Annotated in this window: 46 protein-coding genes (2 of these 46 only partly in view); 25 read left to right on the top strand and 21 right to left on the bottom strand. The window is 69.4% G+C overall.

What is annotated here, in order from left to right; genetic code table 11:
* The 12 genes from DXT68_RS15695 to DXT68_RS17025 all read left to right on the top strand — a co-directional run.
* Positions 1-316, top strand: the final stretch of a protein-coding gene (locus DXT68_RS15695) for a tripartite tricarboxylate transporter substrate binding protein (RefSeq protein WP_244268105.1). It extends 644 nt beyond the left edge of the window; only the last 316 of its 960 coding nucleotides appear in the window; its start codon lies off the left edge, out of view; it ends in the stop codon at positions 314-316.
* A gap of 79 nt (positions 317-395) precedes the next feature.
* On the top strand, positions 396-932 hold the full coding sequence (locus DXT68_RS15690) for a tripartite tricarboxylate transporter TctB family protein (RefSeq protein ID WP_045252894.1): 537 nt from the start codon (positions 396-398) through the stop codon (positions 930-932).
* Positions 929-2,584, top strand: a complete 1,656-nt coding sequence (locus DXT68_RS15685) for a tripartite tricarboxylate transporter permease (protein WP_045252895.1) — start codon at positions 929-931, stop codon at positions 2,582-2,584. The genes DXT68_RS15690 and DXT68_RS15685 overlap by 4 nt, the downstream gene beginning before the upstream one ends.
* Entirely contained in the window at positions 2,581-3,450 is an 870-nt protein-coding gene (locus tag DXT68_RS15680) for a dihydrodipicolinate synthase family protein (protein WP_045252896.1), read from the top strand. Before DXT68_RS15685 ends, DXT68_RS15680 begins: the two co-directional genes overlap by 4 nt.
* 34 nt (positions 3,451-3,484) lie before the next feature.
* Entirely contained in the window at positions 3,485-5,182 is a 1,698-nt protein-coding gene (locus tag DXT68_RS15675) for a long-chain-fatty-acid--CoA ligase (protein WP_045252897.1), read from the top strand.
* Between the two features lie 112 nt (positions 5,183-5,294).
* Entirely contained in the window at positions 5,295-6,485 is a 1,191-nt protein-coding gene (locus tag DXT68_RS15670; protein WP_045252898.1) for a glycoside hydrolase family 183 protein, read from the top strand.
* A 166-nt stretch (positions 6,486-6,651) separates the two neighbouring features.
* Positions 6,652-8,019 (top strand): ABC transporter substrate-binding protein, encoded by a 1,368-nt coding sequence (locus DXT68_RS15665; protein ID WP_045252899.1) that lies wholly within the window; start codon positions 6,652-6,654, stop codon positions 8,017-8,019.
* A gap of 87 nt (positions 8,020-8,106) precedes the next feature.
* Positions 8,107-9,033, top strand: a complete 927-nt coding sequence (locus tag DXT68_RS15660) for a carbohydrate ABC transporter permease (RefSeq protein ID WP_045252900.1) — start codon at positions 8,107-8,109, stop codon at positions 9,031-9,033.
* Positions 9,033-9,938 (top strand): carbohydrate ABC transporter permease, encoded by a 906-nt coding sequence (locus tag DXT68_RS15655; RefSeq protein ID WP_045252901.1) that lies wholly within the window; start codon positions 9,033-9,035, stop codon positions 9,936-9,938. Before DXT68_RS15660 ends, DXT68_RS15655 begins: the two co-directional genes overlap by 1 nt.
* Before the next feature lie 44 nt (positions 9,939-9,982).
* Positions 9,983-10,171 (top strand): hypothetical protein, encoded by a 189-nt coding sequence (locus DXT68_RS17160; RefSeq protein WP_208856507.1) that lies wholly within the window; start codon positions 9,983-9,985, stop codon positions 10,169-10,171.
* Positions 10,172-10,174: 3 nt separating this feature from the next.
* Complete coding sequence (locus DXT68_RS15650; RefSeq protein ID WP_208856508.1) at positions 10,175-11,095, top strand: glycoside hydrolase family 183 protein; 921 nt, start codon at positions 10,175-10,177, stop codon at positions 11,093-11,095.
* Between the two features lie 110 nt (positions 11,096-11,205).
* Positions 11,206-11,391, top strand: a complete 186-nt coding sequence (locus DXT68_RS17025; protein WP_045252902.1) for a hypothetical protein — start codon at positions 11,206-11,208, stop codon at positions 11,389-11,391.
* A gap of 203 nt (positions 11,392-11,594) precedes the next feature.
* Here DXT68_RS17025 and DXT68_RS15645 read toward each other — a convergent pair whose 3' ends face one another.
* A complete protein-coding gene (locus tag DXT68_RS15645) occupies positions 11,595-12,182 on the bottom strand; it encodes a DEAD/DEAH box helicase family protein (protein ID WP_052677599.1) in 588 nt (195 codons plus the stop codon).
* A 9-nt stretch (positions 12,183-12,191) separates the two neighbouring features.
* Complete coding sequence (locus DXT68_RS15640; protein ID WP_045252903.1) at positions 12,192-13,325, bottom strand: glycoside hydrolase family 172 protein; 1,134 nt, start codon at positions 13,323-13,325, stop codon at positions 12,192-12,194.
* 104 nt (positions 13,326-13,429) lie between these two features.
* Between DXT68_RS15640 and DXT68_RS15635 the strand changes: the two genes are divergently transcribed.
* From DXT68_RS15635 to DXT68_RS15625, 3 genes are all read left to right on the top strand, one after another.
* The gene (locus DXT68_RS15635; RefSeq protein ID WP_045252904.1) at positions 13,430-14,416 is read left to right on the top strand and encodes a LacI family DNA-binding transcriptional regulator; all 987 of its coding nucleotides are present in this window, start codon (positions 13,430-13,432) and stop codon (positions 14,414-14,416) included.
* Between the two features lie 163 nt (positions 14,417-14,579).
* Positions 14,580-17,252, top strand: coding sequence for a GH116 family glycosyl hydrolase (locus DXT68_RS15630; protein WP_082068798.1), 2,673 nt, complete (start codon positions 14,580-14,582; stop codon positions 17,250-17,252).
* On the top strand, positions 17,249-18,883 hold the full coding sequence (locus DXT68_RS15625) for a fucose isomerase (protein ID WP_045252905.1): 1,635 nt from the start codon (positions 17,249-17,251) through the stop codon (positions 18,881-18,883). Before DXT68_RS15630 ends, DXT68_RS15625 begins: the two co-directional genes overlap by 4 nt.
* A gap of 87 nt (positions 18,884-18,970) precedes the next feature.
* On the opposite strand, the gene DXT68_RS15620 is transcribed toward DXT68_RS15625, so the two are convergent.
* From DXT68_RS15620 to DXT68_RS15605, 4 genes are read right to left on the bottom strand one after another with little or no spacing between them, the layout of a single operon-like run.
* Positions 18,971-22,237 (bottom strand): glycoside hydrolase domain-containing protein, encoded by a 3,267-nt coding sequence (locus DXT68_RS15620; protein ID WP_045252906.1) that lies wholly within the window; start codon positions 22,235-22,237, stop codon positions 18,971-18,973.
* Complete coding sequence (locus DXT68_RS15615; protein ID WP_082068799.1) at positions 22,234-23,169, bottom strand: carbohydrate ABC transporter permease; 936 nt, start codon at positions 23,167-23,169, stop codon at positions 22,234-22,236. Before DXT68_RS15615 ends, DXT68_RS15620 begins: the two co-directional genes overlap by 4 nt.
* Positions 23,166-24,053 (bottom strand): carbohydrate ABC transporter permease, encoded by an 888-nt coding sequence (locus DXT68_RS15610; RefSeq protein ID WP_045252916.1) that lies wholly within the window; start codon positions 24,051-24,053, stop codon positions 23,166-23,168. Before DXT68_RS15610 ends, DXT68_RS15615 begins: the two co-directional genes overlap by 4 nt.
* Before the next feature lie 42 nt (positions 24,054-24,095).
* Positions 24,096-25,397: an ABC transporter substrate-binding protein gene (locus DXT68_RS15605; protein ID WP_045252907.1), complete on the bottom strand. Its 1,302-nt coding sequence runs from the start codon at positions 25,395-25,397 to the stop codon at positions 24,096-24,098.
* A gap of 212 nt (positions 25,398-25,609) precedes the next feature.
* Here DXT68_RS15605 and DXT68_RS15600 point away from each other — a divergent pair, with 212 nt between their 5' ends.
* Entirely contained in the window at positions 25,610-26,917 is a 1,308-nt protein-coding gene (locus tag DXT68_RS15600) for a glycoside hydrolase 5 family protein (RefSeq protein ID WP_045252908.1), read from the top strand.
* 47 nt (positions 26,918-26,964) lie between these two features.
* Here the strand turns inward: DXT68_RS15600 and DXT68_RS15595 are convergent, their stop codons facing one another.
* Positions 26,965-27,990, bottom strand: coding sequence for a LacI family DNA-binding transcriptional regulator (locus tag DXT68_RS15595; protein WP_045252909.1), 1,026 nt, complete (start codon positions 27,988-27,990; stop codon positions 26,965-26,967).
* Between the two features lie 166 nt (positions 27,991-28,156).
* Here DXT68_RS15595 and DXT68_RS15590 point away from each other — a divergent pair, with 166 nt between their 5' ends.
* The 3 genes from DXT68_RS15590 to DXT68_RS15580 all read left to right on the top strand — a co-directional run bounded on the left by DXT68_RS15590 (position 28,157) and on the right by DXT68_RS15580 (position 33,604).
* Positions 28,157-31,150: an alpha-mannosidase gene (locus DXT68_RS15590; RefSeq protein WP_045252910.1), complete on the top strand. Its 2,994-nt coding sequence runs from the start codon at positions 28,157-28,159 to the stop codon at positions 31,148-31,150.
* Positions 31,151-31,225: 75 nt separating this feature from the next.
* Positions 31,226-31,636 carry an MmcQ/YjbR family DNA-binding protein gene (locus DXT68_RS15585; protein WP_045252911.1) on the top strand — a complete coding sequence of 137 codons (411 nt, stop codon included), beginning with the start codon at positions 31,226-31,228 and terminating at the stop codon, positions 31,634-31,636.
* A 327-nt stretch (positions 31,637-31,963) separates the two neighbouring features.
* The gene (locus DXT68_RS15580; protein ID WP_162829131.1) at positions 31,964-33,604 is read left to right on the top strand and encodes an HNH endonuclease signature motif containing protein; all 1,641 of its coding nucleotides are present in this window, start codon (positions 31,964-31,966) and stop codon (positions 33,602-33,604) included.
* 127 nt (positions 33,605-33,731) lie between these two features.
* Here DXT68_RS15580 and DXT68_RS15575 read toward each other — a convergent pair whose 3' ends face one another.
* The gene (locus tag DXT68_RS15575; protein WP_045252477.1) at positions 33,732-34,322 is read right to left on the bottom strand and encodes a hypothetical protein; all 591 of its coding nucleotides are present in this window, start codon (positions 34,320-34,322) and stop codon (positions 33,732-33,734) included.
* Between the two features lie 120 nt (positions 34,323-34,442).
* On the opposite strand from DXT68_RS15575, the gene DXT68_RS15570 reads away from it, so the two are divergent.
* Complete coding sequence (locus DXT68_RS15570; RefSeq protein ID WP_045252478.1) at positions 34,443-35,687, top strand: glycosyltransferase; 1,245 nt, start codon at positions 34,443-34,445, stop codon at positions 35,685-35,687.
* An 11-nt stretch (positions 35,688-35,698) separates the two neighbouring features.
* Entirely contained in the window at positions 35,699-36,940 is a 1,242-nt protein-coding gene (locus DXT68_RS15565; protein ID WP_045252480.1) for a glycosyltransferase, read from the top strand.
* A gap of 10 nt (positions 36,941-36,950) precedes the next feature.
* On the opposite strand, the gene DXT68_RS15560 is transcribed toward DXT68_RS15565, so the two are convergent.
* The 3 genes from DXT68_RS15560 to DXT68_RS17115 all read right to left on the bottom strand — a co-directional run bounded on the left by DXT68_RS15560 (position 36,951) and on the right by DXT68_RS17115 (position 38,514).
* A complete protein-coding gene (locus DXT68_RS15560; protein WP_115760516.1) occupies positions 36,951-37,601 on the bottom strand; it encodes a hypothetical protein in 651 nt (216 codons plus the stop codon).
* Between the two features lie 59 nt (positions 37,602-37,660).
* Positions 37,661-37,954 (bottom strand): hypothetical protein, encoded by a 294-nt coding sequence (locus DXT68_RS17020; RefSeq protein WP_045253263.1) that lies wholly within the window; start codon positions 37,952-37,954, stop codon positions 37,661-37,663.
* Positions 37,955-38,352: 398 nt separating this feature from the next.
* On the bottom strand, positions 38,353-38,514 hold the full coding sequence (locus tag DXT68_RS17115; RefSeq protein WP_167541585.1) for a hypothetical protein: 162 nt from the start codon (positions 38,512-38,514) through the stop codon (positions 38,353-38,355).
* 90 nt (positions 38,515-38,604) lie between these two features.
* Here DXT68_RS17115 and DXT68_RS15550 point away from each other — a divergent pair, with 90 nt between their 5' ends.
* Positions 38,605-39,579: a GlxA family transcriptional regulator gene (locus DXT68_RS15550; protein ID WP_174233238.1), complete on the top strand. Its 975-nt coding sequence runs from the start codon at positions 38,605-38,607 to the stop codon at positions 39,577-39,579.
* An 84-nt stretch (positions 39,580-39,663) separates the two neighbouring features.
* On the opposite strand, the gene DXT68_RS15545 is transcribed toward DXT68_RS15550, so the two are convergent.
* Complete coding sequence (locus DXT68_RS15545) at positions 39,664-40,413, bottom strand: NRDE family protein (protein WP_045253265.1); 750 nt, start codon at positions 40,411-40,413, stop codon at positions 39,664-39,666.
* Positions 40,414-40,580: 167 nt separating this feature from the next.
* On the opposite strand from DXT68_RS15545, the gene coaBC reads away from it, so the two are divergent.
* A complete protein-coding gene (gene coaBC / locus DXT68_RS15540; protein ID WP_045253266.1) occupies positions 40,581-41,795 on the top strand; it encodes a bifunctional phosphopantothenoylcysteine decarboxylase/phosphopantothenate--cysteine ligase CoaBC in 1,215 nt (404 codons plus the stop codon).
* A 77-nt stretch (positions 41,796-41,872) separates the two neighbouring features.
* Positions 41,873-44,044 carry an ATP-dependent Clp protease ATP-binding subunit gene (locus DXT68_RS15535; protein WP_082068847.1) on the top strand — a complete coding sequence of 724 codons (2,172 nt, stop codon included), beginning with the start codon at positions 41,873-41,875 and terminating at the stop codon, positions 44,042-44,044.
* A gap of 263 nt (positions 44,045-44,307) precedes the next feature.
* On the opposite strand, the gene DXT68_RS15530 is transcribed toward DXT68_RS15535, so the two are convergent.
* The 3 genes from DXT68_RS15530 to DXT68_RS15520 all read right to left on the bottom strand — a co-directional run bounded on the left by DXT68_RS15530 (position 44,308) and on the right by DXT68_RS15520 (position 47,616).
* Positions 44,308-45,819, bottom strand: a complete 1,512-nt coding sequence (locus DXT68_RS15530) for an amino acid permease (protein WP_045253267.1) — start codon at positions 45,817-45,819, stop codon at positions 44,308-44,310.
* Between the two features lie 155 nt (positions 45,820-45,974).
* Positions 45,975-46,562 carry a nitroreductase family protein gene (locus tag DXT68_RS15525; protein ID WP_045253268.1) on the bottom strand — a complete coding sequence of 196 codons (588 nt, stop codon included), beginning with the start codon at positions 46,560-46,562 and terminating at the stop codon, positions 45,975-45,977.
* Between the two features lie 145 nt (positions 46,563-46,707).
* Positions 46,708-47,616: a LysR substrate-binding domain-containing protein gene (locus DXT68_RS15520; RefSeq protein WP_045253269.1), complete on the bottom strand. Its 909-nt coding sequence runs from the start codon at positions 47,614-47,616 to the stop codon at positions 46,708-46,710.
* 145 nt (positions 47,617-47,761) lie between these two features.
* Between DXT68_RS15520 and DXT68_RS15515 the strand changes: the two genes are divergently transcribed.
* Positions 47,762-51,316, top strand: a complete 3,555-nt coding sequence (locus tag DXT68_RS15515) for a proline dehydrogenase family protein (protein ID WP_045253270.1) — start codon at positions 47,762-47,764, stop codon at positions 51,314-51,316.
* Between the two features lie 89 nt (positions 51,317-51,405).
* On the opposite strand, the gene DXT68_RS15510 is transcribed toward DXT68_RS15515, so the two are convergent.
* The 6 genes from DXT68_RS15510 to DXT68_RS15490 all read right to left on the bottom strand — a co-directional run.
* Positions 51,406-52,170 (bottom strand): ABC transporter ATP-binding protein, encoded by a 765-nt coding sequence (locus DXT68_RS15510; protein ID WP_045253271.1) that lies wholly within the window; start codon positions 52,168-52,170, stop codon positions 51,406-51,408.
* Positions 52,167-53,279 (bottom strand): FecCD family ABC transporter permease, encoded by a 1,113-nt coding sequence (locus tag DXT68_RS17290; RefSeq protein ID WP_045253341.1) that lies wholly within the window; start codon positions 53,277-53,279, stop codon positions 52,167-52,169. The genes DXT68_RS15510 and DXT68_RS17290 overlap by 4 nt, the downstream gene beginning before the upstream one ends.
* On the bottom strand, positions 53,252-54,295 hold the full coding sequence (locus DXT68_RS17285; RefSeq protein ID WP_045253272.1) for an ABC transporter substrate-binding protein: 1,044 nt from the start codon (positions 54,293-54,295) through the stop codon (positions 53,252-53,254). Before DXT68_RS17285 ends, DXT68_RS17290 begins: the two co-directional genes overlap by 28 nt.
* An 82-nt stretch (positions 54,296-54,377) precedes the next feature.
* Positions 54,378-55,481: an ABC transporter permease gene (locus DXT68_RS15500; RefSeq protein ID WP_045253273.1), complete on the bottom strand. Its 1,104-nt coding sequence runs from the start codon at positions 55,479-55,481 to the stop codon at positions 54,378-54,380.
* Positions 55,478-56,374, bottom strand: coding sequence for an ABC transporter ATP-binding protein (locus DXT68_RS15495; protein WP_045253274.1), 897 nt, complete (start codon positions 56,372-56,374; stop codon positions 55,478-55,480). The genes DXT68_RS15500 and DXT68_RS15495 overlap by 4 nt, the downstream gene beginning before the upstream one ends.
* Before the next feature lie 235 nt (positions 56,375-56,609).
* On the bottom strand, positions 56,610-57,671 hold the 3' portion of the coding sequence (locus DXT68_RS15490; RefSeq protein ID WP_045253275.1) for a hypothetical protein. Its footprint extends 156 nt past the window's final position; only the last 1,062 of its 1,218 coding nucleotides appear in the window; the start codon falls outside the window, past its right edge; the stop codon is at positions 56,610-56,612.

Here is a 57,671-nt window from a genome sequence, read left to right as displayed (position 1 = left end):
GGCGCAGGGCGAGGCCGTGCGCATCCTGGCCGTCATGAACGACGAGCGCCACCCCGACGCGGAGGACGTGCCCACCGTCGACGAGGCCATCGGCGAAGACGTCGTCTTCGGCGGCTGGGGCGGCATCTACGCCCCCAAGGGCCTGCCCGACGACGTGAAGGGCGAGCTCGAGTCGGCCGTGAAGCAGGCGGTCGAGTCCGACGGGTACCAGACCTTCCAGAAGGACGCCGGCAACCTGGTGGTCTACCGCGACTCCGCGGAGTGGACCACGTTCGTGAACGAGCAGTTCGACCTCTTCAAGGACCTCCTGGGCTGACCGGCCCGGGAACGCGGGGCCGGGCTCATCTCCGGCCCCGCATCACCCCCGCCGCAGGTCGAACCAGGGAAGGAGCATCATGTCTCACGCCGACGTCACGAGCCCGGCCGTGCCGGACGAGCATCAGGGCGCCCCCGCGTCCCGGCCGCTCGAGATCGTCTTCGGGGTCGTCGCCCTCGCGTTCAGCGCCGGGTACCTCTTCCTCTCCACGCAGATCCCGCTGCGCCGCGAGGCCGCACCCGGTCAGATCGACGCCCGCTTCTGGCCGACGGTCATCGCGGTCACTGCCGTGGTCATCGCCCTCGCCGTGCTCGCGATGGCGCTCGCGCGCCCTGCCCCCGGTCGCGAGGACCTCGACCGTATCCAGCGCGGAGGGATGCTCCGCGTCATCGCCACCCTGGCGATCGCCGGCGTCTTCATCGCCGTCTGGTCGCTCGGAACCGTCATCCTGTTCGGCTATCGCATCGAGGTCTTCCCGGTCGCCGCCGCGCTGCTGATGGCCGCGCTCATGCTCCTCTACGGCCACCGCCGCTGGCTGAGCCTCATCATCTACTCCGTCTCCGTCACGGCGTTCGTCTACGTCGTGTTCGGCATGCTCCTGAGGATCCCGCTGTGAACGCGCTCATGGAGGGGCTGAACTCGCTCCTCGACATCTCGATCCTGCTCTACATGCTCGTGGGGCTCCTGCTCGGCTTCATGGTCGGCGCCTTCCCCGGCATCACGGCGACCATGGCCGTCGCCCTCGCCGCCGGCTTCACGATGACCCTCGAGCCCGTCCAGGGCCTCGCCGTGCTGCTCACGATCTACGTCGCCGCGAATTTCGGCGACCGGGTGCCGTCGATCCTCATCAACACCCCCGGCACCCCGGCGTCGATCGCCACGACACTCGACGGCTATCCGATGGCCAAGCAGGGCAGGGCGGGCCTCGCGCTGACGATCTCGGCGCTCGTCTCGGCCGTCGGCATCCTCGCCTCGCTCGTGCTCTTCGCCGTCGCCGCGGTGCCGATCGCGAGCTTCGCCCGCGACTACTTCAAATCGCCCGAGCTCTTCGCGCTGGTCGTCTTCGGCATCTCGATCATGATCGGCATCTCGTCGAAGTCGATGCTCAAGGGCATCCTCGCCGGTCTCTTCGGCCTCATGCTCGGTACCGTCGGCACCTACGCCGCGACCGCCGACCAGCGTTTCACGTTCGGTGTGCTGGAACTCGTCGAGGGCGTCAACTTCATCGCGGTGATCATCGGCCTGTTCGGCATCGCCGAGCTGTTCGACCAGCTGCTCACCCATCGCACGAGCAACGTGCGCCCGATCTCGAGCCTCGGCCGCTGGTGGCCGAACCGCTCGGAGCTGAAGCAGAGCGGCCGTGCGACCGCGGTCGGCGGTGCCGTCGGCCTCGGCGTCGGACTGATCCCCGCCGCCGGCGGCGACATCGCCGGGCTCATCGGCTGGGAGCGCGCACGCAAGGTGTCGAAGCACCCGGAGATGTTCGGCAAAGGATCGATCGAGGGCGTCGCCGCCTCCGACACGGCCTCCAGCGCCACACTCGGCGGGTCGCTCACGACCACGATGGCCCTCGGCATCCCCGGGGACTCGGTGATGGCCGTGATGATCGGCTCGATGATCATCTGGGGCATCACGCCCGGTCCGACGCTGTTCACCAACCGTCCCGACCTGGTGGTCTCGATCGTCGGGATCATGCTCGTCGCGACGCTGCTGTCGCTCGCCCTGAGCCTCGTGCGCATGAAGGGCATGGTGAAGCTGCTCGACGTGCCCCAGCCGTACCTGTGGAGCGGCATCCTGATCTTCTGCATCATCGGCACGTACGCCACCTCGAACAGCCTGTCGACCGTCGTCACGATGCTCGTGTTCGGCGTCATCGGGGTGATGCTGAAGCGGATGCAGGTGCCGGCCGGGCCCATCGTGCTCGGTCTGCTGCTCGGCCCGCTGGCCGAGGAGAACCTGGCCAGGACCCTGGCGATCCTGCCGACGCGTCCGTTCTTCGAGGTCGTCAGCCCGATCGCGCTCGTGCTGCTCGCGCTCGCCGTGCTCTCGATCGTGATGCCCGCGATCCGTGCCGCGCGCTCGCCGCGCGGTGAGCGCGCGTCGCTCGAGGACTCGATCCTCTCCGCATCGACGGTCGAGCAGATCGAGAAGGCCCATGGCGAGCTCGCCGCGGACCCCGACCTGCTCACCTCGACCGTCCGCAACGTCGACACCTCATCCCGTGCGAGCCGCAGGGCGCGCAAGAACTCCAAGGAGAACGAGAAGTGACCCGCTACGACATCGTGACCGCCGTTCCCACGGCGTTCCACCGCGACGGCAGCCTCGACCTGGAAGGCTCGCGTGCGATCTTCCGCTTCGTCGGGCAGTCGGGCAACGAGGGCGCGTTCGTGCTCGGCACCACGGGGGAGTTCCCCGCCGTCGACGTCGCGGAGTTCACCGCGCTCGTGGGTGCGGCCGTCGAGGAGCTCGCCGACAAGATGCGCGTGATCGTGCACGTCGGCCAGCCCAGCACCTTCGAGGCCGTGCGTCTCGTCGAGATCGCCAAGGGACTCGGCGCGACGGAGTTCGCCGCGCTCACCCCGTACTACCTGAAGTCGACCGAAGACGCGATCTTCGATTACTACCGAGCGGTGTCGGATGCCGTCGGCGACGGGCGCCTCTACGTCTACATCTACCCCGCGCGCAGCGGCAACACCGTCTCGCCCGATCTGCTCGTGCGACTCTCGGCGCTGCCGAACGTGGTGGGAGCGAAGCTCAGCGAGCTGTCGCTCGACGAGATCGCCGCGTACCGCGCCGTGGTTCCCGCCGACTTCGACCTCTACACCGGTGCCGACCGCGACCTGATCGCTGCGGTGCAGGTGGGCGCGCAGGGCGTCGTCTCGGGTGTCTCGTCGGTCACCCCGAAGCCGTTCCGCGCTCTCGCGGATGCCGGTCGCTCGGGCGATGCCGGCGCGATCGCCGCGGCCCAGGCCGCCGTCGACGACGTCGTGTCGCTGATCGGCGGGGACATGGCCCGCATGAAGGAGGCGTACCGCGTGCTCGACGTGGTCGACACGCACTGCCGCATGGCGATCGCCGAGCCGTCGGACGACGAGCGCACCGCCGTCGCCGAGGTGGTCGCCGCGAACCGGTAGCGATTCTCACAGCCGGTTCGGGGAGGATGGATCCATGCCCGCGAACCCGCATGACTCCCGGCCCTGGCTCGACTCGTATGCGGAGGGTGTGCCCGCCGAGATCGACGCACCGACGCAGACGCTGTCCGAGATGATCTCGGCGAGCGTCGCGACGTACGGTCGGCGGCCGGCCCTGGAGTTCTTCGGCGCGGTCACCACCTATCGGGAGCTCGGAGATCAGATCCTGCGCGCGGCCGAGGGGCTGAAGCGCCTGGGGGTGAGCCGAGGCGACCGTGTCGCGCTGGTGCTGCCCAACTGCCCGCAGCACGTCGTCGCGTTCTACGCCGCGCTGCGACTCGGCGCGGTGGTCGTCGAGCACAATCCGCTGTACACCGCGCGGGAGCTGCGCCACCAGTTCGAGGACCACGGCGCCAAGGTGGCGATCGTCTGGGACAAGACCGTCGACACGATCGCCGAATTCCCGTCGGACCTGCGGGTCGAGCACATCGTCAGCGTCGACCTGACCGAGGCCATGCCCGCCGCGCAGCGCATGCTGCTGAGGCTGCCGATCCCGAAGGCGCGCGCCGCCCGCGCCAAGCTCACCGCCACCCCGAAGACGCGAAGGGCGCTCGCCTGGAAGAAGCTGGTCGACCACCGACCGCTCTCCCGCAAAATCGACGGTCCCACCCTCGATGACACGGCGCTGCTGCAGTACACCAGCGGCACGACCGGCATCCCCAAGGGAGCGATCCTCACGCACGCGAACCTGCGGGCGAACGCGATGCAGGGACGCGCGTGGGTGCCGGGCCTGGTCGACGGTGAAGAGACCTTCTACGGGGTGCTGCCGCTGTTCCACGCCTACGGCATGACGCTCTGCCTGACCTTCGCCATGAGCATCGGGGCGAAGCTGGTGCTCTTCCCGACGTTCGACCTCGGGCTCGTCACGAAGGCGGCGCGCACGAGTCCGCCGACGTTCCTGCCCGCCGTGCCGCCGATCTACGACCAGCTCGCCCGTGCCGCAGCGCGCGGCACGATCGACCTGTCGACGGTGCGATTCGCGATCTCCGGGGCGATGAGCCTGCCGGTGGCGACGGTGCAGAAATGGGAGGAGGCGACCGGCGGACTCCTGGTCGAGGGCTACGGCATGACCGAGAGCTCGCCCGTCGCACTCGGCAATCCGATCGGCCCCAGCCGGCGCCCCGGCACCGTCGGGGTGCCGTTCCCCAGCACCGAGATCCGCATCGTCGATCCCGCCGACACCGACATCGACATGCCTGCGGGCGAACGCGGCGAGCTGCTGCTGCGCGGTCCCCAGGTCTTCCAGGGGTACTGGCGGCGTCCCGGCGACACCGCCGATGTGCTGCTCGCCGACGGATGGCTGCGCACCGGTGACATCGCCGAGGTCTCGGTCGACGGGTTCGTCACGATCGTCGACCGCCTCAAGGAGCTCATCATCACCGGCGGCTTCAATGTCTCGCCCACCGAGGTCGAGGATGCACTCGAGGCGCACCCCGATGTGGTCGCCGCAGCGGTGGTCGGCCTGCCCCGCGCGAGCGGGGGCGAGGAGGTGGCCGCCGCCGTGGTGCTGCGCGACGGCGCGACGCTCGATGCGGGGGCGCTGCGCGACTTCTGCCGCACCAGGCTCACCCCCTACAAGGTGCCCAAGCGCGTGGTCGCGGTCGACGAGCTGCCACGGTCGCTCATCGGCAAGGTGCTGCGTCGTCAGGTGCGCGATCGGATGCTCGACGACTGACACGGGCGTTCCGACGGCGGGGTCGCCGGCGGACCGATCCCCGCGCGAGGGCTGGTTTTCTGAAATCGATTTCGCTAGGTTCGGTGCACAGCAACGCTGATCGAGGAGGATCATGCACAGTGTCGCACCGACCCCCGTCTCCACCCGCCCGACCGCCCGTACGCGCCGACGCCGTCTCGCCGCGGCATCCTTCGCGGCCGTCCTCGTCCTCACCGGATGCGCCGGTGCCGGGGGAGGGGAGCAGGCGGTGAGCATCGACCCGGATCCCGACCGTCCCTTCGTGCTGAAGGGGGTGTCGAACCTCACCGAGATCGCGCAGCTCACCGGCCCCGACGCCATGAACGACACCGCCGCGGTCGCGGTCGCCGGCACGGATCTCGGCTCGATGGTGAACCTCGGCGACCGCACGTTCTTCCTCTTCGGCGACACGTTCGGCGAGCGGGATCCCGAGTCGATCGGCGGTCAGGGCGGATTCTGGCGATCGAACGTCGCCGCATGGACCACCGACGACGACCCCTCCGACGGCATCGACTTCGAGGGCTGGGTGGAAGACGACATCGGCCTCGCCGCCGCACTCGTGGAGGGCGATCACGACGCGAACGGCGCCGACGGCGAGGTGACGAAGATCCCCACGTACGGCTTCACGGTCGGCGAGACGATGTACGTGTCGTACATGTCGGTGCGGTTCTGGGGCGAGCCGGGGGCCTGGGATGCCAACCACGCGGCGCTCATCGTCTCGCGGGACGGCGGCGAGAGCTGGCAGCCCGTCGAGGGTGTCGAGTGGCCGGGAGACTCGAACTTCGTGCAGGTGGCGACCGCGCGGGTGAGCGAGGGCGGCACCGACTGGATCTACTTCTGGTCCATCCCGTCGGGACGTTTCGGCAGCGTGCAGCTGATGCGCGTGGAAGCCACGGAGGATGCGGTCGAGGACCAGTCCGCGTACTCGTACTTCGCCGGCACGGATGGGGAGACGCCTCGGTGGAGTTCCGACATGGACGACGCTGAGACCGTCGTCGAGGGCACGATCGGCGAGCTCTCGGTGATGTGGTCGACCTATCTGGAGCGGTGGATCATGACGTATTCGGATGCCGGGAATGCCTACATCCGCGAGGGCATCACGCCCTGGGGGCCGTGGGGCGAGCCGCTGGAGCTGGTGTCCGGCGGCGACTACGAGGGGCTGTACTCGCCCTACCTGAATCCGCGGTACGTCACCGAGGACGGGCGTCGCATCCACTTCACCCTCTCGCTGTGGGGGCCGTACAACGTGTTCTGGTTCTCGGCCGATCTGGACCGCGTCGACTGAGGATGCTCCACGAGATCGCCTGCGGATTCGCTTGCGCATGAAATCGATTTCGCCTACTCTGGCGCATACCCGGTCACCGATGATCGTCAGGTTCGGCCGGAGCCCGCCGGCGACAGCCGGACACACAGCAGCGACTCGATGAGGAGTCCGTTCCTGAGGAGGAACCATGAGAATCACCCCACGCACGCGCAGGGCGGCGGTCGCCGCAGTCGGTGCTCTCACCGTCGGAGCGATGCTCGCCGGCTGCGGGTCCGGAACCCCGGGCGAGTCCGCCGGGGGCGACGGCGCAGAGGCCGGCGTCACCACGATCCAGTTCTGGCACCGCAACTTCACGCCGGTCGAGAACGAGTGGTACGAGGGCATCATCAAGAAGTTCAACGACTCCCAGGACGAGATCAAGGTCGTCGGCACCCAGGTGCCCGGTGACGCGTGGGATCAGAAGATGAAGGCCGCGCAGGCGGCGGGCAAGGCGCCCGACATCTACACCCACCCGGGCAGCATCCAGGATGCCGTGAACGCCGGACAGCTGCACGAGCTCGACGGCATCGTCCCCGACGACGCCCTGGCGGAGATCTCGGATGCCGCCAAGCCGGTGTCGGAGATCGACGGCACGTACTACGCGTACCCCCTTCTGCTCGAGCCGCAGGCCGTGCTGTTCTGGAACACGGACATGCTCGACGCCGCGGGCGTCGATGCCGACCAGGGCCCCACCACCTGGGACGAGCTGCTGGACGCGTGCGCCAAGATCCAGCCCACCCTCGGCGACGGGCAGTACTGCATCTCACCCGCGCAGGACGCCGCGACCTTCGCCTGGTCGACCGTCGGGCAGCAGTACAACTTCGCGGGGCACACCGCACTGAACGACGACTGGACCGGGCCGAACATCGACGACGACGGCTACCGCGACATGATGGCGCAGTACAAGACGCTGTGGGACAAGGGCTACATGCCCAAGCAGCCGCTCGCCGACTACGGCGGAGGCAAGGACTTCGGCGAGCAGAAGGTCGCCTTCAAGGTGTCAGGTTCGTGGATGCTGTCGGAGATCGGCTCGGACTACCCCGACGTGCTCGACAAGACGGGTATCGGCGCGATGGTGAGCTCGAGCGACGCCGACGGCCGTACCTCGACGACTCTCGGCAACTTCAAGTGGGTCATCGACGCGAAGACCAAGAACGCCGAGGCCGCGGGCACGTTCCTCTCCTGGGCCATCGCCGGGGATCCCGAGAACCTCGTGCCGTTCTTCGTCGACACGCAGTTCACCAAGGCGCCGGTGCGCCAGTCCGTGCAGGATGCCGTCGCCGCCGACCCCGCGGCGGCCGACGCCCCGTGGTCGTCGATCATCACCGAGGACATCGCACCGAACGCGATCCCCGAGCCCACCTACCCGTGGGATGTGTCGCTCGCGGTCGGCACCGCTTTCGAGTCGGTCATGAAGGGCTCCGCATCGCCGGATGCCGCGATCGACACCGCCGACAAGGCGATCCAGACGGTCATCGACCGCGAGGGTCTCGCCGACAAGGCACCCAGCCAGTAGCCCGTGCCGTTCCGGGGGTCGGCGTGCGCGCCGGCCCCCGGACTCACGCAGTGGACGAGGACAGCGACAGAACGGGTGGAGTGAACGATGGTCAGTGCAGTCTCGACGGAGCGGCGGGCGGTGAGACACCGCGCGGATGCCAGGAAGTACCGTGACACGAAGGTCGCGTACCTCTTCCTCCTGCCGGTGGTCGCCCTTCTCGGCATCTTCGTGGTCTGGCCGGCGATCTACGCCGGATTCCTCTCCTTTCAGAACTGGAGCTTCTACAAGGACCCGGAGTTCGTCGGGTTCCGCAACTTCACCGCCGTCCTGAGCGATCCGCTGTTCTGGGCGTCGGTCGGACGCGGGTTCGCGTTCGTGGCGATGACCGTGCCGCCCATGCTGCTGCTGGCGTTCTTCTTCGCGAGCCTCGTCGTGAGCGTGTCGCGCCGCTTCGCCGGCATCCTCAAGGTCAGCATCTACATCCCGACGATCATCTCGTCGGTCATCACCTCGATCGTCTTCGTGCTGATGTACGACTACTCGGGCGGACTCCTCAACTGGTTCCTCGGCATCTTCGGCATCGATCCGATCGCGTGGATCGGCGACCCGGCGTGGGCGCTGCTCGCGATCGCCATTCCCGCGATCTGGCTGGGCATGGGGCTGACCTCGCTCATCATGGTCGCCGCGATGGTCGACATCCCCACCGAGTACTACGAGGCGGCGGCGATGGAGGGCGCGAACTGGTGGCAGAAGACGGCGTACATCACCCTGCCGCAGATGAAGAACATCATCCTGTACCTGCTGATCACCGGGTTCGTCGCCGCGATCCAGCAGTTCGAGCTGCCGCTCGTGATGACCGGCGGCGGGCCGCTGGACTCGACCACCCTGCCGAACCTGTTCATCTTCAACCACTTCCGCAACGACATCAACGTCGGCTACTCGATCGCCGCCGCGCTGGTCATGTTCGTCGTGCTCGGCACGGTGTCGGCGATCGTCTTCAAATTCGTCAACTCCGAGAGGCTGGTGGACTGATGGTCACCATCGCGCCGCAGGACACCACGCGCGCCATCGTGCTCGCCGGCACCGAGCCGTCGCGTCGATCGCACCTGCCGAAGACCCCGGGCTCGTGGATCGCCGTGATCGCCAAACTGCTCGCCGGGGCCGTGTTCCTCGTGGCGGCGCTGTTCCCGCTCGCCTGGATGGTCATCGCCGGTTTCAAGTCGAAGACCGAGGTCATCCAGACCCCGTTCCAGTTCTTCCCCGAGGTGTGGCGCTGGGAGAACTACGCCCAGATCCTCGCCGACCCGACCTTCACCCGCATGATGCTGTGGACGTTCGGCGGAGCGGTGCTCTTCACCTTCCTGAGCCTCACGATCAACTCGCTCGCGGCCTACGCGTTCGCCCGGCTCGACTTCCGGTTCCAGCGGACGATCTGGGTCATCGTCATCACGACGATGTTCATCCCCGGCATGACGATCCTGCTGACGAGCTTCATCGTCGTCACCCGGCTGTCGATGCTCGACACGCTGGCCGTGCTCGTGCTGCCGGGAGCCGCGAGCGCCGGCACGGTGTTCTTCATCCGGCAGTTCTACCTGAACATCCCGGCCAGCCTCGAGGAGGCGGCGATGCTCGACGGATGCGGTCGCTTCGCCATCTTCGTGCGCATCTTCCTGCCGCTGTCGAAGCCGCCGTTCGTGGTCATGGGCATCACCTCGTTCCTCGCGTACTGGAACTCCTACGTCTGGCCGATCCTGACGATCACCACCCCCGAGCGGTTCGTGGTGCAGCAGTTCCTCGCGACGTTCCGCTCGGAGCGCACCAGCGAGCTCGGGCTGCTCATGGCGGGCTCGGTGCTCGCCGCCGCGCCCGTGATGATCCTGTTCCTCATCTTCCAGCGCCAGATCATCGGCAACATCAAGATGGCCGGACTCAAGTAGGCCCGGCCGACAGAGAGCGACACCCACACGGACAGAGGTCGACGATGACCGAACAGCACACACCTCCGCTCCTCACCCGCCGCGGAATCCTGCAGGGAGCGCTCGCGCTCGGCGCCGGGATGCTGGCCGCACCCGCCGTCGGCATCGGTGCCGCCGCCCCGGCATCCGCCGCAGGCCCGCTCACGGTGTCGAGGATCAGGGTGCTCGCCGGCACGCAGAGTCCGGTGCGGTAGGGAATCGGGGCGACCGACCTCGGCATCCCTGCCCGCACTCCCGATGGGCGGATGCTGTTCATGTTCGGCGACACCTGGGCCGACGGCGTGGGAGGTGCGAACTGGCGCTCGCCGGTCGCGCTGTACTCGTCGACCACGAATCTCAACGCCGGGGTGACGTTCGACGGTGCCGCCGGGGCGGGCGCGAACACCCAGGGCACCGCTCCCCAGCTCTGGTACTACCCGCACGATGCGTACTTCACCACGGTGATCCCCTCGGACGTGATCACGATCGGATCGCGCATGTACCTGCATGCGATCGTGAACGGGCCGCAGTTCGGCGCCGTCCGCTGGACGGAACTGTGGAAGTCGGACGACAACGGTGCCACCTGGCAGCACACCGGGCTGCAGTTCCCCGCCGACATGGCCGGCGGCAAGTTCCAGTGCATCACCTGGGGTCTGGGCAGCGACGGCTACGTGTACATCTACGGCACCGGGTTCCAGCGCGACAAGGGCATCGTGCTCTACCGGGTGTCGTCGACCAACATGACGACGCTCTCGGCATACCAGCCGTGGGGTTTCGCGAACGGCTCGTGGGGATGGGGCAAGCCGGTCACGGAGGTGCTCTCCGGCGGGTTCGGCGAGATGTGCCTGCGACCGCTCGGCGGCAAGTGGATCCTCACCTGGTTCAACGCCCCGGCGTACCGGATCGACGCGATGGTGCTGAACACCCCGACCGACAACCTGTACACCGCCACCAAGACGACGCTGCTGTACGGCAGCGAGTGGGGGCAGGAAGACGCCTCGCACGTGGCGCAGCTGTACGGCGGGTACATCATCCCCGGGTCGACGCTGTCGGATCTGCACCTCAGCGTCAGCCAGTGGAAGACCGCCGACAACAGCGTGTACCACTCCGAGCAGTTCCGCGTGCAGGGGCTCGTCTAGGATTTGGGGTGCCGGGAGGCGTGCCGCGGCCCCCGAGAACCTTTTTCCGTCGATCCTTCGGCCTGCCTGGACCGCGATGGCGGCATCTGTTTCAATGCAGAATGATCGGTATGCGCTCTGTATGGATTGTGTTCGATGATGAAGAAACAATGAGCGTCCTTGGGGTCTTCGACACCGAAGACGAAGCGGAGAACTACGCCGGAGAGCTCTTCGGAATCGTCCCCCAGGGAGCGAAGTACGCAGAATACTCCGTCCCCTGGAGGCTGACCGACAGATCAACTGCGATCATCATCTGATCTGTCGGAAGGCAGATCGCGTCACTGACAGGTCAAGGAAAAAGAGCCCGTCGAGTCAGTTCCGATCGCGCTTTGCCCGCGCGAGACGGATCCGGACTTGCGCCCGCGTTCTTCTCACCCAGGCCTCGACGTCCGCTCGGGATGAGACCACGCTGGACTGTCCAAGGGCCATACCGATCTGCCCTTCGAAGTCAGCGACGTCGTCAGGCCGGTGCGAGTCCTTGTCGGATCCACGCCTCGACGGCCAGGGCCACCTCGCGGGGGCTCATCGCATCCGTATCGATGATCTCCGCCTTCCACGCGGGGTCGCCGGCCTCGAGATCCCTCCACCGGGGCCACTGCATGGAGGTCTCGCTGCGAACCGTGATGACCTCGGGGGCATGCCGGGGGTCGAGAGTGTGCGCCAGGAACCACTCGCCGAAGCGGTTGTGGTGCACGATCGCGTCGGGATGCTCGCCGCGGCTAAGCAGGCGCGATGTCCGCTCCTCCGGCGAGCAGTGCAGGAGACAGACGGCGATGCCGGTGAGTCGGTCCGCCGACGGTGCGGCGAGGAGTTCGCCCATCGGAACCTGGCCGCACAGCACGGTGTGAACGCCGCGCTTCTCGTGCTGAAGGGCATCGGCGACCCAGCGCTCTACCGCACCGTGTCGCCATGCCGTGTCGGCTCCGGCGGGGACGCCCACAGAGTCGAACTCCACGAGTCGGATCGGGACGCCCCACGCGACGTGCTCGAGGTGCGCGAGCACCGTCGACTTTCCGGCAGCGCTCGCACCCGTCACGGAGAAGAGCACGCGGCCGCCCTAGTCCTGTGGGGCGCGCGGCGGGGTGGCGCCGATGTCGGGCACCGGGGCCGTACCTAGGTGCACCTCCAGGTCGTCGGCCGACGGCGTCTTCGGCCGACGCGCGGTCGGCCGGTCGAGATAGAACAGCGCCGTCGAGGCGATGTCGTCGCGCAGGGGCAGGTAGCGCCATCCGCTGCGCCATCCGAGCGCCTGGATGTCGACCTTGGGGATGCCTGTGGCGAAGTGGATCGGATCGAGCAGGTGCCAGCGGTACATGCCGAACCGCTGCTGGCTCACGTACAGCCCGTCGGGCCTGATGACCTGTGGCATGCCGAGGTACGGGGTCGAGAACTCGGTGTAGCCCTTCCCCGGGATGTCGAAGTTCCAGGCGCCGCCGAAGTAGTCCTCGGTGCCGGTTCCGGCGATCGTCGGGTAGTCGGTGTCGTCGTCGAGGTAGAACTTGATCTCGCCCTCGCCCCACCATCCGTTGGAGTTCACACCCCAGGCGATGTAGGTGCCGACGTACTGGCCCTGCCCCTCGATGCCCTCGAGGATCACGTGCGGGGTGCGGTCCTCGAGCGGATTCGACCGGCGCCACTGCGCGTGGAAGTAGGCGTCGTTCGAGTGGTCGCCGCCGATCTCGTACGTTACCTGGAAGTAGATGCGCACGTCGAGCGTCGAGGTGTTCTCGATCGTGAGGCGTGCGCCGTCGCGGAAGGGCATCGGCCAGTAGGAGTTGAAGCCGCCGTGCGGGTTCGCGGCGATCGTCTGCGAGTTCACCTGGGCGAACACGCCCCAGCCGTTGCAGAAGAAGTCGCCGTACGGCACCTCGACCGCCGGCTCGTCGGCGCCGTCCCAGTAGGCGCGCAGCAGCAGGGTGCGCCAGTTGTCGGTGTGGGTCGTGATCCAGATGTGGGTGATCTTGCCCGCGCCCTCGATGTTCGCGAGGTCGAAGGTCTCGCCCGCCTTGACGTCGACGCTGGGGGAGATCTTCCAGCCGGGGCCGAGGTCGCGGGCGCAGGAAGCGCCCGTGCCCTCGGTCGCCCGGCCCCCGCCCCCAGCGGATCCGTCGAAGTTCTCAGGGGAGATGGAGCGGGTCTGCACGTGTCGCAGCGTTGCGAGGGTCGCGAGATCGGAGGGAGCAGAAGTCATGGGCGCCAATGTAATCGATTTCACGGGAGAACGCCAGAGATCGGATGCGTGCGCGATACTGTTGCATCACATCCGGTGCAGCCGGACGAAGCAGTGAGGTTCGAATGGCCACCATCTACGACGTCGCGGAGCTGGCGAAGGTCTCTCCCGCCACAGTGTCGCGCGTGTTCAACGGCACGAGCGTCTCGGAGGACAAGGTCGCCGCCGTGCGAGCCGCTGCCGCGACGCTGAACTTCACGCCGAACCGCACCGCACGCACCCTGCGGAGGCAGAGCTCCGAGGTCATCGCCCTCGTGATCCCCGACATCGAGAACCCGTACTTCACCGAGATGGCTCGCGGGGTCGAGGACGTCGCGTCAGAGGCCGGGTACTCGGTGGTGCTGTGCAACTCCGATGCCCAGGTCGAGAAGGAGGCCACGTACCTGCGGATCGCGATCGCCGAGCACATGTCCGGCATCATCATCGCGACCGCCGACGAGACCTCGAACCTCGACAGCATCCTGGCGACCGGTCGCCCCGTCGTGGCGGTCGACCGCAGCACGACCTATGACGTCGACGGCGTCGTCATGGCCAACCGGGCCGCAGGCGCGTCGGCGGCGAAGGACCTGCTCGGCGCCGGGTACCGGCGCATCGCCTATATCGGCGGTCCCGAGCATATCGACACGGCGGCCGAGCGCGCCGCCGGCTGGCGTGCGGCCATGGGGTCGGCACGTCCCGAGCTCGATCTCGACGAGCTGGAGCGCTTCGCCACCTTCCGGGTCGACGGAGGGCGCGCGGCGATGGAGGAGCTGCTCGCGCTCGCCGAGCCGCCGGATGCCGTGGTCGCCGGCAACAACCTCATCGGCGTCGGCGCGATCCAGGTGCTGACCGAGCGGGGCCTCACCCCGCCCGAGGTCGGTGTCGCGGTGATCGGCTCGCTGCCCTTCACGACCCTCTCGCCGACCGCGGTCACGGTGGTCCGCCTGCCCGCTCGGCACATGGGCGTGACGGCGGCGCGCATGCTGCTCGACCGCATCGGCGGAGACACGCAGCCCTCCCGCACCGTCGTGCTGCGCAACGAGATCCAGCCCGCCAGCGCCGTCAGGGCCTGAGCCGCAGCACCCGCGATCACGGTGATGTCCCCATACCGCCTTGCGCCCTGAAATCGATTTCGCGTACAGTTGCGGGAGATTTCTGAATCACGAGCACAGGTTTCAAGGAGGACGCCATGCGCCGCACCCCCGGGGCCCCCTGGGCCGAGACCGGAGCGTCCGCATGACCGGTCGCGCCGCCGGCATCCCGCACACCTCGCAGGCGACCGCCTTTCCGCTCGGCGGCATCGGCACCGGCAACGTCTCGATCGGCGCCCGCGGCGAGCTGCGCGACTGGGAACTCGAGAACCTTCCCGACAAGGGTCGGCGCAACCCGCACTCGTTCTTCGCGATCCACGCCGCCCCCGACGACGGCCCCGCCGTCACGCGCGTCCTGGAGGCGCGGATCACCGGGCGCCACGACGCCGATGCCGGCTACGCCTTCGACCAGCTGGCCGGGCTCCCGCGGCTCGACGGCGCCACCCTGCACGGCGAGTACCCGATCGTCGACGTGGACTTCGGGGATGCGGTGCTGCCGGTCGACGTGTCGCTGCACGCCTTCACCCCGCTGGTGCCGCTCGACGCCGATGCCTCCGGCATACCCGCCGCCGTGCTGCGGTACCGCGTCACCAACCCCGGCGCGGCCCGCGTCGCGGTGACGGTCGTCGGCAGCGTGTCGCACACGGCCGGACGCGGAGTCCCCGGGCCGGATGCGCCATGGGGCATGCGTGCGACGCAGAACGTGCGCTGGCGCGACGAGGGCGACGTGCGAGGGCTCGATTTCGGCATCGATCTTCCCTCATCCGACCCCGGATACGGCACGCTCAGCCTCACCACCTCCGACCCCTCGACGACCGTGAAGCCGCAGTGGGTGACCAGCTACTGGCCCGACGGCGCCCGACTGTTCTGGGACGATCTCGCCGCCGACGGACAGCTCGCACCCGAGCCGCGTCTCACCCTCGAGGATCGTCCGCGTGGACTGTTCGCCGAGCTCGATGCCGATCCCGACGCCCCGCCCCTGACCGAGGCCGAGATGCTCGCGAAGCTGCCGCGCCTGCGCACCGGATCGCTGGGCATCGTGCACACGCTCGACCCGGGCGAGAGCCGCGACTTCGAGTTCGTGCTCTCCTGGAGCTTTCCGAACCGACGTCGCGGATGGCACGGGCACATCGTGTTCGCGGATCCGCCGGGCGACGACGTCGTGCGCAACCACTACGCCTCGCTCTGGGCGGACGCCTGGGCCGCGGCCACGCATCTGCACGAGAACCTCGAGGCGTTGGAGGGCGCGACGGATGCCTTCGTCGAGGCGCTCTACGGCGGCACGCTCGACCCCGTGCTCGCCGACGCGATCGGAGCGAACATCGCCGCGGCGCGATCGACCACCGGCTTCGTGCTGGAGTCCCCCCACCCCGACCTGGGCGAGGGCCCGGTGTTCGCCGCATGGGAGGGGTCGTTCGACCACGGCGGATCCTGCGAGGGCACCTGCACGCACGTCTGGTCGTATGCGCAGACGCTCGCCTGGCTGTTCCCCTCGCTCGAGCGCAGCGCGCGCCGCGCGGAGTACCTGCTCGAGACCGACGAGGCCGGCGCCCAGAAGTTCCGCGGCAACCGCATTTTCGGAGGCCCATCCTGGTTCATGGGCCCGGCCGTCGACGGGCAGCTGGGAACGCTCCTGCGTCTGCACCGCGAGTGGAGGTTCAGTGGCGACGACGCCTTCCTCCGCGAGCTGTGGCCCGCGGCCGCACGCACCCTCGACTACGCGATCCGCGAGTGGGACCGCGACGGCGACGGACTTCTCGACGGCGAGATGCACAACACCTACGACATCGAGTTCCACGGCGCGGAACCCCTCGCCAACGGCGTGTACCTCGCCGCCTTGCGCGCCGGTGCGCGAATGGCCCGACGCCTCGGCGAGGAGCAGCGCGCGACCGCGTGGGACGCGCGCGCAGACCACGTCGCCGCGGCGATGGACGAGACGCTCTGGAACGGCGAGTACTACCGTCAGGTCATCGCCGACCCCGACGCCCATCGCTACCAGTACGGCGACGGCGTGCTGTCCGACCAGCTGCTCGGCCAGTTCCACGCGTACGTGAACGGACTCGGGAGCATCCTGCCCCCGGAGCGGGTGGACTCGGCGCTCGCGGCGATCGTCACCCACAACTTCCGTGACGATCTCTCGGCCCATGAGAGCACGCAGCGCGTCTACGCCCTGAACGACGAGGGCGGACTCCTGCTCGCCTCGTGGCCGCGGGGCGGTCGGCCCGTCATCCCGTTCGTGTACTCCGACGAAGTGTGGACGGGCGTGGAGCACCAGGTCGCCGCCTCCCTCCTGTTCGCCGGACGCGTCGACGACGCGCTCCGCATCGAGCACGCGCTGCGCGCCCGCTACGACGGCGCGCACCGCAGCCCCTGGAACGAGATCGAGTGCGGCAACCACTACGCGCGATCGCTCGCCTCCTGGGCGCTGCTGCTCGGCGCGAGCGGAGCGCAGTGGGACGCCCCGACCGGCATCCTCTCGTTCGCCCCGGCCGGCGCAGGGCGCTTCGGCAGCCTGTTCACCACGGGCACCGGATGGGGGCGGGTCGAGATCGACGACGAGACGCTCACTCTGCATCTCGACGGCGGCACGCTCGAGGCGACCGAGCTGCGGCTGCGTGATCGCAGCCTCGCCCACGACATCCGGCTCCGAGCGGGTGAGACGCGGGCGTTCCCCCTCGACCGCGTGCGGACCGGTCGATCGACCGGCGCCAGACCCACCACACCCACGACCAGCACCACACCCACGACCAGCACCACACCCACCACCAGCACCACACCCAGCACGACCAGCACCACCAGAAGCGGAGAGGCATCATGACCACCTACACCCTGCCGGCACCGGCATCCCGACCCGCATCCGCGCCGAGAACCGCGTACCTGATCGCCTCCGGCGACCTGCGCGAGGCCGCCAACACCGGCGGCTGGCCCGTGCAGGTCGAGCTCGAGGCGGGCGTCACCGGCGTCTTCGAAGATCTCGGCTGGACGATCATCCGCGCCAATGACGTCGACCCCGAGACCGGGCACGGCTTCATCTCGAGCCAGCGGATGGGCCTCGAGGTGTTCAAGAACATCCCGACGGATGCTCCGCTGATCGTCGCCGAGGCGGTGTGGCAGTACTCGCACCACGTGCTCGCGGGCCTGCGCACGCACGAGGGGCCGATCCTCACGGTCGCGAACTTCGCCGGGGACTGGCCGGGTCTCGTCGGTCTGCTCGGGCTCAACGCCGGACTGACGAAGATGGGCAAGCCGTACGCGTCGATCTGGTCGGTCGACTTCACCGACGACTGGTTCCGCGACGGCATCCGCGAGTGGACGGAGACCGGATCGATCACGCACGACGCCTCGCACGTGCGCCCGCTGCCCGAGCTGCCCGACAGCCCCGAGAAGCAGCTGGGTGAGGCGCTCGCCGCCGAGCTGCTGGCCGAGAAGGCCATCATCGGCGTGTTCGACGAGGGCTGCATGGGCATGTACAACGCCATCTTCGACGACGAGCTGCTCAACAGGACCGGCATCTACAAGGAGCGGCTGTCGCAGTCGGCCCTGTACGCCGAGATGCTGAACGTCACCGAGGACGAGGCGGATGCCGCCTACGACTGGCTGATCGACGCGGGCATGACGTTCATCTACGGCGAGGATGCCGCGACCGAGCTCACCCGCGAGCAGGTGCAGTGGCAGCTGAAGATGTACATCGCCGCTCTGCGGATCGCCGATGACTTCGGACTCGACGCGGTCGGCATCCAGTACCAGCAGGGTCTGAAGGACCTGGTGCCGGCATCGGATCTCGCCGAAGGCATCCTCAATTCCACCGAGCGTCCGCCGGTGACCTCCCGCGACGGCTCGCGGGTGCTGCACGAGGGCCGTGCGTTCCCGCACTTCAACGAGGCCGACGAGGGCGTCGCGGTCGACGCGCTCGTCACCGACCGCGTCTGGCGGGCCATGGGGCTGGTGCCCGACAACACGCTGCACGACGTGCGCTGGGGTGAGGACTTCGACGGGCAGTTCGTCTGGGTGTACGAGATCTCGGGCTCGGTGCCCGCCTCGCACCTGGGCGGATGGCAGAACGCCGAGGGATGGCGCCAGGGGCACGTGTTCTTCCCCGCGGGCGGCGCCACCATCAACGGCGTCTCGAAGCCGGGCGAGCTCGTGCTGTCGAGGGTGTTCATCGCCGACGGCATCCTGCAGGCCGACATCTTCCGCGCCTCGGTCGTCGAGCTTCCCGCCGAGGAGACGCAGCGACGCAAGGACGCGACCAACCCGGAGTGGCCGATCGCCCACGTCGTGCTGCACGGCGTCTCGCGCGACCAGTTCATGGCCCGCCACAAGGCCAACCACGCGCAGACCGTGTACGCCCCCGACGCCGAGACCGCCGACCGGGCGCTCGTGGCGAAGGCGGCGATGTTCGCCGGCATGGGCATCAAGGTCAACCTGGTCGGAGACGTGAACCTCTGATCGGGTGACCCGGGAGGGCAGGCGAAGGGGGGCGGATGCGAACGGCATCCGCCCCCCTTGTCTCTCCGCCGGGCGAGGTCGGCGCCGTCACCCGAGGTCGAAGACCTCGAGCTGTCGGATCGTGACCTCGACATCCGCCCGGAGCCGGATCCCCGAGGTCACGACGCGTGACTCGAGCTCGAACGGCGTGGTGCGGTCGCTCGGGAGTTCCGCCTCGTACCCGGTCGCCAGAGCGGTCCAGCGCCCGTCGGCGCCGATGACCTGCCACCGCAGGCGCGATGACGCGACGGCGGTGACCATCGTCACGGTGACGTCGGAGACGGCACGCGGCTCGGCGAAACGGCATCCCACCCAGTCGCCGGCCGCCAGGGCGACGCCCCCCGAACCGCTCGGATCTCCGTCGTCGAACAGACGCCCCGCCTCGACGACGCCCGGGGAGGCGATCACGTGTATGCCGTCGGCCGTCAGGTCGTGGCGCCGGGCCGAGATGCCTTCCGGAGGGCGATCGCCCCTCTCGAGGGCGTCGGAGGGGTCGCCGCCGAAGTCGAGGTCGAGATCACGGGCGCCTGCGACGGCGTCGATCGGCAGGTCGGCGGTCGGCAGGTCGACGCCGTCGAGCCGCGCGCGCCGCAGCACGTGCGCGTTCGAGCCGGTGCGGTGCGACCGGATGCGCAGCGACGAACCGTCCGCACGATCCACGCGGATGTCGTCGAGCAGCGGCGAGCCGATCCGCAGCAACCCCGAGGCGAGCTCCAGCGGGTACAGTCCGAGCGCCGCCCAGAGCCACCAGGCGCTCATCTCGCCGTTGTCCTCGTCGCCGGGGAATCCCTGGCCGATGTGAGCGCCCGCGAACAGCCGACCGGCGAGCTCGTGCACGATCGCTGCCGCGCGCCACGGCCGGTCGCTGTACGCGTACATGAACGGGATGTGGTGGGCGGGCTGATTCGAGATCGCGCACATGCCCGAGCGCAGCGCCCTGGCCTCGCGCTGTTCATGGATCACGGTGCCGTACGACCCGCCGAACCGTTCGTCTGCGGTCTCCGGCTCGGCGAAAAGGGCGTCGAGGTGACGGCCGAAGTCCGCCGGGCCGCCGTGGAGTGCGGCGAGCCCCGCCCCGTCGTGCACGGCTCCGACCGACATCCCCCAGGCGTTCGTCTCGACGTTGTCGCCGCCCCAGACGCGCGGGTCGAAGGGCTCGGAGGAGAACGATCCGCGGTCATCGCGGCCGCGGAAGAACCGGGTCTCGGGGTCGAACAGCGAGCGATACGACAGTGCACGGTTCGCGAAGTAGCGGGCGAAGGCGCGGTAGCGCGCGGCATCCGTCGGCGAGGCGAGGGGGTCGGACGCGAGCTGCGCGGCGAACCGGCCGAGGGCGGCGTCGCTCACCGCGTTCTCGATCGTCCAGCTCATGCCCTCGGGGACGTCCGACGAGATGTAGCCGGTGAAGCGGCCCCGCCCGATGCCCTTGCGGCCGCGCAGCGCATCGGGGCCGGGCTCGCACGCGTTGCGCCATCCGCTCTCGAACGCCTCGCGCCGATCGAAATCGACGCCCCAGCGCGCGGCGTCCGCGAAGATCTGGTCGCTCGACGTGCCCACCATGCTGTCGACGTATGCCGGAGCGCTCCAACGCGCCATCCATCCTCCCCGTCGGTACTGCGCGAGCTGGCCGTCGAGCAGCCGGCCGGTCAGTGCGGGATCGAGCAGAGCCAGCGCAGGCCATTCGGTGCGATAGGTGTCCCAGTAGCCGTTGTTCACGACGAGTTCGCCGTCGACGATCGGCGCGCTCGTCTCGCGCTCGCCGAACGGCTCCCGCGCGGCGAACACGTCGGCGAACCGCCAGGCGGGCGCATCCGCCGTTCCGGTGTTCTCGGCGGCGGTGTTCGGGTACAGATGCATCCGGTGCAGAGCGGCGGCGAGGCGGTCGCGGTTCTCCTCGTGGGCCAGTCGGCGGTGGGGAGCGTGCGCCGCGGGCAGAGGTGGGATCGTGACGCGTCCCAGCACGCGGTTCCACGACGCCGCGGCGGTCGCCCGAAGCTCGTCGTAGGTGACGTCTGCGGGTGCCTCGAGGTCGAGGCTGCGTCTGGCCTGCTCCACCGAGAGGAACGACACCGCCACGCGCACCTCGAGGGAGCCGTGTCCGCCGACGTACCCGGCGACCCGGGCCCTGCCGTCGTCGTCGAGGGCGCCGTGCAGATCAGCCGCATCGTCCCCCTCGCGTCGCCGCACGGTGCCGGCGAAGTAGCAGCGGGGAGCGTTGCCCCAGTCCTCGGGACCCTCCGGCGTCCAGCCGGCGAAGCCGTCGTCGGTCCACACCAGGCGTCCCTCGTCGGTGGGCTGATCGATCACGAACCCGACGATCGCTCCCGCGTCGGTGTCGGTGCCGGTGCCGGTGTCGGTGCTGTGCACGCGGAATGCGGCGGTGTGCGAGGTCGCGGTCATCTCCGCCCGGAGCCCGCCTCCGAGTTCGACGGCGTACTCATGGGGGCGTGCGCGCTCTGTGCCGGGGGTGATCCACCGGCGGCGCGCCGCGCGCTCGGACGTCGGCCGGCCGTCGAACGGCATCAGCTGCAGCACCGAGCGGTCGCCGATCCACGGACTCGGCTGGTGCGAGAACTGCAGGGCCTCGAGACGCCGTCCTGGCGGGTCGTCGTGGATGCCGGGGCGGTAGGGCCAGCGGGTGTCGGAGGCGTCGGTGGCCGGGGTGACGAACGTGAACCCGTGCGGAAGGGCGACCGCAGGGATGGTGTTCCCCCGCGAGAATCGGGGTCCGGAGTGGCTGCCGCGTCGCGTGTCGACGCGCTCGACCGGAGGGAGGGCCTCGTCGATGGCGGGCTGCTCGGCGATGACGCACTGCACGAAGCCCGTGACCTGCGCGGGGAGCCCGCTCGAGCCCGCCAGCGACCCGGTGCCGAGCACCAGCTCGACGGCGACCGAGGTGCGGCGCGTCGGATCCGCATGCATCGGAGCGAGGCTCACCGTGTCGGCGTTCCACTGCTCGGGCATGCTCCAGCGCGCCGCGAACTGCGCCTCCGGAGTGAGGGGGACGTCGTACCGGTCGCGCACGGCGGCGACGTCGCTCAGTCTCGTCCCGTCGACCGCTCGCGCATCCACCGTCACGGCCAGAGCCGCATGAGGGGCGAGCGTCGCCGCGTCGCCGTCGGCGTAGAACGCCCAGTGCAGCACCGTGTCGGGGGTGACCGGCACATCGTCGAACCCCGGCACGTCCACGCGCTGCTCCCCGGCCGACGGATCGAACGAGAATGCGAAGACCTGACCGCGCAGGACCCCGGATCGGGGCCTCGACGACGGGGGACCGAGCGGGCCGTCGGCCGGGGTCAGGCGCACACTGCTCACCCCTTCACCGCGCCCTCCTGCACGCCACGGAAGAAGAAGCGCTGCGTGAACGAGAACATGATGATGATCGGCACGAGCGCGATCATCGTGCCCGCCGCGATCAGGCGCGGATCCACCGAGAAGCTGCTGTTGAGGTACGCCATGCCGACCGTCAGCGTGTACTTCGACGGGTCGGAGAGCACGATGAGCGGCCAGAGGTAGTCGTCCCAGGCGCCGATGAAGGCGAAGATCGCGACGACCGAGACCATGCCGCGGATGTTCGGCCACACGATGTGACGGATGCGCTGCCAGGTCGTGGCGCCGTCGACCGTCGCGGCATCCAGCACGTCCTTGGGGATCATCCGGCAGGCGGTGGCGACGAGCAGGACGTTCATCGCGCCGATCGCGCCGGGCAGGAAGACGCCCCACAGGGTGTCGGCGAGACCGAGCGCCCTGATCGTGAGGAAGTTGCTCGTCACCGTGACCTCGCCGGGGAACAGCAGGGTGGAGAGCAGGATGGCCATGACGATCCACTTGCCGCGGAACTTCATGCATCCGAGGGCGTAGCCGGCGAAGGTGGCCAGCACGACGTTGCTCACGACGGTGCCGATCGACACCAGCAGCGAGTGCCAGGCGTAGAGGTACACGGGCACGACGTCGGCGACCGTGAGGTAGTTCTGCAGGGTCGGATCGCGCGGGATCAGGTCGGGGGGAAAGGAGTAGATGTTCTCCTGGGGTCCCTTGAACGAGGTCGAGAGCTGCCACACGAACGGGCCGATGACCAGCACCAGCACAAGCAGCAGCAGGGCGTAGCGCCCGATCAGTCCCCCGAGCGTCGGCGCGCTGAAGTCGCCGGAGCCGCGGCGGCGGAAGATCCGCTCACGCGGGGCGGCCGGCATCCGATCGTCCGGGCGCTGCTCGCCGTCGAGGCGGGGAGGGGTGAGCGTGCTCATGCGGAGACCTTCGCCTTCTTCTCGCGGTTCATGAACGCGATCGCGGCCATCGGCAGCAGGGTGAGCAGGAAGAGGGCGACGCTGATCGCGGAGGCGTAGCCGATGTTGCCGTTCAGCCCCGATCCGACCTGGCGGATCAGCATCACCAGGGAGAGGTCGTACCCGCCGGGGCCGCCGGTGCCCTTGGAGAGCACGTCGAGCTCGGCGAAGACCCTCATCGCCGACACCGAGATGAGCACCGCGATGAGCAGCATCGCGCCGCGCACCGAGGGGATCGTCACCGAGAGGAAGCGGCGGAACGCGCCGGCACCGTCGAGCATGGCGGCCTCGTGCAGCTCCTTGCCGACGTTCCCGAGGGCGGCGAGGTACACGACCATGTAGTAGCCGAGTCCCTTCCAGACGGTCAGCAGGATCGCGCAGCCCAGCAGCAGCCACCGGTCCACCAGGAAGGCCATCGGGCGGTCGATGACGCCGAGGAACTCCAGCGTCTGGTTGATGATGCCGCGGCTGTCGAACAGCCACGTCCAGATCAGCGCGACCACGACGACCGAGGCGATGACGGGGAAGTAGAACGTGGTGCGGAAGAACGCGATGCCCGGCAGCTTCTTCTGCACGAGCATGGCCAGCAGCAGCGGGAGGATCGTGAGCAGCGGCACGCACACCACCACGTAGATGATGCACGTGGTGAGGGCGTTCCAGAACATCTCGTCGCCGAACATCCGCTCGTAGTTCGCCCCGCCGACGAATTCGGGGGTGCGCAGAGGCTTGGCGTCGGTGAAGCTGAGGAAGACGGTGTTGAGGAACGGCCAGAGCGCGAACACCAGCACCCAGACGACGGCGGGGCCGAGGAGGAGCCAGGGGGTGAACCACCTGTGCGATCGCATGCTCGTCCGACGGGTCCGGATGGCGGTGTCCGCGCTCATGGCTTACTGATCCACCCGGTTCGCGTTGGCGTACTCGACGATCTTGTCGAGCTGACCCTTCGGGTCGGCCTCGCCGTTGACCGCGAGGGCGATCTGCTGCGTCATGTAGGTGGCCATGTCGGAGGTCCACTGGAACGGGATCGCCTTGGCGTCCTGCATCGCGGTGAACACCGTGTCGATGGCGGCGAGCTGCTTCTCGTCGGTGATCGACGACGAGATGTTCTCGACCACGGCGTCGCCGCCGTCCGAGGTGCCGGGCGCGGTTCCGACGGCGAGTGACGAGAACGCGATCTGGTTCTCCTCACTGGTCGCGAACTCGGCGAACGCGAGGGCGGCCTCCTTGTTGTCGGAGCCGGCCGACACGTTCAGTCCCTGCACATACAGCGGTGCGATGCCGAGGCGCTGGGTGGCGACGGTGTTCTCCAGCAGCGCCGGGGCGTCCTTCGCGAGATCGGTGGTGAAGCCGGTGCCTCCGGTCGTGAACGCGACCTTCTCCTGGATGTACGCCTCGGCGTTTCCGCCGTAGTCGCCGGTGAGGGCCTCGGCGGGCATCGCTCCCGCGGCGTACGCGTCGGCGAACTTCTGGATGATCGCGGCGGCCTCGTCGGTGTTGAAGTCGAACTCGCCCTCGTCATTGATGACCTCCATGCCCGCGGAGGTGAAGGTGTCGAGCGCGGGGATCGACGAGAGCAGCTGCACCTTGCCGCCGGACTGGTCGGCGACGTCCTCGGCGAGGACGAGCAGCTCGTCGACCGTGGTGGGCAGGTTCGCCTCGGTCACACCGAACGGCGCGAGCTGGGCGAGGTTCCACCACGACGCATCGCTGGACAGGTACCAGGGCAGACCGTAGGTGCCGTCCATGCCGGGGTACTGGCTGTAGGCGTCCCACGCCCCGGTGTTGTACGAGGACTTCAGGTCGGGATCGGCCGTCTCGAGGTCGACCAGCTTGCCGGCGGCGACCAGCGGATAGGCGATGTCCGGCGGCAGGTTCAGCACGTCGGGCAGCGTGTCGGCGTTCGCCTGGCTGAGGATCTTCTCCTGGTACCCGTCGCCCGGCTGGTCGAGCCACTCGACCGTGACGTCGGGGTGCTCCTTCTCGAACGCGTCGATGAGGTCTTCGAAGTAGGGCGTGAACTTCTCGTTCTTCAGCGACCAGGTCTGGAACTGGATCGTTCCGCTCAGCTCGCCGGAGGTGTCGATGGGGCCGGAGGCGCCGGTGGGGGTGCCTCCTCCGGTGCAGCCGGCGAGAGCCATGGCGCCGATCGTGAATGTTGCCAGAGCGACAATGCGTGCGGGAACTTTCATCGTGCTTCTTCCTCGAGGCGGGCGATGGCCGCAGGTCCGAGATCATGGACTGCAGCGCTTTAGCAGATGAAACCATCGGATGACCGCCCTGTCAAGGCGGCGGCTCCGGCACGCCCCGGGGGTGCGGGGTGCGCCGTGTCCGCTCGTTGCTCAAGCGTTATAGTGGTGCGACATGTCCTCGTCGGAGGGCTCCGTCGGAAAGGTCCGGACACATGACGCAGCGCCGCGCTCTCGATGCTCCCCTGAGATTCGGGGCGAACTACACGCCGTCGAAGGACTGGATGCACTCCTGGCTGGACTTCACCCCCGACGACGTGCGCCGCGACTTCGCCGCCCTGGCGGAGCTCGGGCTCGATCACGTCCGCGTCTTCCCGCTCTGGACGGTGCTGCAGCCCAACCGCACCCTTATTCGCGAGAAGGCCGTCGACGACGTGCGCGCGATGGTCGACATCGCTGCGGAATTCGGCCTGGACGCGAGCGTCGACGTGATCCAGGGTCATCTGTCGAGCTTCGACTTCGTGCCGTCGTGGCTGTTCACCTGGCATGACCGCAACATGTTCACCGACCCGACCGCGCTCGACGGACAGGTCTCGCTCGTGCGTGCTCTCGCCGGCGCGCTGAGCGAGGCGCCGAACTTCCTGGGGCTGACGCTCGGCAACGAGGTCAACCAGTTCTCGGCGCACACCCATCCCTCGCCGTGGCCGGTCACGACCGACGAGGCCGGCGCCTGGATCGAGACGCTGCTCGCCGCCGCCGAGGAGGCTGCGCCCGGTGCGGGGCATGTGCACAGCGAGTACGACGCGGTCTGGTACATGGACGGGCATGGTTTCACCCCCGCGCACGCCTCGCGGCTGGGCGAGATGACGACGATCCACTCCTGGATCTTCAACGGCACCGCCCAGCGCTACGGCGGTCGATCCGTCGCCTCCGATCGTCACGCCGAGTACCTGATCGAGCTGTCCCGCGCCTTCGCCACCGACCGGCAGCGGCCGGTCTGGCTGCAGGAGGTCGGCGCTCCCTCGAACTGCCTCGACGAGAGCGAGATGCCGGGGTTCCTCGAGGCCACGCTGCGCTCCGCGGTGCGCACCGAGAACCTCTGGGGTGTGACGTGGTGGTGCTCGCACGATGTGAGCCGGGAGCTGGCGGACTTTCCCGAGCTGGAGTACTCGCTCGGCCTCATCGATCAGCACGGCGAGGCCAAGCCGATCGGACGCCGCTTCGCCGAGCTGATCCCGGAGCTGCGGGCACGGGCCGCGGTGCCCGTGCGGGACACGGCGATCGTGGTCGAGGTCGACCCGCACGAGGTGCCGGTCAGCCGTGCGGCCCTCAGTCCGGGCGGCGCCGTCTTCCAGGCGTGGGTGGACGCCTGCGCGCGCGGCATCGATCCCGCCTTCGTCACCTCGCTCGAGGCCCTCGATCCTGCCGTGCTCGAGTCCCGCGGCATCCGCACCCTCATCCGACCCGACCTGTCGGGCGACTCCGTCGATCCCTACGGCTCGGTCAACACGGTCGTCGGCTGACACGGATCGCGGATCGCGGATCCGCCGCCCCCGGGGTCGCGTCGAGCTCAGGAGGCGGGCGGGGCGGTGCTCTCGCGGGCGCTGAGGGTCGGAGTCGGTCCCTGCGTGCTGGGCAGGGCGGTCTCCGCCTCGATCTGCTGCAGCAGCAGGGTGGCCGCCTGCTCGCCGAGTTCGAAGGTGTCGCGGGTCATCGCCGTGATGGAGGGGTTGATGAGTCCGGCGATGACCGAGTCGTCGAACGACGCCAGCGAGACGTCCCGCGGGACGACGCGCCCCATCTCCTGCGCCACCCGGAGCCCTGCGACCGCCATCACGTCGTTGTCGTAGACGATCGCGGTCGGCCGCTGCCGCCCCGAGAGCAGCGTGCGCGTGACGGCCGAGGCGCGCGCCGGCGAGAAGTCGGTGGTGATCACCTCGCCGACGATGCCGTCGGCGGACATCGCCTCGAGCACCTCGGCGCGCAGTCGGGTGTGCTCGAGGTCGGCGGGGCCCGCGACGTACGTGATCCGGGTGTGCCCGAGGGCGGCGAGGTAGGAGAACAGCGTCTCGGCCACCTCGTCGTCGGCGATCCAGACGCTGGGCACGGCTCCTTCGGGAGACGGCTTCGAGCCGATCAGCACCGCACGCGCATCGAGTGCGGCGATCCTGTCGCTGCGCGGATCGTCGTCACGAGGGTCGATGAGGATGATGCCGTCGACCTGGTTCGACGACCGCCACTGGCGATGCACCTCCATCTCCTCGGCGATGTCGCCGACGAGGCGCAGCTGCAGGCTGACCTTGCTCTGTGACAGGCGGGATTCGATGCCGGCGATCAGGTCGGTGAAGAACGCCTCGGACCCGAGCGAGCGGGCAGGGCGCGCCAGCGCGAAGCCGACGGTGTTCGCCCTGGCGCCCACGAGCGCTCTGGCCGCCGAGCTCGGCTGCCAGTGGTTCTCCGCGACGATCGTGAGGATGCGCTGGCGCGTCTCGTCGCTCACTCCGGGGCGGCCGTTCAGCGCGAACGACACGGCCCCGGGGGAGACCCCCGCCATGCGCGCGATGTCGGCGATGGTGACGCGTTTGCCCAGAGCCATGCGCCTCACACTACTTGATCGGTTTAGCCGCCACGAAGGCGCTGACGGATGCTCGGACCGATCCGCACTAGATCGTTTTAGTAAATCGGATAGCATGGTCGGCAGCCGCCTCTGATCGGGCGCGCATCGAGCCCCCACTCACCGTCGAGCCCGGAGAACACCCACCATGCATGACGACACCTCGCTCACCGTCGGTCGCGTCTCGCGCGTCCTCGCGGAGCGCATCCGCCCGGCCGTCCACTCCGCCTCCGTGCCTCTCACGGTCGAGAGCGTCGAGCTGCCCGGCGAACCGATCAGCCCCGCCGACGGGCTCGCGCTCGAGTACACCGAGACATCGGTGCCGAGCATGTGGGGACCGGCCTGGTCGACCACCTGGTTCCGGATCTCGGGGCAGGTGCCCGCGGAATGGGCCGGCCGCCGGGTCGAGGCCGTGATCGACCTCGGGTTCGACATCAACATGCCGGGCTTCCAGTGCGAGGCACTCGCCTATCGCCCCGACGGGTCGCCGGTGAAGAGCATCAACCCGCGCAATCAGTGGATCCCCATCGCGCAGACCGCGCACGGCGACGAGCCCGTCGAGCTGTACCTGGAGGCGGCCGCGAACCCCGTGCTCCTCGACTACCACCCCTTCCTGCCGACGCAGGAGGGCGACATCCGCACCTCCTCGCCGCAGCCGCTGTACCGACTGCGACGCCTCGACCTCGCCGTCTTCGAGACCGAGGTGTTCGAGCTGTCGCTCGATCTCGAGGTGCTGTTCGAGCTGCAGGCCGAGCTGCCCGCGACGTCGCCGCGGCGCATGCGCATCCTGCAGGCGATGGATGACGCGCTCGACGTGCTCGATCTGCAGCGCATCGTCGAGACCGCATCCGACGCCAGGGCCCGTCTCGCCCCCGCCCTCGCGGCACCGGCCGAGGCGAGCGCGCACCGCATCTCCACCGTCGGCCACGCCCACATCGACTCCGCGTGGCTGTGGCCGGTGCGCGAGACGATCCGCAAGGTCGCACGCACGACCTCGTCGATGACGACCCTGATCGAGGAGCAGCCGGAGTTCCTCTACGGCATGTCCAGCGCGCAGCAGTACGCGTGGCTCAAGGAGCACCGGCCCGAGGTCTACGCGCGCGTCAAGGCCGCCGTGGCCGAGGGGCGTTTTCTGCCCCTGGGTGGCATGTGGGTCGAATCCGACACCGTGATGCCCTCGGGAGAATCTCTCGTGCGGCAGTTCTCGTACGGTCAGCGCTTCTTCGAGCGCGAGTTCGGCATCCGCTCCAAGGGCGTCTGGCTGCCTGACAGCTTCGGCTACTCGCCCGCACTGCCGCAGCTGATGCGTCGTGCCGGATTCGAGTGGTTCTTCACGCAGAAGATCTCGTGGAACCAGCAGAACGTCTTCCCCCACCACAGCTTCCTCTGGGAGGGCATCGACGGCTCGCAGGTGTTCACGCACTTCCCGTCGATGGACACCTACAACTCGCAGCTGAGCGGCATGGAGGTCGCCAAGGCCTCCCGCCAGTTCAAGGAGAACCGGGTGTCGTCACGGTCGATCGCGCCGGTCGGCTGGGGCGACGGAGGCGGGGGCACGACGCGCGAGATGACCGGAAAGGCGCAGCGCCTGCAGAACCTCGAGGGCAGTGCGCAGGTCGTGTGGGAGCACCCCGACACCTTCTTCGAGGCCGCGCGTGCCGAGATCCCGAACCCCGCGGTGTGGGTCGGCGAGCTGTATCTCGAGCTGCATCGTGGAACCCTCACCAGCCAGCACGCCACCAAGGCCCTGCATCGCTGGGCGGAGCAGGCGCTGGTCGAGGCCGAGCTGTGGGCGGCGACCGATGCCGTGCGCACCGGTGCCGAGTATCCGACCGCGCAGATCGACCGCCTGTGGGAGACCGTGCTGCTGCACGAGTTCCACGACATCCTTCCCGGCACCTCCATCGCGTGGGTGCATCGCGAGGCCTCCGAGGTGCTGTCCCGGGTGATCGACGAGGCGCAGACGATCGCCGGCTCCGCCCGTCGCTCGCTCGCCGGAGACGGAGACCGCGAGCTGCGGTTCGTGCCGAGCTCCGTCGGAGAGGGCCGGGCGCTCGGCGCCGCGTTCCTCGAGGCCCGCTCCGAGCCCGATGTCGCGCTCGCCGAGGAGGGCGACGGCTGGCGCCTCGAGAACGACCTGGTCTCCGTGCTGATCTCCGCCGAGGGCCTCATCGTCTCGGCCGTCGACAAGGCTTCGGGGTGCGAGGCCGTGGCGGACGGGCGCGCGGCGAACCTGTTCCAGCTGCACCAGGACTTCCCGAACATGTGGGATGCGTGGGACATCGACAAGTACTACCGCAACAGCGTCGACGACCTCACCGGGGTCGCGTCGATCACGGCATCCGTCATCGACGGCGTCGCCACCGTCGTCGTCACGCGCGCCTTCTCGGAGTCGACCGTCGAGCAGACGATCATCCTCGCCCCGGGCTCGCGCACGGTGGTGCTGCGCAACGTGATCGACTGGCACGAGACCGAGAAGCTGCTCAAGCTCGCGTTCCCGCTCGACATCCAGGCCACGCACACCGAGGCCGAGACGCAGTTCGGGTACCAGTCGCGGGTCACGCACACGAACACCAGCTGGGAGGCGGCGAAGTTCGAGACCTCGATGCACCGGTTCGTGCTGGTGCGCGAGCAGGACTTCGGCGTCGCCCTCGTGAACGACTCGATCTACGGCTACGACACCTCGCGCGAGGTGTCCGACGACGCGGTGACGACCACCGTGCGTCTCTCGCTGCTTCGCGCACCGCGCTTCCCCGACCCCGACACCGATCACGGACCGCACGAGATCGAGATCGGCTTCGTGATCGGCGCGGATGCCGAGATCGCGACCGCCGAGGGCATCACGATGAACAGCCCGGCGGCGATCGTACGCGGTGCGCACGAGGTCGAGCCGCTGATCTCGGTGCAGGGCCAGGGCATCGTCGTCTCGGGCGTGAAGCTCGCCGACGACGGCTCGGGCGACGTGATCGTGCGACTGTACGAGGCGCTCGGTCGGCGCGCGGCGGGCTCGCTGTCTGCCGACTTCGAGCACCGGGAGATCCGCGAGGTGTCGTTGATCGAAGACGCGCTCGACGATGCGCGCGTCGGCGGAGAGCTGCGCCTGCGGCCGTTCGAGGTGCGGACGCTGCGCATCGTGCGCTGAGCCCGCGCTCTGCCGCATCGCGAACTGTCGACGCGGGCCATTGTGGTCGCCGCTGTGCGGGAGGACGATAGGCGAATGGTCACCCTCGACGATGTGCGCGAGATCGCCCTCGCGCTCCCGGGTGTGACCGAACGCGTCGGCGGTCACACGGGAGAGCCGTCATGGCGCCTGCCGAGCGGCCAGATCGCGTGGATCCGCGGTCCCAGCAAGGTCGATCTCCGCCAGCTCGCCGACCTCGGACTCGAGTGGCCCGAGGGCCCGGTGCTCGGGGTGCGGGTGGGGAGCCTCGAAGAGAAGGCCGCGCTGCTCGCCGCCGAGCCCGACGGTCTGTTCTCCATTCCGCATTTCGACGGATACCCGGGGCTGCTCGTGCAGCTCGACATCGTCGAGAAGGACCGGCTCGCCGAGATCATCGCGGATGCGTGGCTCGTGCGCGCGCCTGTGCTCGTCGCGAAGCAGTGGCTCGCGGAGCGCGGGCTGGACTGAGTCCTGGGGTCTGAGTGCTGGGTGTTGGGTTCTGGGCTTTGCGTCGTGGGGTGGGGTGGGGCTGAGTTTTGCGTCGTGGGGGCCGGAGTCCTGAGCCCTGGGGTCTGAGTCCTGAGTCCTGAGTCCTGAGTCCTGGTTTGAGCGCTGGTGCTGGTGCTGGTGCTGGTGCTGGTGCTGGTCTTGGGTGCTGGGTCCCGGCTGGGTCGCGGCGACCGCCGCAGGGCCCGTGTCGTGCCATTCCGGGACATTGGAATACGCATCTGATCTGGGCTAAATGAGAGCGTTCGCGGGCCTCGAATGTCGGTGGTCCCGGGTTGACTCATGGGTATGGACAGCACCAAGGAGCTTCTGGATCGGGTCATCGCCGACCTCGATACGGTGCTGTCCGACGATGCGCTGGCGGCGCTGACCGACGCGCAGCGGGTGGCTGTTCTGCAGGGTGCGGGGGCGGTGTTCCGGCGGGCCGAGGCGGTGATCGTCGAGACCGTCGCAACGGCCGATCTGGGGGACTTCCCGCACTCGGCGGGCTGTCGGGGGCTCAACGAGCTGCTGCAGCGGACGCTCCTGGTCGATGTGCGGGGCGCCAGCCGGGTCGACAGGGCCGTCGATCTGGTGCGGCGTCCGGAGAGTCTGGCAGGCGAGAGGATGCCTGCGCGCTGGTCGGAGATGCGGCTCGCGTTGCTCGACGGGGTGGTCGGGGTGGGCGGGTTCCTTGCGGCGACGGGGCCGATCGAGAAAGTGTGGGATCGGCTCACGATCGATCAGCGATTGGCGGCGGACGTCGCGTTGGCGGGGTGCGCGCGCGGGCACGGTCTCGAGATCGACGCCGATGATGACGATCCGGGTGCGGATGAGCCTGGTGCGGATGATCCGGGTGCGGATGAGCCTGGTCCGTCGCCGACGGCGCAGGATCTGAAGGCGCTCGCGGAGGACCTCGCCTCGATGTTCGATCCGGATGGGGAGGAGCCGAAAGACGAGGAGGCGTGTCGTCGTCGCGGAATCACGATCGGTCGGCTGCATGACGGCGTGCACGCGATTCGCGGGTATCTGACCCCGGACGTGGCGGCGCAGTTCCAGCTCATCATGGACGCGATCCTCAACCCCAAAGGCGACGGGCCCCCGATGCCCGGCGTGCACTTCGCGCCCAGCGACGGCTCTGTCGTAGACGCGGGTGACGACGCTGGGGCGGACGCGGAGTCGGGCGCTGACGCAGGCGCAGGCGCGGGCGCGGGCGCAGGCGCAGACGTGGGTGCAGGTGCACGTGCAGGCGGCGAGGACCCGTTCAATTCGGATCCGCGGTGCGTGATCGACGGTCGCACTGCCGCGCAGAAACGCCACGACGCGGTGGCGATGGTCATCGCGATCGCTGCCCGCCACAATGACATGCCCACCCTCGGCGGATCGTCGCCGGTTCTGGTCGTCACCGTCGATGCCACAGACCTCGCCTCACACGCTGGTCAGGGCGAAGGCGCCGAGTTCGGGAACACCGCGTCGGCAGCGGCCGATAACGGCGGATGGGCGACGATCCCGGGATCCGGCGCCCACGTCCCGATCTCCATCGCCGCGCAGGCCGGCTGCACCGGAGCGATCCAACGGGTGTTGATGGACGAGGGGCGCATCATCGGCCTCACGACCACGGATCGCGTGTTCACGGTTCATCAACGACGGGCGATCGTCGCCCGCGACAGGGAGTGTCTGATCCCGGGATGCCACGTTCCGGCGTCATGGTGCGAGATCCATCACGTGATCGAGCATGCCCGGGGTGGGCCCACGCATACGGACAACGGTGTGCCGTTGTGCTGGTGGCATCACCGAAGCCTGGGTGCCTCGGGCTGGGAGATCCGCATGAAAGACGGTCGCCCGCAGGTGCAGGGACCTGCGTGGTGGGATCCCGCACAACGCTGGCGCACCCCACGACTCAGTCTGCCGAGGAAGGCGCGTGTTCGCGGCGCCCTGCTACGGGTCTGAGTGCGACCGACGGGGGCCGGGCACGTTCACGCGACCGGGATCGTGCACGTTCACGCGACCGGGATCGTGCACGTTCACGCGACCGGGATCGGGCACGTTCACGCGCTCAGGCCGGGATCGACCGCGCTCAGGCCGGCCCGAGCCGCAGGACGTCGGGCGACTCGCCCCCGGTCAGCTCATCGGCCACGCGGATGCTGCCCGCCAGCTCGTCGAGGGCGCCGTCGAGGGTCCCGAAGCGCTCGCGGTCGCTGCACACCGCCGTCAGCGTCACCAGGTGCGTCGCCGTCTCCCACGTGTACGTCACGAACGGGGGAGTCGCCGGCGACGGCGGCATCGGCACCACGAGCTTCTCGCCCACCCCCAGCCATCGGTTCGAGAACGAGACGGTGTCGTCGTAGTCCATCGGCATCGACGCACGAGCGATGCGCACCTCCGGCGTCAGAGTCTGCACCGTCGCCATCGCGACGACGAGCTCAGGGTCGGCCTTCCATGTCCACACCAGCACGCGGCCGGCCGCACGACGCATCAGCAGCGGAGCCGCCTGGCTCATCGCCCAGGCGCCGAGACGCGAACCGGGGCGTTCGGTGACCCCGAGTGCCGCGTTCGCCTGCCCGAGCAGCATGCGGATCGCGGCCTTGCGGTGCCGACGGCCTCGCCAGCCGAGCGAGTCCGTGACGGGGATCCACAGCCGGGAGTCGGCGTCGGCAGTCAGTCGCATGACCCCACGCTAGAGGGTGAGGCTGAGGGATGCCGGTACGCCTCGGCGGTCCGCCCAGGCCCCTCAGGTAGAGTGGCGAGCGCCCGAAGGGGCTCCCTGGCCGCCGTACCGTAAGGCAGAATGTCTTCCTCTCCCTCCGATCCGACGGGTTCCCCCGACGCCGCCCCCGACGCCGTGTCCGTGTCCGTGTCCGGGTCGCGGCCACTGCGCATCCTCATCGGATGCGACACCTTCGCCCCCGACATCAACGGCGCCGCACGATTCGCCGAACGTCTCGCGGCCGGTCTCGTGCAGCGCGGTGAAGACGTCCACGTCGTCGCCCCCAACCTCGTCTACCGTCGCACGCCCGCGCGTACCGAGGTCATCGAAGGCGAGCCGATGACCCTGCACCGGCTGCCGTCGGTGCGCTGGGCACCGCACGACTGGCTGCGCTTCGTCTGGCCGTGGCGCGTGAAGCACTACGCCCGCAAGATCATGGACAGCGTCCAGCCCGATGTCGTGCACATCCAGTCGCACATCGTGATCGGCCGCGGTCTCGCGCGCATCGCCCACGAACGCGGCATCCCCGTCATCGCGACGAACCACGTGATGGCCGAGAACATCCTCGACCACACCACCATGCCGAAGTGGGTCGACGACCTCGTGCTGCGGTGGGCATGGGGCGACGCGAAGCGGACCTTCGCCCTGACGCGCGCCATCACCACGCCGACTCGTCGCGCCGCCGACTTCCTCGAGCGGACCGTCGCTGTCGAGAACGTGATCCCGGTGAGCTGCGGCATCGACCGCGCGCAGTACACGCCCGTGATCGGCCCTCGCGACAAGAACCGGATCATCTTCGTCGGCCGTCTGACCGCCGAGAAGCAGGTCGAGGTGATCCTCGAGGCGATCACCAAGCTCGACCCCGCACTGGACGCGACCTTCGACATCGTCGGCGGCGGAGACCAGCGCAAGCAGCTCGAGAACCTGACCGTGCAGCTCGGCCTCGCCGACCGGGTGACCTTCCACGGGCGCACGAGCGACGAGGAGCTCCGCGCCCTGCTGTCGCGCGCCTCGGTGTTCACGATCGCCTCGATCGCCGAGCTGCAGTCGATCGCGACGATGGAGGCCATGGCTTCGGCGTTGCCGATCGTCGCCGCGGATGCCGTGGCGCTGCCGCATCTGGTGCACGACGGCGAGAACGGCTACCTCTTCGAGCCCGGCGACTCCGACGCCCTCGCGGCGCGACTGACGGACGTGCTGACCGCCGATGCGACGGAGTACCAGCGGATGCAGCAGGCATCGCTCGACGGCGTCATCATCCACGACATCAACCGCACGCTCGACACGTTCGAGGCGCTCTACCGCGACGAGCCCCTGCCCGAGTGATCGGGCGCGCCATGCACATCGTCTTCGTCGGCGACCAGCACCTCGACTCGCTCGGCGGGGCGCAGGTGTCGATGCGGCTGCAGCGACGCCACCTCGAACGCGCGGGGCACACGGTGACCGTCGTCGCGCCGAGGATGCACGGTCCGCGCGTGAGGAACGCCGCCGATCCTGCGAACATCGATCTTCCGTCGGTGCCGATCACGACCGACCGCGAGTACTCGATGAGCTGGCCGGGGCGCCGCACCGACACGGTCCTCGATCAGGCGATGACGCGACGGCCCCCGGTCGATGTGGTGCACGTGCAGGCGGATTTCTGGGGCGCGTTCATCGGGCACCGGTACGCGGCACGACACGGCATCCCGGTCGTGCACACCATGCACAACCGCGTGGACGTCGGCATCGCAGCCGTGACACCGCTGCATCGACCCGTGCTCGCGGTGCTGAACCTGTGGCGTCGTCGTGCATTGCGCCGCGTCGCCGGCATCGCTCCCGACGGATCCGGCACCGGCATCACGAGCTCTGGCCGCGACAGTGACGGGTGGGCGTTCCTCCGGGGCATCGCCCGGGGGGCATCTGCGGTCACTGCGCCGTCGACGCACTTCGCCCGCCGCCTCGAGGAGCACGGGGTGTTCAGTCCCGTGGATGTCGTCTGGAACGGCATCGACGACGAGGTGCGCGAGGCGACGCTCGCGGCGGCCCCGCCTGAGCGCGCACCCGGACGCCCCCGTCTGGTCTGGCTGGGACGCATGAGCCCCGAGAAGCGCCTGCTGCCGTTCCTGCACGCCTTCGTCGAGTCGGGCGTGGACGCAGAGCTCGAGATCATCGGCGGCGGCGCACAGCGCGCGGCGGCGGAGAAGATCGTGTCGGGTGTGCGCGGCGTACGGTTCGCGGGAAAGCTCAGCTACCCCGAGACGCTGGCGCGGATCGCCGCCGCGGATGCGCTGGTGCAGACCTCGATCGGCTTCGAGACGCAGGGGATGACGCCGTTCGAGGCGGCGACGCTCGGCACCCCCTCGGTGATCAGCGATCCTGACATCGCGGCCGAGCTCGGTGGGGGGCTCTGGGCGGTGCCCGGTGCGTCGGGCACCGAGGATCAGCGCAGAACCGCGCTCGCCGAAACCCTGCGCCGCGCGGTGTCCGACATCGCGGCCGGCACCGCACCGGTGCCGATGCGCGAGGTGTCGGAGGCGTTCCGACAGTCGTCGCGCACCGCCGCGATGATCGAGATCTACGAGCGGGTGCTCGCGGGCTGAGCGGTGCCGGTCAGAATCCGAGACTGTAGAACAGGCTCGCGATGAACGCGACCGCCGTGCCGAGGACGCTGTGCGCCGCGACTCCGACGGCGATCGCCGCGAGCAGACGCGGCGCCGGTCGCCGCAGTGCGACGATGCCGAGCACGAGGCCGGTGGCCGCGCCCGCGAACACGAGCAAGCTCAGCACGCCCTGCACCGCACTCGTCACCCCGACACCGACGCTGGCGTACAGCAGCGGCGCGAGCAGCTGGGAGACCAAGCCCACCGCGACCGAGACCACGCTCACGATGAATGCGAGGCGCCCGAGGGGGTTGCCGGCGTCGCTCGACGGACCTCCGTAGGGTGCCTCGGATGCTGCGGACGAGCCGTAGGGCTGGCCGGGCTGGGCATACGGCTGACCGGGTGGGCCGTAGGACTGCCCGGGTTGCGCGGAGGGCTGACCGGGTTGGGCATACGGCTGACCGGGCGAGCCGTAGGGCTGGCCGGGCTGTGCGTACGGCTGCCCCGCCTGCGCGTATGGCTGGCCCGGCTGTGTGGGTGGCTGACTCTGCTGCGTGTGCGGCGGTGCGTCGGTCGGGGGTGCAGAAGGAGGGGTCTGGCCCTGCTGCGGGGGAAGTGGGGGAAGCGGGGGAGCCGCGTCGTGGGGCCGGGGTTCGCTCATGGTCTGTGTCTCCGGTGAGGCGTGGGTGAGGCGTGGGTCAGGAGTGGGTCAGGCGTGGGTCAGGAGTAGGCGAGGGCGAAGACGAGGTTGGACGCCCACGAGACCACGATGGTGGCGATCGCTGATGCGCTGATGCCGATCGCGATGCCGGCGAGGATCTGCTGCCCCGGTCGGCGCACCGACATCAGCCCGAGGATCACGGCGACCACTGCTGCCACCAGCACGACGAGGTTGCCGATCGCGCCGAACACTCCGATCGCCGACGCGTCGTCGAGCAGGCGGACCGCGACGGGAAAGGACAGGGTGATGAGAAGCCCGATGCCCAGCGCCGCCAGCGCGACGATGAAGGCCACGCGTCCGAGCGATCCGCCGGAGGCGGATGCGGCATCCGGTCGCGCCGACCTCGGCTGAGCGTCGGCGTGCGTACCGGACGAGCGGGGAGGAGCGCCGGGGTGAGTGCCCGGGTACGGTGCGCCTGAATGCGGTGCGCCTGAATGCGGTGCGCCTGAATGCGGTGCGCCTGAATGCGGTGCGCCTGAATGCGGTGCGCCTGAATGCGGTGCGCCTGAATGCGGTGCGCCTGAATGCGGTGCGCCTGAATGCGGTGCGCCTGCGCTGGGATGGGTCGGGCCCGCAGGTGGCTGGGGTGCGGCGGTGGGGAACTGCGAAGGAGCGCCGTGCGGCTGGGCGGGAGGCTGGTCGGGCTCGCTCATGGTGCGAGCGTAGCCGCGGGCGACCCGTGTGGCGAGAGTCAGCGGTAGACGTGTCCCGATTCGGCGCGGTCGTGAGCGCGAGGTTCCCCGACGCGCGACCAGTCGGTGGGGGTCTGTCGGTATCCGTCGCGCCGCACTTCCACGATCGTGGCGATGGCGGCCCAGAGTGCGAGGGCGAGAAGAGCGAGGAGAAGAAGCATGGCAGAAACGCTACGTTCAGCCTTGATCTGCCACGAGTGGCAGAATGGGCTGCGGACGTAGGAAACCTGCCAACCGAGGAGAACGCCATGATGAAGACCGTCGCCTGTGTCGTGCAGGACGGCTTCGCGCCCTTCGAGTTCGGCCTGGCGTGCGAGGCGTTCGGTCTCGATCGCTCGAACGACGGCGTCCCGAACTTCGACTTCCGGGTGGTCGCGCCGCGTCCCGGTGCCGTCGCATCGAAGATGGGCTTCTCCCTCAACGTCGAGCACGATCTCTCCTTCGCCTACGAAGCCGACCTGGTGATCCTGTGCCCTGTGCCGCGTGAGTACTGGGGGCGGATCGATCCGCTGCTGATCGACGTCGCCAGAGATGCGGTCGCGCGCGGGGCGTGGGTGCTCACGATCTGCAGCGGGTCGTTCATCCTCGGAGCGGCGGGTGTGCTCGACGGGCGCAGGGCGACGACGCACTGGATGTACGCAGACGTCATGGCCGACATGTATCCCCTCGTCGATGTCGACCCCGACGTGCTGTTCGTGCAGGACGAGCGGATCATCACGAGCGCGGGAACCGCGGCCGGTATCGACGCCTGCCTGCACCTGCTGCGGCAGGAGCTCGGTGCGGAGCTGACCAACCGCATCGCCCGCCGCATGGTCGTGCCCCCGCAGCGCGACGGCGGGCAGGCGCAGTTCATCGATCGCCCCATCCCCGTCGTGCCGAGCGACTCGCTCGCCGCCGTCGCCGACTGGGCGGTCGAGCACCTGCGTGAAGACCTCGGCATCGAGAGGCTGGCGGCCCGCGCCCTGATGTCACCCCGCACGTTCGCGCGCCGGTTCAAGGCCGAGTACGGAGCGACTCCGGCCGCCTGGCTCGGCCGCCAGCGGGTGCTGCACGCGCAGCGGATGCTCGAGCGCAGCGCGCTGTCGCTCGACCGGATCGCGGAGGAGTGCGGATTCGGATCCGCGGGGGTGCTGCGACAGAACTTCTCGCGGGTTCTCGGCACCACGCCGACCGCCTACCGCGCGCGCTTCTCGTGCGCTGACGAGACGGAATTCTCCGCCGCCTGACCGCCTGACCGCTGTCTGACTTCCGCGCGCTCCCGCCGCCATCGCGGGGGCGAATCCCGGAGTGCGTCCTGTCAGTGCGTTGTGTCAGTGCGTCCAGTGTCCTGGTCGAGGCAGTGCGCGGTAGTCGAGCTCGACATGGCCCGGCGTCACGGTGGCCAGGCAGTACAGCAGCGACTGCGTGGGGTACCCGTGCGGACGGTTGTCGCGGATGATCGCGCGATCGTCCTCCGGGGCGAGTCCGGCCGACGAGGCGAGCAGCGACGTCCAGGCGACGGACCAGTCCGCGCTGTCGTCCGCGCTGTGGTCCGCCCTGCCGTCGGCGCTTCCGTCCGCGGCGCCTTCGGGGGCGCCCAACGCGCGGAACTCGGGCAGCCAGGCGGCGATGCGTGGGGTGCCCAGGTCGTCGAGGTCGTCGTGCGCGATCATGTGCACGCCGTGGCCGATCGGCGTCTCGCGCAGCTCGACACCGTCCCAGCTCATCACCCGCGCGCCCTCGGGCCCCACGTCGAGCAGGTTGAACCCGTGCATCGGCAGCGGAGCGACCGGGAGCCGACCCGACACGGACTCCAGCACCAGTGAGCCGCGCGACACCGCGACATCCTCGGAAAGGTCGACGACGTCGGCGCGATTCAGCAGCACCGCGAGCCGACCCGCCGCGGGGTCGGTGGCGAGCCAGGCGCCGCCGGCGCGACGATCGCGGATGCCGGAGACGCCGGGGTAGGCATCCGGCCACCATTCGCCCGGAGCATCCCACTCGCGTTGCGGATCCTCGTCACGCACGGCGAGCAGCCGGGCTGTCACGGAGTCGGCGACATCGATCACGACGGTGCACACGGTGCCCAGTCTACGAGCGGCACGCAGGCCCAGGCCCACACGCAGGCCCAGGGTCAGGCGCGGGCCCAGGGCCAGGCGCGGGCCCAGCGCCGGCGCAGTCCCAGGTGCGGGACCGGCGGCACGCGGGCGCAGGCCCGGCGGCGCCGATGCTGCGGCAGAATCGAAGCGTGAACATCGTCGTCGGGGTTACAGGTGGCATCGCCGCATACAAGACAGTGCACCTGGTGCGGCTGCTGACCAAGGCGGGTCATGACGTGACCGTCGTGCCGACCGAAGACGCGCTGCGTTTCGTCGGCACGCCGACGTGGGAGGCGCTGAGTCGGCACCCCGTCACGACGAGCGTTCACGACGACGTCGCCCGCGTGCGGCACGTCGCGCTCGGGCAGGGCGCCGATCTGGTGATCGTCGCTCCGGCGACCGCGAACTCGATCGCCAAGATCACCGCCGGCATCGCCGACGATCTGCTCGGCACGACCCTGCTCGCCACCGAGGCGCCGGTGCTGCTCGCACCGGCCATGCACGCCGAGATGTGGCGGAACGCGGCCACCCGGGCGAACATCGTCACGGTGCGCAGCCGCGGGATCCACCTCGTCGGACCGGCCGACGGCGAGCTCGCCGGCGGCGACAGCGGCCCCGGGCGCATGGCGGAGCCCGAGCAGATCTTCGAGGCGGCGATCGCGCTGCTCGGCCCGCGCGACCTCGACGGCATGAGCGTCGCGGTCTCGGCGGGAGGGACGAGGGAGCCCATCGATCCCGTGCGATTCCTCGGCAACCGGTCCAGCGGCAGACAGGGAGTCGCGCTGGCGGCCGAGGCCGCGGCTCGTGGTGCGCGGGTCACGCTCGTCGCCGCGAACATCTCGGACGACATCCTGACCGGTGCGCGGCATCCGTCGGTGCGCGTGGTTCCGGTGGGGACGGCTGCCGAGCTCGCCACCGCGATGAAGGATGCCGCGCGCGACGCCGACATCGTCATCATGGCCGCGGCGGTCGCCGACCATCGTCCCGCCTCGGTCGCGGACCAGAAGCTGACCAAGGAGCAGGGCGCACTGACCCGCCTCGATCTCGTCGAGAACGAAGACGTCGTCGCCGCCCTCGCGACGCTGCGGTCGGACGGCGCGGTACCGGCCGGGCAGACGATCGTCGCGTTCGCGGCCGAGACCTCCCCGGATGCGCACGAGCGGCGGGAGCGCGCTCGCCGCAAGCGCGAGCGCAAGGGCGTCGACCTGCTCGCCGTCAATCTCGTGAACGCGGAGCAGGGATTCGAGCGGCCCGACAACGCGGTCGAGATCGTCGGGGGCGGCGGTGAGGTCGTGGCATCCGTGGCGGGCACCAAGCGGGAGGTCGCCAGAGGGATCCTGGACGCGGTGCTGACTCTGCGATAAACTTGAGTCACATCCACTCAACTTTGAGAACCGCATTCACCTGAACGCGACCAGAAGGAGTCTCCCAGGAGGAACACATGCCAGGCCCACAGAGCGCACAGAACGACGACCAGCAGTCCGCCCTCGAGCAGTTCGGGATCAACCTCACCGAGCGAGCGCGTCAGGGAAAGCTCGACCCGGTGATCGGGCGAGACGGGGAGATCCGGCGTGTCAGCCAGGTGCTCACCCGCCGCACCAAGAACAACCCGGTGCTGATCGGAGAGCCGGGCGTCGGCAAGACGGCCGTCGTCGAAGGGCTCGCCCAGCGCATCGTCGCGGGCGACGTCGCCGAGTCGCTCAAGGGCAAGGACCTGGTCTCCCTCGACATCTCCGCCCTCGTGGCCGGTGCCATGTACCGCGGGCAGTTCGAGGAGCGCCTGAAGAGCGTGCTCAAGGAGATCACCGAATCCGACGGGCAGATCATCACGTTCATCGACGAGCTGCACGTGCTCATGGGCGCGGGCGGCGGCGAAGGCTCCGTCGCCGCGTCGAACATGCTCAAGCCGATGCTCGCCCGCGGTGAGCTGCGCCTGATCGGCGCGACCACCCTGAACGAGTATCGCGAGTTCATCGAGAAGGATGCCGCCCTCGAACGCCGCTTCCAGCAGGTCTACGTCGGCGAGCCGACTGTCGAAGACACCATCGCCATCCTCCGCGGGCTCAAGGGTCGGTACGAGGCGCACCACGGTGTCACCATCTCGGACAGCGCCCTCGTCGCCGCGGCCGCACTGTCGAACCGCTACCTTCCCGCGCGCCAGCTGCCCGACAAGGCGATCGACCTCGTCGACGAATCGATGTCGCGGCTCAAGATGGAGATCGACTCCTCGCCGGTCGAGATCGACCAGCTCAAGCGCCAGGTCGACCGGATGAAGCTCGAGGAGCTCGCCCTCAAGCGCGAGAAGGACGCCGCCTCGAAGGAGCGCCTCGCCGCGCTCCGCGGGCAGCTCGTGGGCATGGAGGCCCAGCTCGCCGACCTCGAGGAGCGGTGGGCGCGTGAGCGCCAGGGACTCAATCGGGTCGGCGATCTGAAGAAGAAGCTCGACGACGCGATCACGCAGCGCGACCTGGCGATGCGCGAGGCCGACTACACCCGTGCGTCGAAGCTCGAATACGAGACGATCAAGCGCCTCGAGCAGGAGATCGCCGAAGCCGAGCAAGCCGAGGCCGCCGTCTCGACCGAGGGACGGATGGTCAACGAGCAGGTCACCGACGAGGACATCGCCGCCGTGATCGCGGCGTGGACCGGCATCCCGGTGGGGCGTCTTCTGCAGGGCGAGAGCGAGCGTCTGCTGCACCTCGAGTCCGAACTCGGACGCCGCCTCATCGGTCAGAAGAACGCGGTCAGGGCGGTGTCCGACGCCGTGCGGCGCTCGCGGGCCGGCATCAGCGACCCCGGTCGACCGACCGGATCGTTTCTGTTCCTCGGGCCGACCGGCGTCGGCAAGACCGAACTCGCGAAGGCGCTCGCCGACTTCCTGTTCGACGACGAGCGCGCCATGGTGCGCATCGACATGTCGGAGTACGGCGAGAAGCACTCGGTGTCCCGCCTCGTCGGCGCCCCTCCCGGTTACGTCGGCTACGAGCAGGGCGGCCAGCTCACCGAGGCCGTGCGCCGTCGCCCCTACAGCGTGGTGCTGCTGGACGAGGTCGAGAAGGCGCATCCCGAGGTGTTCGACGTGCTGCTGCAGGTGCTCGACGACGGTCGACTGACCGACGGACAGGGGCGCACGGTCGACTTCACGAACGTCATCCTGATCCTCACCTCGAACCTCGGCTCGCCGATCCTCATCGATCCGACTCTGTCGCCCGACGAGAAGCGGGAGCAGGTGATGACCCTCGTGCACCAGGCGTTCCGCCCGGAGTTCCTGAACCGGCTCGACGACATCGTCATGTTCTCGGCGCTCAGCCAGGACGACCTCGCGCAGATCGTCGAGCTCTCGGTCGATCAGCTGCATGACCGGCTGCGCGATCGACGGCTCACGCTCGCGGTCACCCCTGACGCCCGGTCATGGCTCGCCGAGCGCGGGTACGACCCGATGTTCGGCGCGCGGCCGCTGCGTCGGCTGATCCAGACCGAGGTGCAGAACAAGCTCGCGACGGCACTGCTCGCCGGTGGCGTGCACGACGGCGACACGGTGCGCGTCGACGTGGCCGTCGACGGCTCGGGCCTCGTGCTGACCTCGACGTCCCCCGAACCGCTCGACGAGTAGGGCGCGCTTCGCGGTTCCTGAGCGCCCTTCGTCTCGCTCCGCTCGCTCAGGAACCGGGCGGAGCGACGAGACGAAGGGCGCTCAGGGACCGCGGTGCGCCCTTCGTCTCGCTCCGCTCGCTCAGGGAGCGGGGGCGAGGGTGAGGCTCCGCGGTTCCTGAGCGAGGAGCGCAGCGACGAGACGAAGGGCGCTCAGGAACCGGGCGCAGCGACGAGACGAAGGGCGCTCAGGGACCGGGGGCGAGGGAGGGTGTCCGGGCTGCGCTACTTCAGCCGCTCGCTGCGGATGCCGCCGAGCGCATCGCCCTCGAGCTCACGCCCGATCAGCGAATGACGGCGTGAGTAGGCGAAGTAGATGATCATGCCGATCGCGAGCCAGATCGCGAAGCGCACCCAGGTCTCGGTGCTGAGGTTGAGCATCAGCCAGAAGCAGGCCAGGGCCGAGATCCAGGGCAGCCACGGCGACAGCGGCACCGTGAACGGGCGCTCGAGGTCGGGGCGGGTCTTGCGCAGGATCGGCACGCCGATGCTCACGAGAACGAACGCCGACAGGGTGCCGATGTTGATCATGTCGCCGAGCACCTGCACGTCGAAGAAGCCCGCGATGATCGCGATCACGACGCCGACGATCAGCTGGATGCGGATGGGGGTGCCGCGCTTGGCGTCGGTGACGCTCAGCGCACGAGGCAGCAGGCCGTCACGGCTCATCGCGAAGACGACGCGGGCGAGTCCCATGAGCAGCACCATGACGACGGTGGTCAGGCCGACCAGGCTGCCGATGGCGATGACCTGGGCCGCCCACGTGGCCCCCACCAGCTCGAACGCACTCGCGAGCGAGGGCTCGTCGAGCTTCGCGAGCTCGGTGTACGAGACCATGCCGGTGATCACGATCGCGACCGCCACGTAGAGCACGGTCACGATGATGAGGCCGAGGATGATGCCGCGCGGCACGGTGCGCTTGGGGTCCTTGGTCTCTTCGGCGCTGGTCGCGACGACGTCGAATCCGATGAACGCGAAGAAGACCAGTGCGGCACCGCTGAGGATGCCGAAGACGCCGTACATCGTCGGGTCCGAGCCGGTCAGGAACGAGAACAGCGACTGCGTCCACGCGCTCTCCGACGCGGCGCCGGACTGCGCCGGCGGCACGAACGGGGAGTAGTTCGCGCCCTTGACGAAGAAGATGCCGACCACGATGACGAACAGCACGATCGCGACCTTGATGACTGTGAAGACGCTGTTGACCCGACTCGACAGCTGCGTACCCAGGGCCAGCAGCACCGTGAAGATCGCGACGATGAAGACGGGGCCCCAGTCGAACGACAGCGGCCCGAGCTGCAGCGTCATGGAGATCTCGAGATCGAACAGCGACACCGCGTCGCCGAGGTACACGCCCCAGTACTTCGCGATCACGGCCGACGCCATGAGCATCTCGAGGATGAGGTCCCAGCCGATGATCCAGGCGAGGAACTCGCCGAGGGTCGAATACGTGAACGTGTAGGCGGATCCGGCGACCGGGATCGACGAGGCGAACTCGGCGTAGCAGAGGATCGCGAGGCCGCAGACGGCCGCGGCGATGATGAACGAGATGATCACCGCGGGGCCGGCATGCCGCGCCGACGCTTCGGCGCCGACCGAGAAGATGCCCGCGCCGACGGCGACGGCCACACCCATGACGGCCAGGTCCCAGACGCCGAGCGAGCGCTTCAGCGACCGTTTCTCGTCGTGCGTCTCGGCCATCGACCGTTCGACGGATTTGATCCTGCGCTGAAGAGCCATGCGCATGATTCTAGGAGGGCGTGCGGGTGCACAGAAGAAGGGCGCCGTCCGCATGTCGGACGACGCCCTTCCGGGTGCAACTGAGTGTCAGGCGCTGAGGATGACGGTCTCGCCGTCCGGATGTCGGACGGCGCCCCTCTTCATGCGGTTGAGCGTCAGGCGCTGAGGATGACGGTCTCGCTGATCGGGCGACGGACGCGCGGGGCGGTCTCGCCCTGCTGCAGGCCCTCGGGCAGGCCCGAGGCGTCGCCCAGCTCGCCGACCGCGATGACGGTGATGGCGGTGAAGCGGGGGTCGAGGTCGGCGAACTCGCGGACGACCTCGGGGTCGAAGCCGCTCATCTGGTGCACGAGGAGTCCCTCGTGGTGCGCCTGCACCGAGAAGTGGGCGACGGCCTGGCCGAGGTCGTAGACGGCGTGGCTGATGGCGCTGCCGTCTTCGGACTCGGTCTCGGCGATGGCGACGATCAGCGCCGACGCGTTCGAGGCCCAGAGCTGGTTGAACTCGACGAGCGAGTCGACGACCTGCGAGAACAGCGCGGTGCCGCGGCGGGCGACGATGAAGCGCCACGGCTGCATGTTGTAGGCCGAAGGCGACCAGCGGGCGGCCTCGAGAGCGGCGTTCAGCTTGGCGTCGTCGATCGTGTTCTGCGCGTCGTAGGCACGAGGGCTCCAGCGCCCGGCGAGGACGTCGAGGACGGGGTGCTCGGTGGGGGCGGTGCGGTCGATCACAGGAGTGCTCATGGAAGTGCCTTTCGGAAAGGAGTCGGACGGACTCCTTCGTCCGCGGTACGTCGGGCACAACAAGTCCATGCTCACGCATATTCCCGGATGACGCTGTATGTCTCGGATGTGCTCAGGCGGGGATCGAGCGAAGGCTCGGATGCGTTCAGCCGGGAAGGATGCGCTCGGCGGTGGAGGCGAGGGCGCGCCGCACCGCGCGGATCGAGGGCGCGGCCACCGAGACCCGGCGGGTGGATGAGAAGATCTCGCGGCGCGGCTCGTCGGGCAGGGGGGTGAGCGACACCGTCGGCGACTCTCCCGCCCAGACGAGGCCCGGCAGCAGACCGACGGCCAGTCCGGCGCGGATCAGTCGCACATGCGCCGTGAGGTCGGCGACCTCGAAGCGCACGTCGGGTTCGAAGCCGGCGGTGCGGCACAGCTGTTCCGCCCACGCGCGCGAGGCGGTGCCCGCGGGTTCGAGCACCCACGGCTGGTCTCTGGTCGACCACAGCGCGGCGACGGGGTCGGTCCCCTCGGGAGTGCCGGGCCGGCGGGCCAGGGCGATCGGATCGTGCACGAGCACCAGGCGGTCGAGGTCGGCGTGGATCGGTCGGGTGCGCCCCGGGTACTGCTCGGCGAGGATGAGGTCGAAGTCGCGACTCGAGACGCCGACGAGTCCGGTTTCGGGATCGCTCTCGGTGACCTCCACGCGGAGGGCCGGATGCTGCTCGCGCAGCGTGGCCAGCGCCCCGGGGAGCAGCGCGTGCGCGGTGGACTGGAAGACGGCGATGTGCACGGTTCCGGTGACCTCGGTCAGTGACTCGGCGACGGCCACCTCGGCATGCTCCAGCTGGTCGAGGATGCCGATGGCCTCGGCTACCAGCACGTTTCCCTGAGGGGTGAACTGCACTCCGCGGCCGACCCTGCGCAGCAGCGGGACGCCGACCTCGCGCTCGAGCGCGCTGAGCTGCTGCGAGACCGACGCCTTGCTGTACGAGAGGGCGTCGGCGACGGCCGACAGGGTTCCCCGGCGTGACAGCTCCACGAGCATCCGCAGCCGTTGCACGTCGAGCATGCGCCCTCTTTCCGGTCATCCGAATCGTTCAGTCCGACTGAACAGAATGCTGCCGAATCGGTTGATAGACGTAGCCTACGCGCGCGCCGGACAATGATCGAGCCGCACACGATCCCGGGTGTGCGATCCCCCGGAAGGTTCCCTGATGACTGTCGCCGCCGACACCACCGCTCCCCTCGCCACCCCGCGCACCGAGGACGTCGCCGCGCTGGTGCAGCGCTGGCTCGCCGAGAGCGAGACCCACCCGGTCGAGCCCGCCGCCCAGCGCCTCTCGGAGGTGCTCAAGGACCCGAACGGGCTCGCGTTCACGGTCGGCTTCGTCGACGGCGTGATGCGCCCCGAAGACCTCAGCGTCGCCGGCCGTGCGCTCGCCGACCTCTCGGAGATCACCCCCTCGCTGCTGCCCGGCTACCTGCGCGCCGCGATCAAGGCCGGCGGGTTCTGGGCGCCGAAGCTGCCGGGCGTCGTCGTGCCGATCTCGCGCCGCGTGCTGCGCGCCATGGTCGGGCACCTCGTGCTCGACGCGACGCCGTCGAAGCTCGGGCCCGCGATCGCCCGACTGCGCAAGAGCGGCAACCGTCTGAACCTCAACCTCCTCGGCGAGGCCGTGCTCGGTGAGCGCGAAGCGGGCCGCCGCCTGCAGGGCACCTACGACTTCCTCGCCCGCAAGGACGTCGACTACGTCTCGATCAAGGTCTCCAGCGTCGTCAGCCAGCTGTCGATGTGGTCGTTCGACGAGGCCGTCGCCGACGTCGTCAGCAAGCTCACCCCCCTCTACGAGCTCGCCGCGGCCTCCGAAGCCTCGGGCTCGTCAGGCTCAGGCCCTTCGTCAGGCTCAGGCCCTTCGTCAGGCTCAGGGACCACGAAGTTCATCAACCTCGACATGGAGGAGTTCCGCGACCTCGACCTGACGATCGCGGCGTTCACCAGCATCCTCGACCAGCCGGGGCTCGAGAACCTCGAGGCCGGGATCGTGCTGCAGGCCTACCTGCCCGACGCGCTCGGTGCGATGCAGCACCTGCAGGAGTGGGCCGCGGCCCGCCGTGCCAAGGGCGGCGCGCCGATCAAGGTGCGCGTCGTGAAGGGCGCCAACCTCGCGATGGAGGAGGTCGACTCGGCGGTGCACGGCTGGCCGCTCGCGACCTACGGCACCAAGCAGGACTCCGACACGAACTACAAGCGCGTGCTCGACTGGTCGATGACCCCCGAGCGGACGGATGCCGTGCGCATCGGCGTCGCCGGGCACAACCTGTTCGACATCGCCTACACCTGGCTGCTGGCACAGGAGCGCGGCGTGACCCATGCGGTCGAGTACGAGATGCTCCTCGGCATGGCGACCGGGCAGGCCGAGGCCGTGCGCAAGGACGTCGGCCGCCTGCTGCTGTACACCCCCGTCGTGAACCCGGCCGAGTTCGACGTGGCGATCGCCTACCTGGTGCGCCGACTCGAAGAGAACGCGAGCCCCGAGAACTTCATGTCCGCCGTGTTCGAGCTCGCCTCGGACCCCACCCTGCTGGCCCGCGAACGAGAGCGCTTCGAGCGCTCGCTCGCGGGCCTCGAGGCCGACCGATCCGTGCCCTCGTCGAACCGGGTGCAGAACCGTGCGGCCGAGAGCACCGCGCAGGCGGATGCCGTCACCACGGGCATCGGGACCGGTATCCGGAACGGCTTCGCCAACCAGGCCGACAGCGACCCCGCGATCGCGGCGAACCGCGCCTGGGGGCGCGAGATCCTGCAGCGCTCGGTCGACTCGACACTCGGAATCGACGCCATCGCGCGCGCCAGGGTCGAGTCGGCCGACGAGCTCGACGGGGTCTTCGCCGCCGCATCCGCCGCCGCTGCGACGTGGGCGGCTCTGCCGGCCGCCGAGCGTGCCGCCGTGCTGCACCGGGCGGGTGACGAGCTCGCAGCGCGCCGTGGACAGCTGATCGAGATCATGGCGCACGAGGCGGGCAAGACCATCGCCGAGGCCGACCCCGAGGTCTCCGAGGCCATCGACTTCGCGCACTACTACGCCGAGCGCGCGCTCGATCTCGACGCCGTGACGGGCGCCGACTTCGTGCCCTCGAAGATCACCGTGGTCACGCCGCCGTGGAACTTCCCCGTCGCGATCCCCGCGGGCGGCGTGCTCGCCGGTCTGGCCTCGGGCTCGGGCGTCGTCATCAAGCCCGCCAAGCTCACCCAGCGCTGCGGCGCGGTCATGGTCGAGGCGCTGTGGGCCGCCGGCGTGCCCCGCGACCTGCTCGCGCTCGTCGACCTCGCGAACCGCGACCTCGGCACGCGCCTCGTCGCGAGCCCCGAGGTCGACCGGGTGATCCTCACGGGCGCCTACGAGACCGCGCAGCTGTTCCGCTCGTTCCGGTCCGACCTGCCGCTGCTCGCCGAGACGAGCGGCAAGAACGCGATCATCGTCACCCCGTCGGCCGATCTCGACCTCGCCGCCGCCGATGTCGCCCGCAGCGCCTTCGGCCACGCCGGGCAGAAGTGCTCGGCGGCGTCGCTCGCGATCCTGGTCGGGTCGGTGGCCGACTCGCAGCGCTTCGAACGTCAGCTCGTCGACGCCGTGACCTCGATGCGGGTGGGGCTGCCCGACGACCCCGCGACCCAGATGGGTCCGATCATCGAGCCGGCGAACGGCAAGCTGCTGACGGCTCTCACCACGCTGGAGAAGGGCGAGCGCTGGCTCGTCGAGCCGAAGAAGCTCGACGACGAGGGGATGCAGTGGACCCCCGGCGTCAAGATCGGCGTCGCTCCGGGATCCACCACCCACCTGACCGAGTTCTTCGGACCGGTGCTCGGCATCATGCGCGCGAAGGACCTCGACGAGGCCATCCGCCTCCAGAACGCCGTGGACTACGGCCTCACCGCCGGCATCCACTCGCTCGACTCCGACGAGGTCGCCACCTGGCTCGACCGTGTCGAGGCGGGCAACCTCTACGTCAACCGCGGCATCACCGGCGCCATCGTGCAGCGGCAGCCGTTCGGCGGCTGGAAGCGGTCGGCCGTCGGAGCCGGCGCCAAGGCCGGCGGGCCCAACTACCTGTTCGGCCTCGGCGACTGGCGCCCGGCCGAGCTGCCCGCCGCCGCGGCGGGCGCCGCCCTCACCCCCGTCGTCGACACCGTGCTCACGGCTGCGGCGAGCGACCTCGACGCGGTCGAGATCGAGTGGCTGCACCGCGCCGCCGCGGCGGACGAGCAGGCCTGGACCACGGAGTTCGGCATCGTCAGCGACAAGTCGGGCCTCGGTGTGGAGCGCAACGTGTTCCGCTACCGTCCGGTCGCCGCCGACGTGCGCATCGGCGAGGCGGCGCCGCTGGTCGACGGGCTGCGCGTGATCGTCGCGGCGCTGCGCAGCGGCAGCCCGTTCACGGTGTCGGCATCCGCCCTGCCCTCGCGCGTCGAGAAGGCGCTGCGTGCGCACGGGGTGACGGTGAAGCACGAGAAGGATGCGGCGTGGGTCGCCCGCTTCGCGAAGGCGGCGGCGAAGGCCGAGCACAGCTGGCAGCGGGTGCGTCTGGTCGGCGGCGATGCGTCGGCGCTGTTCGAAGCCCTCGGCGGCACTCCGGACGTCGCCGTCTGGTCGCACGCCGTCACGGGTGCCGGCCGGGTCGAGATGCTGCCGTTCCTGCACGAACAGGCCGTGTCGATCACGAACCACCGATTCGGCAACCCTACGACCCTGTCCGACGGCCTGATCTGACGCGTTCTACCGCCTGATCCGACCGTGCTCCACGGGCAGATCTGACGCGGTTCAGGGCGGGATCCGAGGGGATCCCGCCCTGGTCGAGTTCACGCGCGTCGTCGGTAGGTGATGGCGGGGCGTCCTCCGGCATCCAGGTCGACGTCGGCCGTCACCTCGTAGACGTCGCGGATCAGCTCGGCCGTCAGCACCTCGGACGGCGCCCCGGCGGTCACCACGCGGCCCTCGCGCAGCACCACGATGATGTCGCAGTACATCGCCGCGAGGTTGAGGTCGTGCAGGGCGATGACGGTGGTCATCGGCAACGCGCACACCAGGTCGAGCAGTTCGAGCTGGTGGCGGATGTCGAGGTGGTTCGTCGGTTCGTCGAGGAGCAGCTCGCGGGGTTCCTGCGCGAGAGCACGGGCGATCTGTGCGCGCTGGCGTTCGCCGCCCGAGAGGGTGTGCCAGAGGCGGTCGGCCTGCCGCAGCAGGCCGACGTGGGTGAGGGCCCGGTCCACTGCGGCCTCATCGGCGGCGGTGGCGCTGCCCAGGGGTGAGCGATGGGGGATGCGGCCGAGTCGAGCGACGTCACGCACCGTGATGTCGACGTCGGTGTCGGCGTGCTGGGTCACGGAGGCCACCGATCTCGCCACGCGACGCCTCGGCATCCGGGTGAGGTCGGCCCCGTCGAGCGTGACGAGTCCCGATGTCGGTCGCACCAGGCCGTGCAGCAGTCGCAGCAGCGACGACTTGCCCGAGCCGTTGGGTCCGAGCAGGCCGACGGTCTGCCCGGGTTCCGGGTGCACCGTGACCCCGTCGACGACGAGGGTGCCGCCACGGTTCCACGACACGTTCTCGGCGCGGAGCGTCATACGCGTCTCCTCTTGCGTGCGAGCAGGGCGATGAACACGGGGACTCCCACGAGCGCCGTCCCGACGCCGACCGGGAGCGGTGTGGGGGAGAACGCGACGCGGGCCCCGGCATCGACCCACACCATGAAGACGGCTCCGATGATCGCCGTGGCCGGGATCAGACGGGAGTGGCGCGCGCCGGCGATCAGGCGTGCGGCGTGCGGCAGCACGAGGCCGACGAATCCGATCGCTCCGGCGATGCTCACCAGCGTCGCGGTGATGAGAGCGGTCGTCACGAGCAGGACCGCCCGGGTCCTGGCCACGTGGATGCCGAGTGATGCCGCGACATCATCGCCGAACGTGAACGCGTCGAGCGTGCGGGCGTAGCGGAGGCAGAGGAGCGAGCCCGCAGCGACCACGCTCGCCGACAGCGCGGCGTCGTCCCAGCGCACTCCCTCCAGCGAGCCGAGCAGCCAGAACATCACCCCGCGGGTCTCGTCGGAGTCGGCGAAGGCGAAGATGATCAGCGAGGTCAGGGCCGAGAACAGCTGGGTGCTGGCCACGCCCGCGAGTACGACGCGGTCGTTTCCGCCGCCGGACAGACGGGCGAGCAGCAGGACCAGTCCGAACGCGACGAGGGCTCCGACGAAGGCGCCCCCGGACAGGCCGATCGTCGCGCCGCCGAGTCCGAGGATCCCGATGGCGACCGCGCCCGTGGAAGCGCCCGACGAGATGCCGAGGATGAACGGGTCGGCGAGCGGGTTGCGCAGGAGCGATTGCATGATGACGCCGCAGAGCCCCAGCCCGGCGCCGCACGCCGCGGCGACGAGGGCCCGGGGCAGGCGCTCCTCCCACACGATCGCGTCCTTCGACGCCTTCACCGGGATGTCGGTCAGGCCCAGATGGTTCGAGACGATGTCGCGGACGTTGACCATCAGGATGTCTGCGGGCCCGAGAGTGATCGCCACCCCGACCGACACGACGAGAAGGAGGAGCCCGGCGACGACGAGCGCACTCGACGTTCCGAGGCGATGGGCGCGCAGGGGGCGCGGGGAGGCTTCTCTCGACGGGTGTTCGGGAGGAGCCGTCCGCGCGGTGGGGGTCAGAGCTCGCCCTCGTGCTCGACCCACCACGCCTTGATCTTCTCGAGGCCGTCGACGAACCTGATCGACGGGTTCAGCTCGGCGCCGTGGAGTGCGATGTAGTGCTGGGCGCGCACCCCGCCGATGGTCTTCGTCAGGGGGTCGGATTCCAGGAACGCCACCTTGTCGTCCAGGCGGTCTCCGGGAAAGCGGTCGCGCTGAAGATCGCCGAGGATGAAGACCTGCGGATCGCGGTCGGCGACCTCTTCCCACGTGGTCGCGGGCCAGTCGTCGTCGAGCTCGGTGAAGACGTTGTCGAGACCCGTCATCGACGACAGGAGCGCGGCCGAGCCGAGACCGCCCGCGACGTAGGGCGTCTTGGTGTCCGCGAACCAGAACGCCACCGTCGCGCCTCCGAAATCGACGCCGGCGGTCGCGGCCTCGGCGCGCGTCTTCAGGTCGGCGATGAGGGCATCCGCGCGATCCGAGACGTCGAAGATCTCGCCCAGCTCCGTGATCTCGGCATACAGCGCATCGATCGTGAGCGCTGTCGTGCGTGTTCCGCCCCCGTTGATGCTGGTGCCGTTGTCGCAGTCCGTCGGCGAGAGGTAGGTGGAGACCCCTGTCTCGGCGAACCTGTCTCGTGAGGCGACGCCGCCCTCGGCGAAATGCCGGCCGAACGAGGCGGTCACGAAGTCCGGATCCGCGCCCAGCGCGACCTCGTAGGTCGGGGCGTTGTCGGCCAGTCGGGGCACCTCGGCGTTCGCCTCCGCGAGGGAGTCGAGCACGGGATCGGTCCACGACGCCGTGCCCACCAGGCGATCCTCGAGCCCGAGAGACAGCAGGATCTCGGTCGAGTTCTGATCGAGCGAGACGACCCGCTGCGGGGCGGCGTCGACGGTCACCTCGACGCCGCAGTTCTCGATGGTTACCGGGTAGGCCGTCGAGCCCTGTCCGGGCGCCGCGCTCGCCGCCGGCTCGACCGCCTCGGAGGCTCCGCATCCGGAGAGCCCCACCGTGAATACCGCTGCAAGGGTGAGGCCGACCACGGCTCGCTGACGCACAGGTGCTCCTTAAGTAGACAACCTCATAAGGTTAGCCTTACCTGTGCGTCAGTGCGAATCTTCGAGGCCCTCGTCTGCGTCGTCAGCCGCGCAGCGCTTCGCCGAGCTTGACCCTGGTCCCCATGCGCAGCAGCGAGTTCTCGTAGATCTTCGCGCCGATCACGATCGCCGCCACGCAGCTCGCGAGCAGGATGACCAGGCTGAGCAGCGGCTCCCACCACTGCGCCTCGCCGACGAACAGCCGCATGGGCATGCCGACGGGAGCCGAGAACGGCACGTACGACATGATCGTCAGCACCAGCGGGTTGTCGTTGAAGACGATGACGAGCACGTATGGCGCCATGATCAGCATCGTGATCGGGGTGGTCGTCGAGCCGATGTCCTCCTGACGGGAGACCATCGAGGCGGCCGCCGCGAACATCGCCGCGAGCAGGATGAATCCGAACAGGAAGAACACCGCGAACCAGATGATCGGGGCGCCGAGGGTCGACAGCACGGCGTTCTGGCCGGTGACGATGAGACCCACGGTCGCGATCGCGGCGAGGGCGAGGATCTGCCCCATCGCGAGGATCGTGTTGCCGATCACCTTGCCCGCGAGCAGGGTGCGCGCCGGGATCGCCGACAGCAGGATCTCGACCACGCGGGTCTGCTTCTCCTCGACGACGCTCTGCGCGATCGTTCCGCCGAAGGTCGCCGCCGCCCCCATGAACACGATGCCGAAGGCGATCGCGATGAAGTAGCGCAGCAGCGGATTGGTGGTCGCCGGCTCCAGGATCTGCACGTCCGGCGCCTGCGAGAGCGCGGAGACGAGCGAGCTGGGAGCGTCCTTCAGCGCGATCACGGTGTACCCGGAGGGGTTGTCGCCGGGCAGCACGGCGGCGTCGACCTTCTCGGAGCGGACGAGCTCCTCGGCCGCCGCCTCATCGGACACCTCGGTGGCCTTCACGTTCGGCAGCGCCGAGACCGCAGATGCGGTCTGCGAGGTCACGGCGACCGGCATGGCATCCGCGCCGGTGTTCTTGCTCGCGAACCCGCCGATCACGATGCCGGCGAGGGCGATCAGCAGCAGGACGCCGGTCGAGATCAGGAAGGCCTTGCTGCGCAGCTTCGAGCCGATCTCGCGCTCGGCGACGAGCCAGATCAGCGGGGCCTGCGACGGCGACCCGGTCTTGGTCGGGGTGCTCACTGGATGACCTCCTTGAAGATCTGGGCGAGAGAGGGATGCTTGGGGGCGAAGCTGGCGACATCGCCGCGTTCGACGGCGGTGCGCAGCACGCGCTGCGCGGTGTCGGCTCCGTCGGCGTCGAACAGGGCGTAGCCGCCCTCGAAGTCGACCACGGTGACGCCCGGTTCGCTGCGCAGCCACCCGGCATCGCCGGCGGAGACGAGTTCGTACCGGCTGCCCGCATGCTCGGCGCGCAGCGCGTCGCGCGAGCCCGAGGCGCGGATGGTGCCGCCGGCGAGGATCACGAGGTCATCGCACAGGCGCTCGACGACATCGAGCTGGTGGGAGGAGAAGAGGATCGAGGCGCCCTGCGCGGCGGAGGACTGCAGCACCGAGGCGACGACGTCGACCGCGAGCGGGTCGAGGCCGGAGAACGGCTCGTCGAGGATCAGCACCTCGGGGTCGTGCACGAGCGCTGCGGCGATCTGTGCGCGCTGCTGGTTGCCGAGCGACAGCGACTCGATCGTGTCGCCGAGCCGTTCCTCGAGACCCAGCTCGGTGAGGAGCGCGGTTGCTCGGCTGGTGGCATCCGGCTTGCTGAAGCCGTGCAAGCGGGCGAGGTAGACGATCTGCTCGAGCACCTTCATCTTCGGGTACAGACCGCGCTCTTCGGGCATGTACCCGAAGTGGCGGCGGTCGGCGCTGGTGAGCTGCCGGCCGTCGAGCTCGACGGTGCCTCCGTCGGAGTTGAGCAGGCCCAGCACGATGCGCATGGTCGTCGTCTTGCCCGCGCCGTTGCCGCCGACGAACCCGGTGAGGCGTCCTGGCGTCACCCCGAAGGAGATGTCGTCGAGCACGCGCCGAGAGCCGTAGCTCTTGGTGATGCCCGTGAGGAGGAGGTTTCCTGTGGTCACTTCGATGTACTCCGTTCGCTCGGTGCAACACGTGTTCGCTCAGTGCGTCGCGTGGTTCGCTCAGTGCATCGCGTGGTTCGCTCAGTGCATCGCATGCCTTCACGCTAGGGCGCGGTGTGCTGCGGCGGCATCCCCCGTGCGGCGGATCTCTGCGGCGCACTGACCCCTGGGCGGACCCGGCCGGGGTCCGCCGTGCGGGGGAGTGGCCCCACGACTCCAGACGAGGGGGAGTGCCTCAGCGGAGGAAGAGGAACGAGAAGATCCCGATCGCGAAGGGGGCCGCGGTCGCGATGAGCATCACCCCGACGATGATGCCGACGACCAGCCACGGGCTGCGGCGCCTCAGCCGCCGGCCCGGCGGGGCGACGCCCGGCGGGGGCGGGGTGAGAACTCCTGCGGGGGCGGCGAACGGAAGCGGCTGACCCGAGGGCTCGGGCGAGGGCGCCGCCATCGACGGAGGCGTGGGCTGCGGCTGCGGCGCCGCGAGCCGGAGGCGGTCGTCGCGCCAGCGCGCCCACTGATCGAGCTTGCCGAGAAGAGCCCCGACCGCGCCGAACAACCACGCCCAGGTCGCCGGATCGAGGGTCGACACCTCCCGGCGCGCGTAGAGGAACAGCCAGTCGTCGACGATCTCGACATCGAGCTGCGCGGCATGGTCGATGAAGCGCGCCATCACATCGGGGGTGAAGAGGTACAGCGCATCCGCCTCGTACCCCGTCGGGCAGTACAGCGAGAAGAACCTGTCGAAGTCCCCCTCGAGCGACAGCCGCTGCGTGCGGCTGAACGCGGCGGTCATCGAGCTGCCGAGGGCGTTGTTGCCGAGCGCATCGAGCACGATGTTCGGCAGCGGCACGTCGAGCTTGACGGCCACATACCCCCAGCGGTGCACCTGGGACTGCTTGCCGTTGCTCGTCGTGTACTGGTAGTTGCCGAACTCGACGAAGCGGGGTGCGACCCCGCGCAGCACATCGGTGGACATCCGGCTCGATCCGTTCGAGAAGATCATCCCGGGCAGCGGAGGCGCGTCGATCCGCTCGATGTAGGTCAGAGCGTTCGCGCCGGCGAAGCGCGCGAGGCGGAAGCGGGTGATGGTGCGCGTGCGGATGCCGCGGCGCACCAGCGCGATGAGGCCGACGATGATCCCCGCGAGCAGCAGCAGGGCGATCACGCCGCCCACGGCGACGCCGATGTCGCCGCCGATCACATATCCCCACCCCATCACGAAGACGCCGATCACCGGAACCACGCACAGCAGCGCGATGATCGCGAACACCCAGGCGATGATCTGCCCGACGGA

This window comes from Microbacterium foliorum, from assembly GCF_003367705.1.
GTDB classification, from domain to species: Bacteria; Actinomycetota; Actinomycetes; order Actinomycetales; family Microbacteriaceae; genus Microbacterium; species Microbacterium foliorum.
The sequence above is the reverse complement of the archived record's forward strand: the minus strand, read 5'-3'. Positions and strand labels throughout refer to the sequence as shown.

Excerpts from the sequence above, each read along its gene's own strand:
- DXT68_RS15690 (WP_045252894.1), top strand. The coding sequence starts at position 396 with ATGTCTCACGCCGACGTCACGAGCCCGGCCGTGCCGGACGAGCATCAG.
- DXT68_RS15675 (WP_045252897.1), top strand. The coding sequence starts at position 3,485 with ATGCCCGCGAACCCGCATGACTCCCGGCCCTGGCTCGACTCGTATGCG.
- DXT68_RS15670 (WP_045252898.1), top strand. The coding sequence starts at position 5,295 with ATGCACAGTGTCGCACCGACCCCCGTCTCCACCCGCCCGACCGCCCGT.
- DXT68_RS15665 (WP_045252899.1), top strand. The coding sequence starts at position 6,652 with ATGAGAATCACCCCACGCACGCGCAGGGCGGCGGTCGCCGCAGTCGGT.
- DXT68_RS15660 (WP_045252900.1), top strand. The coding sequence starts at position 8,107 with ATGGTCAGTGCAGTCTCGACGGAGCGGCGGGCGGTGAGACACCGCGCG.
- DXT68_RS15655 (WP_045252901.1), top strand. The coding sequence starts at position 9,033 with ATGGTCACCATCGCGCCGCAGGACACCACGCGCGCCATCGTGCTCGCC.
- DXT68_RS17160 (WP_208856507.1), top strand. The coding sequence starts at position 9,983 with ATGACCGAACAGCACACACCTCCGCTCCTCACCCGCCGCGGAATCCTG.
- DXT68_RS17025 (WP_045252902.1), top strand. The coding sequence starts at position 11,206 with ATGCGCTCTGTATGGATTGTGTTCGATGATGAAGAAACAATGAGCGTC.
- DXT68_RS15640 (WP_045252903.1), bottom strand. The coding sequence starts at position 13,325 with ATGACTTCTGCTCCCTCCGATCTCGCGACCCTCGCAACGCTGCGACAC.
- DXT68_RS15635 (WP_045252904.1), top strand. The coding sequence starts at position 13,430 with ATGGCCACCATCTACGACGTCGCGGAGCTGGCGAAGGTCTCTCCCGCC.
- DXT68_RS15630 (WP_082068798.1), top strand. The coding sequence starts at position 14,580 with ATGACCGGTCGCGCCGCCGGCATCCCGCACACCTCGCAGGCGACCGCC.
- DXT68_RS15625 (WP_045252905.1), top strand. The coding sequence starts at position 17,249 with ATGACCACCTACACCCTGCCGGCACCGGCATCCCGACCCGCATCCGCG.
- DXT68_RS15615 (WP_082068799.1), bottom strand. The coding sequence starts at position 23,169 with ATGAGCACGCTCACCCCTCCCCGCCTCGACGGCGAGCAGCGCCCGGAC.
- DXT68_RS15610 (WP_045252916.1), bottom strand. The coding sequence starts at position 24,053 with ATGCGATCGCACAGGTGGTTCACCCCCTGGCTCCTCCTCGGCCCCGCC.
- DXT68_RS15605 (WP_045252907.1), bottom strand. The coding sequence starts at position 25,397 with ATGAAAGTTCCCGCACGCATTGTCGCTCTGGCAACATTCACGATCGGC.
- DXT68_RS15600 (WP_045252908.1), top strand. The coding sequence starts at position 25,610 with ATGACGCAGCGCCGCGCTCTCGATGCTCCCCTGAGATTCGGGGCGAAC.
- DXT68_RS15595 (WP_045252909.1), bottom strand. The coding sequence starts at position 27,990 with ATGGCTCTGGGCAAACGCGTCACCATCGCCGACATCGCGCGCATGGCG.
- DXT68_RS15590 (WP_045252910.1), top strand. The coding sequence starts at position 28,157 with ATGCATGACGACACCTCGCTCACCGTCGGTCGCGTCTCGCGCGTCCTC.
- DXT68_RS15585 (WP_045252911.1), top strand. The coding sequence starts at position 31,226 with ATGGTCACCCTCGACGATGTGCGCGAGATCGCCCTCGCGCTCCCGGGT.
- DXT68_RS15580 (WP_162829131.1), top strand. The coding sequence starts at position 31,964 with ATGGACAGCACCAAGGAGCTTCTGGATCGGGTCATCGCCGACCTCGAT.
- DXT68_RS15575 (WP_045252477.1), bottom strand. The coding sequence starts at position 34,322 with ATGCGACTGACTGCCGACGCCGACTCCCGGCTGTGGATCCCCGTCACG.
- DXT68_RS15570 (WP_045252478.1), top strand. The coding sequence starts at position 34,443 with ATGTCTTCCTCTCCCTCCGATCCGACGGGTTCCCCCGACGCCGCCCCC.
- DXT68_RS15565 (WP_045252480.1), top strand. The coding sequence starts at position 35,699 with ATGCACATCGTCTTCGTCGGCGACCAGCACCTCGACTCGCTCGGCGGG.
- DXT68_RS15560 (WP_115760516.1), bottom strand. The coding sequence starts at position 37,601 with ATGAGCGAACCCCGGCCCCACGACGCGGCTCCCCCGCTTCCCCCACTT.
- DXT68_RS17115 (WP_167541585.1), bottom strand. The coding sequence starts at position 38,514 with ATGCTTCTTCTCCTCGCTCTTCTCGCCCTCGCACTCTGGGCCGCCATC.
- DXT68_RS15550 (WP_174233238.1), top strand. The coding sequence starts at position 38,605 with ATGAAGACCGTCGCCTGTGTCGTGCAGGACGGCTTCGCGCCCTTCGAG.
- DXT68_RS15535 (WP_082068847.1), top strand. The coding sequence starts at position 41,873 with ATGCCAGGCCCACAGAGCGCACAGAACGACGACCAGCAGTCCGCCCTC.
- DXT68_RS15530 (WP_045253267.1), bottom strand. The coding sequence starts at position 45,819 with ATGGCTCTTCAGCGCAGGATCAAATCCGTCGAACGGTCGATGGCCGAG.
- DXT68_RS15525 (WP_045253268.1), bottom strand. The coding sequence starts at position 46,562 with ATGAGCACTCCTGTGATCGACCGCACCGCCCCCACCGAGCACCCCGTC.
- DXT68_RS15520 (WP_045253269.1), bottom strand. The coding sequence starts at position 47,616 with ATGCTCGACGTGCAACGGCTGCGGATGCTCGTGGAGCTGTCACGCCGG.
- DXT68_RS15515 (WP_045253270.1), top strand. The coding sequence starts at position 47,762 with ATGACTGTCGCCGCCGACACCACCGCTCCCCTCGCCACCCCGCGCACC.
- DXT68_RS15510 (WP_045253271.1), bottom strand. The coding sequence starts at position 52,170 with ATGACGCTCCGCGCCGAGAACGTGTCGTGGAACCGTGGCGGCACCCTC.